The 56,540-nt window shown below is 70.8% G+C and carries 50 protein-coding genes and 3 pseudogenes (1 of these 53 running past the window's edge); 26 read left to right on the forward strand and 27 right to left on the reverse strand.

Going from position 1 to position 56,540, the window contains the following annotated elements; translation table 11 throughout:
• The first annotated feature begins 196 nt into the window (after positions 1–196).
• Positions 197–700 (forward strand): P-loop nucleotide/nucleoside kinase family protein, encoded by a 504-nt coding sequence (locus IE277_RS30405; RefSeq protein WP_229882070.1) that lies wholly within the window; start codon positions 197–199, stop codon positions 698–700.
• Between the two features lie 100 nt (positions 701–800).
• On the opposite strand, the gene IE277_RS30410 is transcribed toward IE277_RS30405, so the two are convergent.
• Entirely contained in the window at positions 801–2,357 is a 1,557-nt protein-coding gene (locus IE277_RS30410; RefSeq protein ID WP_189956926.1) for an oxidoreductase, read from the reverse strand.
• A 790-nt stretch (positions 2,358–3,147) separates the two neighbouring features.
• Here IE277_RS30410 and IE277_RS48940 point away from each other — a divergent pair.
• Both IE277_RS48940 and IE277_RS30420 read left to right on the forward strand, forming a co-directional pair.
• A pseudogene (locus IE277_RS48940) lies at positions 3,148–3,267 on the forward strand (glycosyltransferase); the annotation flags it as partial.
• Positions 3,268–3,460: 193 nt separating this feature from the next.
• Positions 3,461–5,158, forward strand: coding sequence for a hypothetical protein (locus IE277_RS30420; protein WP_189957029.1), 1,698 nt, complete (start codon positions 3,461–3,463; stop codon positions 5,156–5,158).
• A gap of 111 nt (positions 5,159–5,269) precedes the next feature.
• On the opposite strand, the gene IE277_RS30425 is transcribed toward IE277_RS30420, so the two are convergent.
• The 5 genes and pseudogenes from IE277_RS30425 to IE277_RS47740 form a co-directional block, all read right to left on the reverse strand.
• Positions 5,270–5,758 carry a hypothetical protein gene (locus tag IE277_RS30425; RefSeq protein ID WP_229882100.1) on the reverse strand — a complete coding sequence of 163 codons (489 nt, stop codon included), beginning with the start codon at positions 5,756–5,758 and terminating at the stop codon, positions 5,270–5,272.
• Between the two features lie 340 nt (positions 5,759–6,098).
• Positions 6,099–6,185, reverse strand: a pseudogene (locus IE277_RS47725) (MerR family DNA-binding transcriptional regulator); the annotation flags it as partial.
• A gap of 104 nt (positions 6,186–6,289) precedes the next feature.
• Positions 6,290–6,991 carry a serine hydrolase domain-containing protein gene (locus IE277_RS47730; protein WP_229882071.1) on the reverse strand — a complete coding sequence of 234 codons (702 nt, stop codon included), beginning with the start codon at positions 6,989–6,991 and terminating at the stop codon, positions 6,290–6,292.
• Positions 6,992–7,079: 88 nt separating this feature from the next.
• A pseudogene (locus tag IE277_RS47735) lies at positions 7,080–7,292 on the reverse strand (serine hydrolase); the annotation flags it as partial.
• A complete protein-coding gene (locus IE277_RS47740; protein WP_229882072.1) occupies positions 7,241–7,537 on the reverse strand; it encodes a hypothetical protein in 297 nt (98 codons plus the stop codon). The gene IE277_RS47740 and the pseudogene IE277_RS47735, both read right to left, overlap by 52 nt.
• A gap of 473 nt (positions 7,538–8,010) precedes the next feature.
• On the opposite strand from IE277_RS47740, the gene IE277_RS30440 reads away from it, so the two are divergent.
• Positions 8,011–9,711, forward strand: a complete 1,701-nt coding sequence (locus IE277_RS30440) for a tetratricopeptide repeat protein (protein ID WP_189957012.1) — start codon at positions 8,011–8,013, stop codon at positions 9,709–9,711.
• 25 nt (positions 9,712–9,736) lie between these two features.
• Here the strand turns inward: IE277_RS30440 and IE277_RS30445 are convergent, their stop codons facing one another.
• Positions 9,737–10,462: a rhomboid family intramembrane serine protease gene (locus IE277_RS30445; RefSeq protein ID WP_189956927.1), complete on the reverse strand. Its 726-nt coding sequence runs from the start codon at positions 10,460–10,462 to the stop codon at positions 9,737–9,739.
• A 190-nt stretch (positions 10,463–10,652) separates the two neighbouring features.
• On the opposite strand from IE277_RS30445, the gene IE277_RS30450 reads away from it, so the two are divergent.
• The 3 genes from IE277_RS30450 to IE277_RS30460 are packed head-to-tail and all read left to right on the forward strand — an operon-like array spanning position 10,653 to position 13,934.
• Positions 10,653–11,414 (forward strand): GntR family transcriptional regulator, encoded by a 762-nt coding sequence (locus IE277_RS30450; RefSeq protein ID WP_189956928.1) that lies wholly within the window; start codon positions 10,653–10,655, stop codon positions 11,412–11,414.
• Positions 11,411–13,063: a 2-trimethylaminoethylphosphonate dioxygenase gene (tmpA, locus tag IE277_RS48945; RefSeq protein WP_268252673.1), complete on the forward strand. Its 1,653-nt coding sequence runs from the start codon at positions 11,411–11,413 to the stop codon at positions 13,061–13,063. Before IE277_RS30450 ends, tmpA begins: the two co-directional genes overlap by 4 nt.
• Positions 13,064–13,109: 46 nt before the next feature.
• Positions 13,110–13,934, forward strand: coding sequence for a YqjF family protein (locus IE277_RS30460; protein ID WP_189956929.1), 825 nt, complete (start codon positions 13,110–13,112; stop codon positions 13,932–13,934).
• Here the strand turns inward: IE277_RS30460 and IE277_RS30465 are convergent.
• The 6 genes from IE277_RS30465 to IE277_RS30490 are packed head-to-tail and all read right to left on the reverse strand — an operon-like array spanning position 13,876 to position 22,023.
• A complete protein-coding gene (locus IE277_RS30465; protein WP_189956930.1) occupies positions 13,876–15,495 on the reverse strand; it encodes a class I adenylate-forming enzyme family protein in 1,620 nt (539 codons plus the stop codon). The genes IE277_RS30460 and IE277_RS30465 overlap by 59 nt on opposite strands.
• Positions 15,492–17,213 (reverse strand): CoA transferase, encoded by a 1,722-nt coding sequence (locus tag IE277_RS30470; protein WP_189956931.1) that lies wholly within the window; start codon positions 17,211–17,213, stop codon positions 15,492–15,494. Before IE277_RS30470 ends, IE277_RS30465 begins: the two co-directional genes overlap by 4 nt.
• A complete protein-coding gene (locus IE277_RS30475) occupies positions 17,210–18,061 on the reverse strand; it encodes a class I SAM-dependent methyltransferase (protein WP_189956932.1) in 852 nt (283 codons plus the stop codon). The genes IE277_RS30470 and IE277_RS30475 overlap by 4 nt, the downstream gene beginning before the upstream one ends.
• 23 nt (positions 18,062–18,084) lie before the next feature.
• Positions 18,085–19,659 (reverse strand): class I adenylate-forming enzyme family protein, encoded by a 1,575-nt coding sequence (locus IE277_RS30480; RefSeq protein WP_189957014.1) that lies wholly within the window; start codon positions 19,657–19,659, stop codon positions 18,085–18,087.
• A 1-nt stretch (position 19,660) separates the two neighbouring features.
• Complete coding sequence (locus tag IE277_RS30485; protein ID WP_189956933.1) at positions 19,661–21,049, reverse strand: protoporphyrinogen/coproporphyrinogen oxidase; 1,389 nt, start codon at positions 21,047–21,049, stop codon at positions 19,661–19,663.
• Complete coding sequence (locus IE277_RS30490) at positions 21,046–22,023, reverse strand: UbiA family prenyltransferase (RefSeq protein WP_189956934.1); 978 nt, start codon at positions 22,021–22,023, stop codon at positions 21,046–21,048. The genes IE277_RS30485 and IE277_RS30490 overlap by 4 nt, the downstream gene beginning before the upstream one ends.
• Positions 22,024–22,557: 534 nt before the next feature.
• Between IE277_RS30490 and IE277_RS30495 the strand changes: the two genes are divergently transcribed.
• The 4 genes from IE277_RS30495 (at position 22,558) to IE277_RS30510 (ending at position 26,633) form a co-directional block, all read left to right on the forward strand.
• Positions 22,558–23,094, forward strand: coding sequence for an EF-hand domain-containing protein (locus tag IE277_RS30495; RefSeq protein WP_189956935.1), 537 nt, complete (start codon positions 22,558–22,560; stop codon positions 23,092–23,094).
• 44 nt (positions 23,095–23,138) lie between these two features.
• Positions 23,139–24,152: an EF-hand domain-containing protein gene (locus IE277_RS47755; protein ID WP_229882074.1), complete on the forward strand. Its 1,014-nt coding sequence runs from the start codon at positions 23,139–23,141 to the stop codon at positions 24,150–24,152.
• 133 nt (positions 24,153–24,285) lie between these two features.
• Positions 24,286–25,497 (forward strand): DegT/DnrJ/EryC1/StrS family aminotransferase, encoded by a 1,212-nt coding sequence (locus tag IE277_RS30505; protein ID WP_229882075.1) that lies wholly within the window; start codon positions 24,286–24,288, stop codon positions 25,495–25,497.
• Positions 25,494–26,633 (forward strand): DegT/DnrJ/EryC1/StrS family aminotransferase, encoded by a 1,140-nt coding sequence (locus tag IE277_RS30510; protein WP_189956936.1) that lies wholly within the window; start codon positions 25,494–25,496, stop codon positions 26,631–26,633. Before IE277_RS30505 ends, IE277_RS30510 begins: the two co-directional genes overlap by 4 nt.
• A gap of 26 nt (positions 26,634–26,659) precedes the next feature.
• Here IE277_RS30510 and IE277_RS30515 read toward each other — a convergent pair whose 3' ends face one another.
• Positions 26,660–27,898 (reverse strand): nucleotide sugar dehydrogenase, encoded by a 1,239-nt coding sequence (locus IE277_RS30515; protein ID WP_229882096.1) that lies wholly within the window; start codon positions 27,896–27,898, stop codon positions 26,660–26,662.
• A gap of 310 nt (positions 27,899–28,208) precedes the next feature.
• On the opposite strand from IE277_RS30515, the gene IE277_RS30520 reads away from it, so the two are divergent.
• From IE277_RS30520 to IE277_RS30545, 6 genes are read left to right on the forward strand one after another with little or no spacing between them, the layout of a single operon-like run.
• Positions 28,209–29,276 carry a Gfo/Idh/MocA family oxidoreductase gene (locus tag IE277_RS30520; RefSeq protein WP_229882076.1) on the forward strand — a complete coding sequence of 356 codons (1,068 nt, stop codon included), beginning with the start codon at positions 28,209–28,211 and terminating at the stop codon, positions 29,274–29,276.
• Positions 29,266–30,183, forward strand: a complete 918-nt coding sequence (locus IE277_RS30525; RefSeq protein ID WP_189956938.1) for a sugar phosphate isomerase/epimerase family protein — start codon at positions 29,266–29,268, stop codon at positions 30,181–30,183. Before IE277_RS30520 ends, IE277_RS30525 begins: the two co-directional genes overlap by 11 nt.
• Positions 30,176–31,543, forward strand: coding sequence for a M20/M25/M40 family metallo-hydrolase (locus IE277_RS30530; protein WP_189956939.1), 1,368 nt, complete (start codon positions 30,176–30,178; stop codon positions 31,541–31,543). The genes IE277_RS30525 and IE277_RS30530 overlap by 8 nt, the downstream gene beginning before the upstream one ends.
• A complete protein-coding gene (locus IE277_RS30535) occupies positions 31,540–32,697 on the forward strand; it encodes an Ldh family oxidoreductase (protein WP_229882077.1) in 1,158 nt (385 codons plus the stop codon). The genes IE277_RS30530 and IE277_RS30535 overlap by 4 nt, the downstream gene beginning before the upstream one ends.
• Positions 32,694–33,647 carry a Gfo/Idh/MocA family protein gene (locus tag IE277_RS30540; protein ID WP_189956941.1) on the forward strand — a complete coding sequence of 318 codons (954 nt, stop codon included), beginning with the start codon at positions 32,694–32,696 and terminating at the stop codon, positions 33,645–33,647. Before IE277_RS30535 ends, IE277_RS30540 begins: the two co-directional genes overlap by 4 nt.
• Complete coding sequence (locus IE277_RS30545) at positions 33,644–34,054, forward strand: DUF6917 domain-containing protein (RefSeq protein WP_189956942.1); 411 nt, start codon at positions 33,644–33,646, stop codon at positions 34,052–34,054. Before IE277_RS30540 ends, IE277_RS30545 begins: the two co-directional genes overlap by 4 nt.
• A 41-nt stretch (positions 34,055–34,095) precedes the next feature.
• On the opposite strand, the gene IE277_RS30550 is transcribed toward IE277_RS30545, so the two are convergent.
• Both IE277_RS30550 and IE277_RS30555 read right to left on the reverse strand, forming a co-directional pair.
• Positions 34,096–34,572 carry a (2Fe-2S)-binding protein gene (locus IE277_RS30550; protein WP_189956943.1) on the reverse strand — a complete coding sequence of 159 codons (477 nt, stop codon included), beginning with the start codon at positions 34,570–34,572 and terminating at the stop codon, positions 34,096–34,098.
• 25 nt (positions 34,573–34,597) lie between these two features.
• The gene (locus IE277_RS30555) at positions 34,598–36,904 is read right to left on the reverse strand and encodes a molybdopterin cofactor-binding domain-containing protein (RefSeq protein WP_189956944.1); all 2,307 of its coding nucleotides are present in this window, start codon (positions 36,902–36,904) and stop codon (positions 34,598–34,600) included.
• A gap of 245 nt (positions 36,905–37,149) precedes the next feature.
• Here IE277_RS30555 and IE277_RS30560 point away from each other — a divergent pair, with 245 nt between their 5' ends.
• Complete coding sequence (locus IE277_RS30560) at positions 37,150–37,857, forward strand: LysR family transcriptional regulator (RefSeq protein WP_189956945.1); 708 nt, start codon at positions 37,150–37,152, stop codon at positions 37,855–37,857.
• Here the strand turns inward: IE277_RS30560 and IE277_RS30565 are convergent.
• Positions 37,845–38,816, reverse strand: coding sequence for a PD40 domain-containing protein (locus IE277_RS30565; protein ID WP_189956946.1), 972 nt, complete (start codon positions 38,814–38,816; stop codon positions 37,845–37,847). The two genes, IE277_RS30560 and IE277_RS30565, sit on opposite strands and share 13 nt — an antisense overlap.
• A gap of 431 nt (positions 38,817–39,247) precedes the next feature.
• Here IE277_RS30565 and IE277_RS30570 point away from each other — a divergent pair, with 431 nt between their 5' ends.
• Positions 39,248–39,838 (forward strand): snapalysin family zinc-dependent metalloprotease, encoded by a 591-nt coding sequence (locus IE277_RS30570; protein WP_189956947.1) that lies wholly within the window; start codon positions 39,248–39,250, stop codon positions 39,836–39,838.
• Positions 39,839–40,073: 235 nt separating this feature from the next.
• On the opposite strand, the gene IE277_RS30575 is transcribed toward IE277_RS30570, so the two are convergent.
• Entirely contained in the window at positions 40,074–41,036 is a 963-nt protein-coding gene (locus IE277_RS30575) for an alpha/beta hydrolase family protein (protein WP_189956948.1), read from the reverse strand.
• 181 nt (positions 41,037–41,217) lie between these two features.
• On the opposite strand from IE277_RS30575, the gene IE277_RS30580 reads away from it, so the two are divergent.
• Complete coding sequence (locus tag IE277_RS30580; RefSeq protein ID WP_189957017.1) at positions 41,218–41,814, forward strand: TetR/AcrR family transcriptional regulator; 597 nt, start codon at positions 41,218–41,220, stop codon at positions 41,812–41,814.
• Positions 41,815–42,386: 572 nt separating this feature from the next.
• Here IE277_RS30580 and IE277_RS30585 read toward each other — a convergent pair.
• Positions 42,387–42,764 (reverse strand): winged helix-turn-helix transcriptional regulator, encoded by a 378-nt coding sequence (locus IE277_RS30585; RefSeq protein ID WP_189956949.1) that lies wholly within the window; start codon positions 42,762–42,764, stop codon positions 42,387–42,389.
• A 141-nt stretch (positions 42,765–42,905) separates the two neighbouring features.
• Here IE277_RS30585 and IE277_RS30590 point away from each other — a divergent pair, with 141 nt between their 5' ends.
• A complete protein-coding gene (locus IE277_RS30590; protein WP_189956950.1) occupies positions 42,906–43,874 on the forward strand; it encodes an NADP-dependent oxidoreductase in 969 nt (322 codons plus the stop codon).
• On the opposite strand, the gene IE277_RS47760 is transcribed toward IE277_RS30590, so the two are convergent.
• Both IE277_RS47760 and IE277_RS30600 read right to left on the reverse strand, forming a co-directional pair.
• A complete protein-coding gene (locus tag IE277_RS47760; protein ID WP_229882078.1) occupies positions 43,858–44,583 on the reverse strand; it encodes an SDR family NAD(P)-dependent oxidoreductase in 726 nt (241 codons plus the stop codon). The two genes, IE277_RS30590 and IE277_RS47760, sit on opposite strands and share 17 nt — an antisense overlap.
• A 243-nt stretch (positions 44,584–44,826) precedes the next feature.
• Positions 44,827–45,720, reverse strand: a complete 894-nt coding sequence (locus tag IE277_RS30600; RefSeq protein WP_189956951.1) for a LysR family transcriptional regulator — start codon at positions 45,718–45,720, stop codon at positions 44,827–44,829.
• Between the two features lie 217 nt (positions 45,721–45,937).
• Between IE277_RS30600 and IE277_RS30605 the strand changes: the two genes are divergently transcribed.
• The 4 genes from IE277_RS30605 (at position 45,938) to cydC (ending at position 51,864) form a co-directional block, all read left to right on the forward strand.
• Complete coding sequence (locus IE277_RS30605; protein WP_189956952.1) at positions 45,938–47,230, forward strand: cytochrome ubiquinol oxidase subunit I; 1,293 nt, start codon at positions 45,938–45,940, stop codon at positions 47,228–47,230.
• A gap of 76 nt (positions 47,231–47,306) precedes the next feature.
• On the forward strand, positions 47,307–48,335 hold the full coding sequence (cydB, locus tag IE277_RS30610) for a cytochrome d ubiquinol oxidase subunit II (protein WP_189956953.1): 1,029 nt from the start codon (positions 47,307–47,309) through the stop codon (positions 48,333–48,335).
• 32 nt (positions 48,336–48,367) lie between these two features.
• Entirely contained in the window at positions 48,368–50,128 is a 1,761-nt protein-coding gene (gene cydD / locus IE277_RS30615) for a thiol reductant ABC exporter subunit CydD (protein WP_189956954.1), read from the forward strand.
• Positions 50,125–51,864 (forward strand): thiol reductant ABC exporter subunit CydC, encoded by a 1,740-nt coding sequence (gene cydC, locus IE277_RS30620; RefSeq protein ID WP_189956955.1) that lies wholly within the window; start codon positions 50,125–50,127, stop codon positions 51,862–51,864. Before cydD ends, cydC begins: the two co-directional genes overlap by 4 nt.
• On the opposite strand, the gene IE277_RS30625 is transcribed toward cydC, so the two are convergent.
• The 3 genes from IE277_RS30625 to IE277_RS30635 all read right to left on the reverse strand — a co-directional run bounded on the left by IE277_RS30625 (position 51,855) and on the right by IE277_RS30635 (position 54,101).
• On the reverse strand, positions 51,855–52,439 hold the full coding sequence (locus tag IE277_RS30625) for a hypothetical protein (RefSeq protein WP_189956956.1): 585 nt from the start codon (positions 52,437–52,439) through the stop codon (positions 51,855–51,857). The two genes, cydC and IE277_RS30625, sit on opposite strands and share 10 nt — an antisense overlap.
• Before the next feature lie 145 nt (positions 52,440–52,584).
• Complete coding sequence (locus IE277_RS30630) at positions 52,585–53,115, reverse strand: hypothetical protein (RefSeq protein ID WP_229882079.1); 531 nt, start codon at positions 53,113–53,115, stop codon at positions 52,585–52,587.
• A gap of 56 nt (positions 53,116–53,171) precedes the next feature.
• Entirely contained in the window at positions 53,172–54,101 is a 930-nt protein-coding gene (locus IE277_RS30635; protein ID WP_189956958.1) for an aldo/keto reductase, read from the reverse strand.
• 120 nt (positions 54,102–54,221) lie between these two features.
• Between IE277_RS30635 and IE277_RS30640 the strand changes: the two genes are divergently transcribed.
• Positions 54,222–54,782 (forward strand): TetR/AcrR family transcriptional regulator, encoded by a 561-nt coding sequence (locus IE277_RS30640; protein WP_229882080.1) that lies wholly within the window; start codon positions 54,222–54,224, stop codon positions 54,780–54,782.
• A gap of 22 nt (positions 54,783–54,804) precedes the next feature.
• On the opposite strand, the gene pcaG is transcribed toward IE277_RS30640, so the two are convergent.
• The 3 genes from pcaG to IE277_RS30655 form a co-directional block, all read right to left on the reverse strand.
• The gene (pcaG, locus tag IE277_RS30645; RefSeq protein WP_373310929.1) at positions 54,805–55,386 is read right to left on the reverse strand and encodes a protocatechuate 3,4-dioxygenase subunit alpha; all 582 of its coding nucleotides are present in this window, start codon (positions 55,384–55,386) and stop codon (positions 54,805–54,807) included.
• Complete coding sequence (gene pcaH, locus IE277_RS30650) at positions 55,383–56,057, reverse strand: protocatechuate 3,4-dioxygenase subunit beta (RefSeq protein ID WP_189956960.1); 675 nt, start codon at positions 56,055–56,057, stop codon at positions 55,383–55,385. Before pcaH ends, pcaG begins: the two co-directional genes overlap by 4 nt.
• A 157-nt stretch (positions 56,058–56,214) precedes the next feature.
• Positions 56,215–56,540 carry the final stretch of a protein kinase domain-containing protein gene (locus IE277_RS30655; protein WP_268252674.1) on the reverse strand. The gene runs 928 nt beyond the window's last position, so 326 of the gene's 1,254 nt are visible here — the last part of the coding sequence; the start codon falls outside the window, past its right edge; it ends in the stop codon at positions 56,215–56,217.

A 56,540-nucleotide genomic window follows, 5' to 3' on the forward strand; every position in this document is an offset into this window, starting at 1 on the left:
CCCTCTCAGACAGCCAGACACCCACCACAGTTGCCCCGGACACGTAAAACATCTCCCAAAAATGCCGAAGCCCCGGATCTTCTGCCTGGAGGCGACGCCGATCAGTACCAGAGCGTGGCGACGGCAAGGGCGAGTCGGACAGGTGGACGTCCTTGCCGCCACGGCGACGAGCGTGATGCGGGACTAACCTGGCTCCGTGACACGGCAATTGAGCACGGTGGTGCTGATGTGTGGTCTTCCCGGAGCGGGCAAGACCACCTACGCGATGGAGCTTGTGCGACGCGGTTACGTTCGGCTCTCGATCGACGAGGTGGTCTGGCAACGACTCGGGCGGCGCGACGCCGGCCTGGTGCTGGAGGCGGAGGCATTCGACCAGCTCAAGGAAGAGGTCCGCCGCGAGCAGCGGCAGGAACTGGTCGAGCTGATGCTGGCCGGGCGTGACGTGGTGGTGGACTACAGCTTCTGGAGTCGTGCCGCCCGCGACGACTACAAGACGCTGATCGAGAACCACGGCTGCCGCTGGGAACTGGTCCACCTCAAGGCCGACCGGACGACGCTGGAGCGTCGCCTCGATGCACGCAATGGCGAGAAAGGCGCCAACTCCGTCACCGTGGACGAGACGCTGTTCAAACGCTACCTGGCCAAATTCGAAGAACCGGACGGAGAAGGTGAGCAGGTCGTCACGCAATCCTCGACATGAGGATCTGAAGCGGCCGCGGCTCGGGCGTGACCTGCTGGTGCGGGCTCGCCCTCGGACGCGTACTGCTCTGCCGGCGACGCCCGAACCCAGCCGCGGACCGCTAGTTCTTCTGCAAGGTGCGGGTGACACCCGCGATCAGGGCGGTCGTCAGCACCCAGCCGAAGCCGATCAGCAGATAAGCCAGCCACTGGAGGCCGTCGTTCGACCAGTACCAGGCCGTGCGCTGACCCAGACCACCGATGGGGATCAAGAGGTCCAGTGTGTAGACGAGGGGCTGAAAACGGGCACCTTCGCCTCGTTGTACCGGGTTCGGGGAGTGAGTGCCGAAGGACAGTGTGCCCAGCAAGGTCAGCGCCAGGAGCCAGACGCCGGCCATCCAGGGGCGGTAGCCGTAGCCGACGGTCACGTCGAGCAGATGTCCCCACACACGCGTGGTCAGGGGCAGAGTTCGACGCCGATGGCGCTGCTTGGCCAGGAGAACGCGGCGGGCGTCATCGTCGTGGCCGGCCTTCCGGTACCAGCTCGCCAACTGCTCATAGGGCTGGGGACTGTAACCCGGGCTGTGTCGTATCCACGCCACCCGCTGGGCCACAGAGTCCCGCAGTCCCACTGCCTCCCGCCGCTCGCCCGCCTCAGCCACCTTGATGGAGCCGTAGACGAAGCCGTCCAGCTCCACCACGTCCGGCCAACTGCGCTCGCTGTCGTGGAGGTAGGACACCTGCGCGCCCCGTAGGTCCACGGGGCCGGACGGCGGCCGGGCGAGCGTGAAGTCGAAGTCGACGGCTTGCATCAGCAGGGCGACCAATGACGGGCCGTCGCCATCGGGCGGCCCGTTCAGTACGGCTCCTTCAAAGGTCAGGTTGTCCGAGATCCGGGCACCCCGCAGCCGTACGGACCCGTTCGCGATGAATCCGCCCGAGAAGTCGAGCGTCGAGGCCACGGCGTTGTCCAGGGCCAGCGCCACCCCGCGCGGACCCGCGCCCATGAGCTGCGCGCCTGGCATGTGCAGCCCGCCCGGCAGCTGTGCCCCCATGAGACGGACCTCACCGTGCGCGACGAACCCGTCCACGCAGTAGACGCCGCCCTCCGCGACCAGTCCGCCGGCGGAAACTGCCCATTCCTCAGGTGCGGTGATCTCGGCGCCGCTGAGGTTCACGGCGCCGCTCACGTGGGCGTTGCTGAGCGACAAGGCGGTGGCCCAGCGGTGCAAGCGCGGGGCGGAGCCGCATTCCAGGCGAGAGTGCCGCAGGTCAAGGCGCCCCTCGACACGAATCAGGCCGGCTTCCACCCCCGGCACTCGACTGCCTACGATCGCGATCGACTGGGTAGACGCTCCGGAGAGATCCACTCCCTCCTCGAACCAGCAGTCCTCGAGCCGGAGGGCGTGCGCGATCTGCGCGCCGGCCAGGTTGAGGCGCCCGGATATCCGCGCCCCGGCGAGCGTCAGGGACGAGACGGCACCCGGCTGGGGAGTGTTCGCGCCCAGGAGCAGCGCCACGATCACCGCGGCCCGCACTGTCCGTCCGGCATCCCACTGCCCCCCTCCGTCTACTCGGTCGTCCTCGGGCATACCCGTGCGCAGGTCCACGTGGCGGCCTTCGGGGAACGCCTCCCACAGCTCACGCTCTGGTGGGGTCAACTCGTCGTATGAGAGCACTCATGCAGAGTAGTGATCTTCCTTCGCTTTCGCCGATGGCCAGGACTTTCCGTCTGCAGCGCCCCGGGGATGTGGCGCGGTGCGGATGCGCGGTGCGCGCAGGTCGCGAGCGCGGTCAACTCGCGTGTGTGGCTGTGCTGTTGAGTGCGCCCACACGCTCACTCACTCGGCGGATACGCGATGGATTCGGTTGAGTGCGTTGGGTAGTTGACGGGGTGTTGGCGGTTCGGCGTCCATGCTGGTCTGGAGCTCGGTGTGGGTGCCGCCCGGCTAGAGGTGGGTGCAGAACGCACGCAGACCCGCTCCGGCAAGAGCGCCGGCGCCGTCGTGCCGATCCGTTCGGAGGAGGTTCTCGCAGGTGGACTCGGTGGCATCCCGCCCGTACCGGCTGACCGTGACACCTGTCGGGCGGAGCATGGCCGTCGTGGCCCGGGTGGTCGTGGCCCGGGTGTACGGGTATCCGCCGGACCGCAACGCAGGCTCCGACAGTGAGTGGATCCGCCCGGACCGTGAGATCTTCTACGCCCGCTATCCGCGGGAGTTCCTGCCCAGGCAGAGCATCGTGGTCCGTCCGCCCGTGATCGCGGAGGATTGCCGGACCAGGTCTGGTGACTGCGCGACCCTGGTCAATCTCCATTCCGACAAGGGCGGTGAGGTGTTCTGGCAGGTCGCCGCCGCCTGGACCCCGGACTGGAATGTCCTCGGTGCCCGCGGCGCCTGCGGGCAGCAGATCATGCCGCCACCGCGCCTGCCCAACTGCGAAGTGGTCGACGGAGTCCCTGGGCAGCGGATGCGTGAGCACGTTTACGGCAGGGCGCGCGTGATGCTGATGCCGAGTGTGTACGAGTCCTGGGGGCGGGTGGCGGTGGAGGCGTTCGCCTCGGGGATTCCGGCAATCGCCCATCCCGCTCCCGGGCTGCGGCCCCGGCGGCGGAATTGCGGGCCCTGGAGGCGCAAGACATACGTGTCCCTGAGGACATACGCGTCTCTGACGGGACTGCGTGGCACAGCCGGACCGCGATGCCGCCGTCCCGGCAACGACATCGACTCCCTTTCAGAATCCTCTTCCTGCAAGGTCGATCCGCGGCGAAAGGACACAGACCATGGCCCAGGAAACCATTCCCTGCGCTCTCGCACCGGTAACCGAAATCGAACCTCGCGCGGCTGTCTTACGGTCCGCGAGCGCGCCCCTCGCCCCCTACACCCACAGCCGGCGCTTCAACTATTCCGGCAGCGTCGAGAACTTCACCGTCCCGCCTGGTGTCACCACGGTCAACGCCCGCTGTTGGGGCGGCGGGGGCAGTGGAACGAGCACGGGGGGCGGAGGCGGGTTCGCCACCGGTGACATCGCCGTCGTGCCGGGGGAGACCCTGCGGGTCGTCGTCGACCTGGGAGGAGGCCCGTCCGGTGGAGGCGGTATGAGCGGCCTGTTCAGCCAGCGGCTGGGGCAGACGCTGCTGATCGCCGGCGGAGGAGGCGGCGGTACGAGCAACGCTGAGGCGCGCGGTGGTGCAGGCGGCGGAACCAGCGGTTCCGACGCACGGACCTACTCCAGTGGCGGGTGGACAGGGACGCCGTCGCGTGGAGCTTCCGGTTCGACCGGGGGCGCCGGCGGGGCCATCTCCACCAATACCAGCTATGGGGGCCGCGGCGGCAACACCGGCCAGAACGGCGGTGCCAATGTCAACGGCAGCGCTGGCGGACTGGTGCCCATCGCCGGTATGGGTGGAGGCGGAGGCGCGAGCTACGGCGGCACCACAGGCGGTGGTGCCGGCCATGCGGGCGGCGGTGGTGGCCTCTTCATCGGCGGCTCGGGCGGCACCTTTGCCAGTGGCGGCGGCGGTGGCAGCAGCTTTGTGAACGGCCCCGGGATCACCGGCGGACGAACCGAGGCCGGCAGTGGTGCCCGAGCGGGCGGCAAGGACGATCCGCTGTATGAGTCTCCCGTCGGCGACGCGGACAACCGCGGCCAAGTGGTCCTGCAATGGACAGAGTTCACGGTGGTGCCCGGCGGGCCGCCCGATGTGGAACTGAGGAAGGGCGGACGGGTCGGATACCCGGGAGTGCGGGTCGATGCCGTCACGGCGTTCGAGCCCGTGTCGGTGACGGTGACCCTGCCTGCCGACCGTGGTCTGCTCTTCGGAACGCAGACACTCGCCGACTACCAGCTGACCGTCCAGAACTCCGCCGGGGAAGCCACGCAGTACAGGGGGACCTTGTCGGAGGACGGGATGTCGCTCGTCTTCTCGGACGTGGACCTTCAGCTGCCGGGGACGACGGTGATGTGGGTCGCCGTGAGCGCCGGCCACGATGCCCCGCTCGGATCCACCAGCCTGGCCTTCAACGTGGGAGGGAAGACCTCTCCCTCCACGACGATCGTGGTCACACCGGGCTTCACGGTCTCGCCGGGTGGTACCCCGGTGACGGCGGAGAGGGGAGGGGCGCCGGTGTACCCGGGGGTGGAGGTGCGCAACAGCGGATCGCAGGCCATCCCGCTCCAGTCGGTCACCGCGGTCCTTCCACCGGACGCCGCCATGCGGTTCGGTGTGCCGGGCAACCTCGATCACCAACTGACCGTCTGGGACGCCGCCGGGAACTTCACCGTGTACCGGGGCAGCATCTCCGCCGACGGCCAGTCCCTGGCCTTCTCCGACGTCGAACTGGGAATCCCCGAGGACGGGTCGAAGTCGGTCATGTGGGTGTGCGTGAGCGCCTCCGACGACACGCCGCCGGGCACCACCAGCGTGCAGTTCACCGTCGGCGACCGTATCTCGGCGTCCACCGCCATCGAGGTCGTCTGAGGAGCGAACCACTGCCTCGGTGCGCCCAGACAGGGGCCGTCGTTGCGAGATCGGTTCAGCAGGGAGGGAACAGCAAAAGCTCGCCGATGTGCGACAGCATCCTCAAGCGAGTCATCGGCGTGGGACGGGTACTCCGGCGGAGCGGAGTTTGGTCTCGGTGAGCGCGGTCAGCAGGGCTGAGATCGGTGCCTGGTCCTCGCGGTGGCTGTTGATCAGCCGGTACTCGGTGGATGCGTTGGCCCAGGCCCGCAGGCTGGCGGGATTCCCCAGCAGGGCGGGGTTGCTGAGGTAGTGGTCGGCCATGGCGGAGGCGAGTTCGTCGATCCTCGGGTCGTCCGGTTCCCAGGCCTCGGTCTCCCAGCCGCGCTTGGTCAGGTCGATCCACTCAGCGTCCTCCCGCCAGTGTTCGAGCTGGATGAGGAAGCCGTCGAAGCCCTCCGGCACCAGCGCCCGGGCCAGCACCAGGGCCTCGCGCTGCGCGGAGACGTAGTCGGGGCTGAAGCCGAGGCCGGACATCCGGTCCAGGATCGCGCAGGCGCGGTCGGGCAGCAGGGCCCGGTCGCCGTCGACGAGCCGGTGCAGCGTGTCGCGGCGCGCCACTAGTGCCCCAACAGGCAACGTTCGCCCCGTCGCGGCGTCCGGCACGCCCTCTCGCCGCACCGGCCGAAAGCCCACGTACGCCCAGTACGAGGACTTCCGGCCGGCACTCCCCCAGCCTCCGGCCGGGGGGACCCCCAGAGCACGCACCGGACGCCGCTCCTTGACGGGCAAACGTTGCCTGCCGGGGCACTAGCTCCGCGATCCGCTCGGTGAGCTGCCGCTCGACGTCGGCGAGGGCGGCGCCGAACTGCTCGGCGTCGGCGTCGAGCAGGGGCCCGGTCGCGGCCAGCGGTACGCCGGCGGTGGCCAGCGTCCGGACCTGCACCAGCCGCAACAGTTCGGCCGATCCGTACCGTCGATAGCCGGAGCTGTCGCGTTCCGGCTCCTCGACCAGGCCGAGCTTGTGGTAGTGCCGCACTGTCTTCACCGTGATGCCGGCGAACGCCGCCGCCTGCCGATCGTGACTCCGTTCCTCATCCGCTCAGCCTGCCTTGTGCTCGGGCCCGGGGGAAGCGCACGGGTTCGGGGTGTTCAGTCCGTCGGGTGAGCCGGATCGGTCTGCCCACCGCAGAACACCTCGTTGACGAGCCTTTGTTGGGTGTTCTGAAACGCCGGCGCGATGGAGAGGTCGCCGTCGTCCACATAGTTCAGTCCGGTGGTCAGGGTCCTGCTGCCGTCGGGTGTGCTGTACGTCAGCGCCGCCGAGCCCATGATGGCGCCGTTGTGATGGAAGACGGTGCCGCCGCCGGGGCCCGCGTCCTGCGCGAACACCCCGAGGCCGTAGACGGCCTTCGTGTCCGGTGTGCGCATCTCGGCCAGCAGGTCGGCGGACAGGAGCCTGCCGCCCATCAGCGCGGAGAAATAGGTGCGCAGGTCCTCGGTGGTCGAGATCATGTCACCACCGGCCGAAACCCAGGAGGGGTTCTGCCGGGTGATGTCCACCGTCTTCTCCTGCCCGGCGTCCACATAGCGGTAGTAGCCGTGATGGTGCGGCTCGGGTATCTCCGACGAGAGGCCCGGTGCCACCGTGCCGGTCATCCCGAGCGGCCCCGGGATCAGCCGCTGCAGCTCCTCGGCGAACGAACGGCCGGTGACCTTCTCGATCACCAGCCGGGCCAGCACGTAGTTGGTGTTGGCGTAGCTCCAGTCCGTCCCCGGCGCAAACCGCGCCGGCTTGGACAGCGACGGCCGTACCAGCTCTTCGGGCAGATAGGTCTTGAACCGGTTGTCCACCCACCCCTTGCCCCGCCAGGGGACCCCCCCACTCGATCGTCCCGTCCTCGTAGAGCTCGCCGGTGTGGTTGAAGATCCCGCTGGTGTGCTGCAGCAGCATCCGCACCGTGACCCGCCGGTCCAGGCCGAACTCGGACAGGTAGTCATCGGCCGCGGCAGCCAGACCGATCCCGCCCTCGGCCACCAGCATGAGGAACGAGGCCGCGACGAAGTTCTTGGTGGTGCTGCCGATACGGACGTGTCCGTCGGTCAGCGGCCTGTCGCTCCGGACCAGCTCGCGCGCCCGGCGCTGCCGACCCACTCGCCGTGCTCGTCGTTCACCCGCAACTGCACCCCGAGGAAACCGGACTCGACGATCCTCTCGATCGCTTTCCGCAGCTCTGGCGGCAGCTGCGCGGCCGGGACGTACGACCCCGCGATCCCCGGCCCGCCCGGATTCCACGCGAGGACCCCGATCCTCCTGCCCCTGTCGGCGGCGGGCAGCCGCGACACGGCGATCGCGACCTTCCGTCCACCCGGATCCGCCGGGTCGACCGGCACGCTCACCGTCGTGCACCGGCGTGTCGCCTGCCCAGGCAACGCGCAGCCCTTCCACGCCAGGCCGCTGGGCGTGGAACGCCGCTCCGAGTCCGCTGGGCCGGGGCCGCACGCTGTGGCGAGGACCAGCGCGGAGGCGGCGCACAGAACGGAGCGAGTTGCGCGGTAACGCATCATCATTCATTCAGATGTACCCGATATGTTCATCCCTGGCGACTTGGTCACGCGCAGCTGCACCGATCCCTCGGCTCGCAGCACCCGCTCGGCCTAACATGGCCGCACACCAGCGGCAGCGTGCCGTTCAACTCGCCCGAGAACTAGGTGACTTGGCGACTGTCCGGAGAGGTTGGCGCGTGTACCTGAGTGTGCCCTTCGAAAATGGTGAGACGTCGTACGGCCCGCCGTCCGTCGGGTCGAAGGCGGTCGAGTTCACCAAGGACCGGTTCACCAAGGACCGGTTCACCAAGGACTGTGGGGACCATATGGACTGTAGGGACTATTACGATCTCGGCGCCCACGGCCGCACCGTGACGACGTCCTCCGCCGAGGCCCAGCTGTGGTTCGACCGCGGGCTGAACTGGACGTACGCCTTCAACCACGAGGAAGCCGTCTCCTGCTTCGAAGCCGCCGCCGCGGCCGACCCCGACTGCGCCATGGCGCACTGGGGCATCGCGTACGCGCTCGGTCCCAACTACAACAAGCCGTGGGAGTTCTTCGACGAGCGGGATCTCTCCCACACCCTCGAACGCACCCACGCCGCGGTGGAACGCGCCCAGGAGAAGGCGCGGGCCGGTGCCACACCCGTCGAACAAGCCCTGATCGCCGCGCTGCGTGCCCGTTATCCGCAGAAGGAGGCCGTCGAGGACTGCTCCGTGTGGAACGCGCCGTACGCCGACAGCATGCGCGCCGTGTACGAACTCGCGCCCGGCGATCTCGACATCGCCACCCTCTACACCGACGCGCTGATGAACCTCACTCCCTGGCGGCTGTGGAATCTGAAGACCGGTCAGCCGGCCGAAGGCGCCCGCACGCTCCAGGCCGAGGCTGTCCTCGACCGGGCGCTCGCCACCGATGCCGGGGCGCGGCATCCCGGCATCCTGCACCTGTACATCCACCTCATGGAGATGTCCCCGACCCCCGAGGCCGCCCTGTCCGTCGCCGAGCGGCTGCGGGACCTGGTGCCCGACGCCGGCCACCTGCAGCACATGCCCTCACACATCGAGGTGCTCTGCGGCGACTACCGCCGCGTCGTGTCGGACAACAGCGCCGCGATCGCCGCCGACGAGAAGTTCCACGCACGGGCCGGGGCCATGAACTTCTACACGCTCTACCGGTCGCACAACCACCATTTCAAGATCTACGGTGCGATGTTCCTCGGCCGGTCCCGGACCGCTCTGGAGGCCGCCGCCCAGCTGGAGGCGTCGATCCCGGACGAACTGCTGCGGGTGCAGAGCCCGCCCATGGCGGACTGGCTCGAAGGCTTCCTCGCCATGCGGGTCCATGTGCTGATCCGCTTCGGCCGCTGGAGCGACATCCTGCATCTGCCGATGCCCGACGACCCGGAGCTGCACAGCGTGAGCACGGCGATGCTGCGCTACGCCCGCGGTGTCGCGCTCTCGGCGACCGGCCGTATCGCCGAGGCCGAGGCCGAACGCCGGCTGTTCGGCGAGGCCATGGCCCGGGTGCAGGCCACGCGCATGCTGTTCAACAACACCTGTGCCGACATCCTGGCGATCGCGTCGGCGATGCTCGACGGTGAACTGGCCTACCGCAAGGGCGAGTTCGAAGCCGCCTTCGCCGCGCTCGAACGGTCGGTCGACTTGTGCGACAACCTCCCCTACGACGAGCCATGGGGGTGGATGCAGCCCACCCGGCACGCATACGGCGCCCTGCTGCTGGAGCGGGGGCGCGTCGCGGAGGCCGAGGCGGTCTACCGGGCCGACCTGGGACTCGACGACAGCCTTCCGCGGGCGTTGCAGCACCCCGGCAATGTCTGGGCCCTGCACGGGTTGCACGAGTGTCTGATCCGGCTGGGCAGGGCGGGGGAGGCGCGGATCGTGGCCCAGCAGCTGAAGATCGCCGCCGCGCTGGCGGACGTGCCCGTCGAGGCCTCCTGCTTCTGCCGCCTGGACTCCGTGCCGGACGGCGCCGGCGCAGGGGGGTGCTGCGGCACGGAACACTGAGCGCGTTGCCGAATGAGGTGGCCTGTCAGAGCAGGCCGAGGTCGTCGAGTTCCTTGAACAGGTCGGCGCGTGTGCCGTCGGAGCGCGGCTGCGGGGTGCTGCCGGTCGCCGCGCGGGAGGCAGCACCACCCGTGCCGGCCCGTGCGCGCCGGTCTCGGAAGAGCCAGGCCCCGACCAGGCCCCCGAGCAGTCCGCCGAGGTGTCCGAGCCAGCTCACTCCGGGCGTGCCGGGCACGGCCACGGTGAGCAGGTAGGCGAAGGAGGCGCCCATGACGACGCCGACCAGCGTGTCGATCAGGTGCCGGTCGAAGAGTCCGCGTACGACGACGTAACCGAAGTACCCGAAGATCAGGCCGCTGGCGCCGACCGTCCCCACATCGCCTCGCTCGAAGAGCCAGACCATGGCGCCACTGCTCACCGCGATCAGCACGCTCAGCCCGAGGAACCGCACCACTCCTCGGTAGGCGGCGAGGAAACCGAAGACGAACAGGGGGCCGGAGTTGCTCTCGATGTGCGCCCAGCTCCAGTGCAGCAGAGGCGCCACGAGGATGTCGGGCAGCGTGAAGATGTCGCCGGACACCACCGCGTAGTCCCGCGAGAGGGCGTAGTGGTCGGCGTAGTTGGCAAGCTGCACGAGCCAGACGACGGCGAGCAGTGCGAACATCACGAAGAACGCCTTCCGCGCTTCCGCGATCATCTGCTCGGGACTGACCGACACCCCGTCGCCCCGATTCTGGTCCGGCGAACTCATGGCAGGCTCCCCCTCCACCGGATTCCGCGTCCCGCTACGGCGCACTCTACGACAGCTCGGCCCACCGCCCAGACACACCGAGTCTCTTGTCCGCCGTTCCTTGTCCGCCGTTCTTCTCCGTCCCGCCCGCACCTGGTTGGAAACTTGTAGGTACAGGTTGTAGCTTGTACCTACAAGTTGTGGAGGTGGGATGACAGACCAGAGTGATGCCCTCTATCTGGACGTGGTGGTCCGGCTGCGCCAGGCGATCGCCGACGGGGTGTACCCGCCGGGGTCGCGGCTGCCGTCGGAGCATGTCCTGGCTCAGGAGTACGGCGTGTCCCGCAACACGGTGCGTCGTGCCCTGGAGGTCCTGCGCGAGGACGGTCTGATGGCCTCGCAGCAGGGTGCGCGCCGCACGGTGCTCGCCCTGCCCAGACTGCAGAGCTTCGGGGAACTGCGGTCGTTCTCACGCTGGGCCCGTTCGATCGGGGAGGTCCCGTCGGGGCGTGTCGATGTGCTTGAGCGCCGGCCCGCCGATCTGGCCGAGGCGCACGCGCTCGGACTGGAGCCCGGCGATCCGGTGGTCCGCCTGGTGCGCGTCAGGCTGCTGACCGGTGTCCCGGTGATGATCGAGCGCACGGTGTATCCGGAGCGGGTCGGGGCGCTGTTCGCCTTCGTCGACCTGGAGCGTGAGTCGATCTGCGAACGGCTGGAGGAGCACGGGATCGTCTTCGCGCACGCCGAGCACACCATCGACGCGGTCAGCGCCGACGCCGAGGACGCCCGGCTGCTGGAGATCGAGGCCGGCACCGCACTGCTGCGCGAGCGGCGGCGGTCCACCGATCACCAGGGCCGGCCACTGGAGTGGTCGCAGGACCGCTACGTCGGCGACGCCGTCGCCTTCACCATCCGCAACTCCGTCGCGGCCTCCCCCCTTGTCCGCGACCGGCCCCCTGCGACAGGAAAGTGACCAGCACCGTGCAGACCGAACTGATCCGCCAGGACGGGACGCGTTTCCCCGCCCTGTGGCTCCGCGACAACTGCCCGTGCGGCTCGTGCCAGATACCGGGCAGCGGCCAGAAGCTCTTCGACATCACCGACCTGGCACCCGACATCGAGATCGCGCGGGCGGAGGAGGACGCCGACGGCGTGCGGGTCGTCTTCGCCCCGGACGGGCACCGCTCGCGCTTCACCCACACATGGCTGGAGACCCACCGGCCCGGCCCGGCGCCTGCCTACGACGACCGGACCGAGGACGCCAAGACGCTCTGGGTCGCCGCGGACCTCCAGGGCACCGTGCCCACCGGAGTCTGGCCGGCCTTCGCGGATGATCCCGCCGAACGCGCGCGCTGTCTTCAGGCGCTGCTGACCCAGGGCTTCGTCATCCTCCACGGCGTGCCCCTCGCGGACCGTGCCGTGCTGGACGTGGCGAGATCGTTCGGCTACGTGCGCGAGACCAATTACGGCGAGCTGTTCGAGGTGCGTGTCGAGGAGAATCCGGCGAACCTGGCGTTCAGCTCCCGGCCGATCCTGCCCCACACCGACAACCCCTACCGGGACCCGCTCCCGACCATCCAACTGCTGCACTGCCTGACCAATGCGGCGGCCGGCGGCGACTCCGGCCTCGTGGACGGCTACCAGGCGGCCGCCACGCTGCGCCGCGAGCAGCCGGAAGCCTTCGACCTGCTCACCCGCACCCCCGTGACCTTCCGCTACGCCGATTCCGGCGCGGACCTGAGCACGAGCGCCCCGCTGATCGGACTCGATCCACTCGGCCGGATCAAGCAGATCCGGTTCAACAACCGCTCGATGCGGCCGATCGCCCTGGAGCCGGACCGGATCCCCGCGTTCTACGAGGCCTACCGCGCCTTCGCCGAACTGCTCTACCGCCCCGCCGCACAGCTGGGCTTCCGGCTCGAACCCGGCGACTGCGTGATCTTCGACAACACCCGGATCCTGCACGCCCGCTCCGGATTCACCGCCGACGGCGCCCGCCACCTGCAGGGCTGCTACGCCGACCTCGACGCCGCCGCCAGCGAACTGGCCGTCCTGCGCCGCACCCTCGACATCATCGACCAGCTCGAACGGCTCTTCAACGACGAGGGCGGCAGCGAGTACCTCGGCGAGCCGGTCACCCAAGCCGCGCACATGCTGCAGACCGCCGCACACGCCGAGGCCGCAGGCGCCCCCGACGCCCTCGTCGCGGCGGCTCTGCTGCACGACATCGGTCACTTCACCGGTCACATCAGCGGCCACCAGCTCATGACCGGCACCGACAACCGGCACAGCCACACCGGCGCCGACTGGCTCGCCACCTGGTTCCCGCCGGACGTGACCGAACCCATCCGCCTGCACGTCGCGGCCAAACGCTATCTGTGCGCCGTGGAACCCGACTACCGCCAGCGCCTCTCGTCAGCCTCCCTCTACACCCTCGACGTGCAGGGCGGCCCCATGTCGGCGACCGAAGCCGACCAGTTCGCCGCCCTGCCCCACGCCCAGCAGGCCACAGCCCTCAGACGCTGGGACGAGGCAGCCAAGGACCCGCAAGCCGCCGTGCCCCCCTTCGCGCGCTACCGCCCACTCCTGACGCGGTTGCTGCACACATCGCCGGACGCCTGAGGGGACCGCCCTGCCGGCAGCGGCCGGGGCCTGGCATGCTCAGGTGATGCAGAAGCCGGCCCCTGACGCTCCCCGCTCGCCCGACACGGCTGTGTCCCCGGACGCTCCGGCCGGCATACGTGTCCCGCTGCTGACCCAGCAGTGGCTGGATCTGACCTTCATCCACTGGGCCGTCGAACCGGCCACGGTGGCACCGCTGTTGCCGTCCGGAACAGTCCCCGATGTCCATGAGGGACGTACGTACGTCGGACTCGTGGCCTTCCGCATGCACAAGGTCGGATGGTTCCGGCTGCCCGGGGTGCCCTACCTCGGTTCGTTCCCGGAGACCAACGTCCGCCTCTACTCGGTGGACGCGCAGGGCCGCCGTGGTGTCGTCTTCCGGTCGATGGACGCCTCACGTCTGATCCCTGTGGTGATGGGACGGGCCGGCTTCCGCCTTCCCTACCTGTGGTCCCGTATGGCTGTGCGCGTCGCCGGTGACACCGTGGCCTATGCCAGCTCGCGCCGCTGGCCCGGCGGACGCGGCGCGTACAGCCGCATCAGCGTGCGCACAGGAGAACGCATCGACGAACCAAACGAGTTGGAGCACTTTCTCACGGCCCGCTGGGGCATGCACAACGCCTTCGTCGGCGGGACGGCGTACCTGCCCAACCACCACCCTCGCTGGCCCCTGTACCGTGCCGAGCTCATCACCTGCGAGGAGAACCTGCTCACCGCGGCCGGCCTGCCCGCGCCGAGCACCGCGCCGGTCAGTGTCCTGTACTCACCAGGCGTCCCCGTCCGCCTCGGCCGCCCCGTACGCCCTACCACCGTCACCGGCGGTGCCCCGGCTGTCCACCGGCTGCCCCGTGGTCGTGGGCGAGCCGGGTGAGGGTGGAGCGGCAGATCTTTCCGGTGGGGCCCAGCGGCATCTCGGGTACCCGCAGCAGCAGTTCGGGCAGTTTGCGGCGTTCCAGCCCGCACTCGGCCTCCAGGAAGCCGGTGAGTTCCTCCAGGGTGACGGGCAGGGCGTCCGGCACCTCGCGCACGCAGGCGCACAGCCGTTCACCCAGGTCGTCGTCCGGTACGCCGACGCAGACGACCTCGGCCACCGACGGATGGTCCGTGAGCGCCTGCTCCACCTCGGCGGGGCTGATGTTGTAACCGCCGCGCACGACGATCTGCTTGAGGCGTCCGAGCACATGGAGCCGGCCCTGCGGATCCAGGCGGCCGCGGTCACCGGTGCGGACCCAGCCGTCCGGGGTGCGGTACCGCGCGTCGAGGTCGGGCGCCGCCACGTAACACAGGGGTGTCATCGGGCCGCGCGCGCGGATCTCGCCGGTACGGTCGCTGATGCGGATGTCCACGACGGCGGGGTCGGGCAGACCGGTGCCCGTCTGCGGGGACCGCCCGGTGGCGGCCGTATGGCAGTTGACGCCGTCGGAGGAGCCGTAGACGGTGATGACCCGGCGCCCGAAGCGCCGTTCGCAGGCCGCGGCCGTGGCGTCGGGCAGTGCCGCTCCGCTGGAGACCACGGCGCGCAGTCCGCTCAGGTCCTCGTCCGGGACAGGGGGCAGTTCGGCGAGTCGCCGCAGCATCGTGGGTACCCCGAAGACGTGTGTCGGCCGGTGCAGGCTGATCATCCGCAGGGCGTCGTACGGGTCGAACGTGTCCTGGAGAAGCAGGGTGCCGCCCAGGGCGGCGACCGTCACACAGGTGCCCAGAGAGCCGAAGGAGGAGGCGAGCGGAACGAGGACGAGGCTGCGCATCCCGCCCGGGTCGCCGTCGGCCAGGGCGCGCACGTAGTTGGCGCGGCCGCCGGCCATCGCGTTGTGGGAATAGGCGACCATCTTGGGCTCGGCCTCCGAGCCGGAGGACACCAGGATGCGCGCCGGTGCCTCCGGGTCGGCCGGCCGCGGTGCGAAGGGCCGCCGCGCGGGGGCGGCGAGGGAGTGTCCCGCCGGGTGCGTCGGCTCGCCCCAGCCGAACACCGCGTCGAGGTGCGGAAGGCAGGTGTCCGGCAACGCGTCCGACGCCTGCTCGACGATGACCGCGCGGGCCCGGGAACGGCCGAGGAGGCTTGCCGGGCCACGGCTGCCGTGCCCGGGTGGATAGGGCAGGGCGACGGCGCCGAGCGCCGCCACGGCCAGTTCCGCCGTCACCGCCCGCCGCCCGTTGGGCAGCCGGACGGCGATGATGTCCCGCGCGCCCAGGCCGCTCTCGGCCAGCCGGGCGGCGATGTGCCGTACGTCGGCGTCGAGCCGGGCGTAGTCGACGGCGCCCGCCGAGTCGATGACGGCCGTACGGGCGGGGTGGGCCCGCACCTGCTCGGAGAAGAGCGTGTAGAGGTCGCGGTCGGGGCAGTGTCCCCGCGCGACCCAGGAGCGGCGGAGCGCGACGGGCACCAGGTCCCGGATCTCGACACCGGCGGACGAGGTCCACACGCGGGTCATGTGAACTCCCAGGGGGTGAGCGGACAGGCGTACGCGCCCGCACCGATCGCGCCGGCGAAGCGCGGGTCGTGGGCGAGGTCGGCGAGGTCGGTGCACACGGGTGTCACCGTCGTTCCGGTCGCCGTCAGCAGGGGGAGCAGGTCGGCGGTGGGGCGGGTGCGTGCCGACGCGGTGAGCGCGTCCGGGTGCGCCGTGGATCCGGCTCCCAGCGCACGGGTGATCCGCTCCGGATGCGCGCGGGCCTCGGGGCCCAGCCAGATGTGTCCGTCGAGCGTGGGCAGCGGCCTGTCGAGCACACCCCACCGGGCGCGCCGCGGGTCACGCGGGACGGTCGCGGCAGCGGAGTGCAGGGAGGAGTCCGCCCGCCGGCCCTGCCCGGTGCGCAGCCGGGCCAGCAGCGCCGCGAGCACGGCCTGCGCGCTGACCAGCCCACCGAGGACGTCGGTGAGCGTCATCAGGGAGGGGGCGGGAGGCTCGTCCGCGGGCCGGATCGCGGCGGCCAGACCGCTGTGGGCCTGGACCAGATAGTCGGTGCCCAAGGGCGGCCGCGGGCCGAGCGCCTCGCCCCAGCCGGACGCCCAGCCGTACACCAGCCCCGGCCGCGCCCGGCTCAGGTCCTCGGCGTCCAGGCCCAGTCGGGCCGCCTTGCCCGGCGCCCAGTTGTGCAGGAACACATCGGCTTCGCGGACCGCTTCGCGCACGGCCCGCCGGCCCGGTGCCGTGGTGATGTCGGCCTCGATGACGGCCTTGCCGGCGTTCAGGGCACTGAACCGCGCCGAACACCCCTGCGCCAGCGGTGGGATGCCGCGCATCGGTTCACCGCCGGGCGGCTCGATGCGTACGACGTCCGCGCCGAGCAGCCGCAGTACGTGCCCGGCGAGGGGGCCCTGGACACGCCTCGTCGACTCCACGACCCGCAGCCCGGCCAGCGGCAGCGCGGTGCTCGGGGCACCGACACCGGGGAGGCCGGCCGCGGCCTCCGGCAGTGCCGTGAGTGTCCACGGCCGTACCTCGGCAGGTCGCGAGGGCTCCTGCCGTACCGGCAACAGGCTCACCCCGGCGGACTCCGCCGCCGCGCCCAGCACGCTGAACGGAACGCCGCGGACGGACTCGGCCAGAGCGGCCGGCAGCGGGCACACGGCCGTACCGAACCGCGCCTGGAACGGCCGCCATCCGCGCCGGACGGCGTCGCGAGGCGCGCCGAGGATCTGCCAGAAGCCGAGCCACTGCTCGGCGTCGAGGGTCTCCAGTTCGACGCGTACGCCGTCGGCGGAGACGAACGCGCAGTCGCCGAGGGAGGCTTCCATGCCCGGATCCGGGTCCTCCTCCGGCGCGGTGGCGGCGGCGAGGTACTGGGTGAGCGCGAGCAGCGCGGCCTGGCTCACGGAGGTGCGCACACCGCTCACCTGGCCGCCCCGGGCGCGTGCGATCAGGGCCGCGCTCACCCCCTGCGCGGCGAGGACACCGGCGACGGCGGAGGCGAAGTCGACGGCGAGCGGTGCGGGACGGCCGACGGCCCGGCCGTGTACGTACATGATGCCGCAGGCGGCCTGTACGGCCCGTTCCTCGGACAGCGCGAGCGGCAGGGGGCCGGCCCAGTCGATGTCGCACGCGACGGTGTGCGCCTCGGGGTCGGCGACCAGGCCGAGCAGGCGCGTGGCCACCTGGGTGGCGACGAGGGGGCCGGTGACCGCGGGCAGCGGTGCTGTGATCGTCATCGGGTCACCTCCCCGGGCCGCGCGCCGTCGGCGGGGACTCGGTCCGCCGGTGGGCGGCGGCCCTGCACCGAGTACATGACACTGGAGGCGGCGCGGAAGGAGGGGTCGGTCATCACCGCGCGGACACGGTCGAGTTGTGCCTCCGTCATGCCGGCGGCCAGCAGCTTCTCCCGCAGGTGGCGCGTGTGGTGGAGCTGGAGCCACAGACCGGGCGAGTCGGCGGTGCGCAGTTCGATACGGGGCCTGGGATCGACGTCGACGAGTCCCGCGGCCCGCATGGCGGCCGGAGCGCGCCGCCCCCACTCGGGGTCTCCGCCGGCGGCGCGCATGACGGCGCACTTGGCGGCGAGGAACGTCTCGTACAGCCGGGCCGACTCCTCGTCAGGGGCGAGCAGCGGTGGCTCGTAGGCGGTGTCGAGCTCCTCGATCTGCAGCCAGCCGCCCGGTTTGAGCGCCCGCACCAGCTTGTCCAGGACGGCGAGGCGTTCGGGCAGGTGCTGGAGCAGGAGACGCACGACGACGAGGTCGAACGCGGCCGTGGGAAGCGGGTCGTCGACCACATCGTGCTGGACGGTGACCAGTCCGGGCCGTCCGGCGATGTGGTGCGGTTTGACGTCGGTGGCGATGACCTCGCCGTCCGGTGCGACGCGTTCGGCGAGCCAGTGGGCGACGCTGCCACTGCCCGAGCCGATGTCCAGACAGCGCCAGCCGCTGGTGACGCCGGTCTCCGCGAGGCGGGCGAACGTGGCCGCGTCGTAGGCCTCCCGGAGGCAGCGGTGGTGTTCACGGCTGTGCGCGCTGTCGTTGTCGAAGACATAGCCGGGGTCCTCGACCAGGCGTGGGGACATGCGGTCTCCTTCTCCTTCCCGGATCAGGTCCAGCGACCCGAACCCGCGGTTCCGGTGTCTCCGGTGAGCTGCCGCAGAAGCGCCGTACGGCGCACCTTCCCGGTGTCGGTGCGCGGCACGTCCTCCCACAGGAGGGCGACGGGGTCGGCCATCGGCGGCAGGCCGCGCACCGCCGACCGCCAGTCGGCCTCGTCGATCCGGCCGTCCGCCGTGACCACGACGGGCAGCGGCGCACCGCCGGTGCCGGTGAGGACGACGCACTCCAGGGCCTGGGGGAGCCGCTGCTCCAGCAGGTCCTCGGCCGTCAGGCAGCTCAGCTGCGGGCTGTGGTCGACCTCGCGGTCGAGCAGCTCGACGCTTCCGTCGCGTTTGCGTACGCCGATGTCGCCGGTGTTCCACCAGGTGCCGATCTGCTTGGCGGCCCACCGGGCCTCCTCGCCGAGGTAGTCCAGGGCGCGGGCCCGGGTACGGGCCAGGACCAGCCCGGGACGCCCGCGGGGTACCGGCCGCAGCGTCTCGGGATCGACCACGCGCAGCCGCGTCTTCACCGGGATCGGGCGGCCGAGGTTGCGGGTGCCCGGCCCGCGCAGGCCGTCATCGGTGCCTCGCCGGTGGAAACGGAAGGTCAGCGGCCCGGTCTCGGTCTGCCCCCACCCCTGCATCCACACCGGGCCGCGGTGCCGGCTCGCGGCGAGATACGCCCGGATGGTGGGCGGATGCATGGCGTCGTAGGTGCTGACGAAGAGGCGGACGTTCCGGAACGGGTTGTCCAGCCTCTCGGTCAGCGGCCGGAAGCGGACGTAGGAGGCGGGCAGGGCCTCGACGAGCGTCGGCGGGTGTGCGCGCAGCAACGGGTCGGCGGCGAAGGGGTCCTGGGTGGTGACGACGACGATGTGCGCGGGGGCCAGGCACAACACGCTCGCGGTCCAGCAGAACGTCCGGCCGTGGGCGAAGGAGTTCGCGTTGAGCAGTGTGTCGCGGCGCCGCACCCCGATCCACGGATAGCGGACGCTCTCGAAGCGCGCCAGCTTGCCGATGATGGTGCGCGTCGAGTGCGTCACCAGCTTGGGTACGCCGGTGGTGCCGGAGGTGTGGTTGATGACCAGGGGCTGGTCGTCCGATCGGCGGACGGGGGCGGGCGCGGTGTGCCCGCGGACGTCGTCGGGGCCGAGCGTGCCCGGCACGTCCGCGTCCAGGACGAGCGTGGCGCGCGCCGCCGCGGCCGGGTCGGCGCCCTCGTGCCGGGCGCGCTCCAGCACCGCCGCCGACGTGACGAGGAGGGCCGGGGACAGCCGGGCGAGCAGCGTGGCCAGCGCCTCACCGGACAGGCGCGCGGACAGCTGCGCGGGCACGGCGCCGAGGCGTACGGCGGCGCAGGCCAGCAGGTCGTAGTCCCAGTGGTTCTCCTTGACGATCGCCACCCGGTCGCCGGGTTTGACACCGGCGGCGGCGAGCCGGCCGGCCGTGTCCCGTACCAGCGTGGCGAGTTGGGGCACGGTCCAGTGGGTTCCGCCGTCCGGTGCGATGTCGAAGGGCCGGTCGAGATGGACGGCCGTCGCGGCTCCGTGCTCGGCACATTCGTCGAACAGGAGGCCCATGTCATGCGGTTTCACAGGCGTCACTCCTCGGTGCCGCGACGGCGGGGCGGGGTGTGCGGCTGGCGGGGGAGGGGCGCAGCCGGCTGAGGACACGGGAGGCGGCGAGGGCTCCGGAGCGGACGGCGGCCTCACTGGCCGGGCGCAGCATCACCCAGTCGCCCGCGTACTCGACCGGGCGTGGCGGGCGGGCCATGAAGCGGGGCCGGTGGTGCAGTGCCTCGGGGGTGACTTCGGGCAGACCATGACGGAAGGCGTGCACGAAGTGGCGGCGGCGGGCGGTGTCCAGGCCGGGGATGTAGCGGGTGGCCGCCCGTACGAGCCGGTCGGCGGTTTCCGCGTCCGGCGTGCCGCGCAGTTCGGGGATGCGGCGCGGATCGGCCATGAGCGTCAGCAGGCCCTTGCCGGCGGGCGCACGGCCGGGGTGCTTGGCGTGGTCGACGATGATGCCGGAGAGCACATCGTCCACGGCGTCCGGTGTGAGCAGCGCGTACAGGGGTTTGTGTGACACCGGCGCGAGCGGTCGGTCCAGCAGGCAGCTGACCTTGAGAGTCGGGGTGAACGTGCAGGCGGTGAGAAAGGCCTGTTCGTCCTCGGGTGCCTTGCCGTGCAGCCGCGCCGCGATGGGCGCCGGCACACAAAGGACCGCCGCACGCGCCGTGACCGTGCCGCCGGGCCCGTGCAGCCGTACGCCGTCGCCGTCCTCGACGACCTCGTGCACCGGGGTGCCGAGAGCGACGTCGAGGCCGTCGGCCAGTCGCCGGGCGAGCAGGTCCATGCCGTCGTGGTAGGTCCGCCAGCCGGAGACCGGCCCCACGTCGTTCATCAGGCTGATCAGCGGAGCCGCGGCGGAACGCGCCGTGTCCCAGCCGAAGAAGCAGCCGGCGACGGGCTGGAGCAGGTAGTCGTGGACGTCCCGGTGGTAGCGACGCGCGAACCGCGCGACGGTGGCGGGGCCGGCGGGCGTGCGCTCGGGGTGGTCTCCGTCGAACCCGCGGTGGTGCAGGGCCGTCCAGGCGAGGAAGCGCACGAGGTCGAGACGGGCCCGTGGGGACAGTGCCGCGCCGGAGAGCAGCGCGACCGGGTCGGCCACGCCGGCGTGGGCGCGGCCGGCGCGCCAGACGCCGATGGCCTTGCCGATGCGGGGCACGTGATGGTCCGGCACGCTGAGCCGTGTCAGCAACTCCCAGGTGGCGCGGTAGCCGCGCTCGGAGATCTGCTCCGCGCCCTCGTCGAGCACGTAGCCGTCGTGCCGGAAGGAGTGCATCCGGCCGCCGACGTACGGCTGTTCCTCGAAGACCCGCACCTCCAGGCCGGCCCGCCGCAGCTCGTGCGCGGTGGTCAGACCGGCGACGCCCGCGCCGATGACGGCCACGTCCAGTTCAGGGCTCATGCGGCGGCCCCCGTGCCGGCGATCAGGTTGGCGGCGATCAGCAGGACGAAGCCGACACGGTGCACCCGGAAGCCGATCCTGCGCGCGCGCATGATGTCGCCCGTGCGGAATCCGACGAGGTACTGGCGCAGCCGCAGGGCGGTCACGGGCAGCATCAGCAGCACGAACCACCAGGGGGCGACACCGGTGGCCGAGGCCGCCGCGCCGAGCAGGAACTCGGCGGCGGACAGCGCCCCGATGAAGACGGCGTTGCCCTTGGCCGAGACGCGGGCGGCCACGGTGGGGCGCCCGACGGCGCGGTCCCCGGGGATGTCGTTGGTGTTGGAGTAGACCCCGAACATCAACGGACCGAAGCCGAACAGCACACCCTCGACGAGCAGTAGCCCGGAGAAGTGACCGGCCGTCAGCCCGTAGGCCGCCAGCACCATCGCCGCGCCCAGCCCGCAGAGGAAGGCCTCCTGGAAGCCGTGGTAGCTGAGCTTCACGCCGTACGAGTACTGCAGCGACACCACGAACAGGACGGCGATCAGCACCACCGTCCAGGTGGGCCGGTACGGGGCCGTCTGGACGGCGGCGGCCCACAGCACGGCGCCCACCGCCGCGGTGACCCAGGCGAAGCGGAGTGCCTCGGGCACCGTCAACGCCCCGGCGACCAGTGGCTTGCGGCGCTTGTTGCGCAGCGGGTCGTCCGGGCCGTAGTTGGCCGTGTCGCTGCCGTCGCGGTAGCCGGTGACGTCGTCGAGGGCGACCATCGACATGATCACGAAGACGGAGCCGAACAGGAACAGGGCCGAGGTCAGGAGCACGGCCGAGAGCGGCCGGCCGTCCTGTGGCAGCACCGCGGACAGCGCCACGGCGATGGCCGGGTAGTAGTCGTAGACGTCGAGTTTGCCCAGCCGGGCGTAACTGCGGAGCTTGCTCTCCGCCGCTATGGTGCCGGCCGCGAAGCTCCGGGCCTCGGCGCTGCTCGTCATCGAGTCCGCTCCTTTTCGTGGGGGGTGTGCAGGAAATCCGCCGGAATCATTGGCCAAAGGGAATGAGTAATGTGCGGATCACAGGCCACAGAATTAACTCGGGGTGCGCTTCGTCACGGGGGTGATGAGCGCACGTCGAATTCCGGCCGGAATGCCGACAGGGAACTTTATGGCCCGGGTGAGGCGGCCGGGAACCAGCGCTCGGATTGGTTCGCCCGAACGGGTGATGGCGGCCCTGCGGAATCGCCCCCACGGAAAGACGGTCGACCGGTTTGGGAGTTGAACAATCCTACGAGTAAGGCCACTTGAAGAGCAGAGACGCCCTGCCGGACGTGTGTGCCCCCGGCGTACGTCTGTGCAAACCGCTGCCTTTCCTATTCACTCGTACGGGTTAACTGTCGTCCGCCGAGTTCAGCGCGAGAATGCCCGGGTAATGGTGCGTCCGTAGGATTCGGCAGGCGGCGACGGATAATTTCAGCACCGCTTTTCAGCCGGTTCTGATTTTCCCCCGCCGCGCAGACAAAAAGGAGTGAGATGGCTCTCACCGATGCCCAGCAGGAACGCCTCGACCAGCGCTTCAAGCTGTACGACACGAACGGCGACGGACGTATCGACCGCTCGGATCTGCATGAGGAGGCGCTGCGCATCGTGCAGGCCTTCGGCGAACCCGAGGGCTCGCTCAAGGCACAGCAACTGCTGAACGCCTACCCGATGATGTTCGACCACCTCGTCCGCAAGGGCGGCCACGGTGCTGGGGCGTCCCTGACGAAGGAGCAGTTCAGGGCCATCGCCGAACAGGAGATCCTCCAGCACGGACAGGCCGGCTTCGCCTCGGTGCTGCGCCCCAGCATCCAGGCCATGGTCGCCCTGTGCGACACCGACGGGGACGGCGAGGTCAACCCGGACGAGTTCGACAAGTGGATCAATGCCATCAGCCCCGGCATCGACGCCAAGGCGGCCTTCCAGGCCATCGACACCGACGGCAACGGCCAGTTGACCATCGATGAACTGGTGGCAGCGGTCGGCCGCTATCACGCAGGCGAGACGAACGCCCCCCTCCTCGGGGTTTGACCGGGTCCGGTGACCGCTTGAGCCGGACCTGTCCGGATCCAGCGGTGCGCCTGAGCGGTGCCCGTCTGCTGTGGGCACGCGGCTGTCTGGCGGTCCTGGCGCTCGGCGAAGGTCTGCCGGGCGCCTGGGCGCTGTTCTTGCCGCGCCGCTTCTACGGCTCGTTCCCGCTTCCCGGCCACCCGTGGGCTGCCCTGTTCCCGCCCTACAACGAGCATCTGATGCGCGATTTCGGTGCCGCCGTGCTCGCTCTGGCGGCGGTACTCGCCTGGGCCGCCTGTGACACCCGACCGCGGCTGGTGCGGGCGGCCGTTGTCGGGCTGCTCGTCTTCTCCGTCCCCCATCTCGTCTTTCACAGCGCCCATTTCGATGTCTCGGCCGACGGAGAGGTGCCCGCGCAGGTGCTCTCCCTCGCCCTGCCGATCGTGCTGGCGCTGGCCGTGCTCGCGACGACGGCCGGGGCGACGGGGACGGACCGGCCGGCCCCCCTCACTCCACGCACGACCACCAGAGAAGAAAGAGGACCAAAGATGACCTCCAGTGTCCAGGAACAGCGGCTCCAGCGGCGATTCGAGCTGTGGGACCGTGACGGCAACGGGCAGATCGACCGCGGCGACTGGGAGAAGGAGGCCTACCGCATTCTCGCGTCGTTCGACGTCACACCCGCGGAGCCGAAGGGCGAGGCCCTCCTCGACGCCTACCTCGGCATGTGGGACTTCCTCGCGGAGCAGGCGAAGGTGGGCACGGACGGCTCGCTCACCGAGGAGCAGTTCAAGGAGCTGGCCTTGAACCAGGTGCTGGCCCGGGGCCGGGCGGGCTTCGACGAGGTGGTGGAGCCCACCATCCGCTCCATCCTCAACCTGTGTGACACGGACGGCAACGGGCAGGTCAGCCGCACGGAGTTCCGTTCCTGGATCAACGCCGTCGGCGCCGACCCGTCCACCGCCGACGCGGCGTTCGACGCGATCGACGCCAACGGTGACCAGCAGCTGAGCGTGGACGAGTTGGTGCAGGCCGTGCACAAGTACCACGCGGGCGAGCTGGACGTCGCCCTGCTGTGACGTCGCGCCCCTAGCGCGGCGCTGGTCCCTCTCCCGGCGATGCGTCACTCGCCGCACCGCCGCACCGCCGCACCGCCGCATCGCCGGGCGAGGGCCCCTTCTTCCCGTACCTGCCGTCGATCCCCGAGGACCCATGGACCACGCGACAGCCGGCCGTCCCGCCGGTCCGGCGCCACAGAGGGCTTCGTCCCGCCCGGTGCCGTTCTTCAGCCAGGCCGCCTCGTTCGAGGAAGCCTGGCCCGACATCCGTACGCGCGTCAGCGAGGTGATCGACGACGGCAAGTACTCGCACGGGCAGCAGGTCGGCAGGCTGGAGACGGCACTGGCCGAGTGGACCGGCGCCCGGCACTGCGTGGGTGTCAACAGCGGCACCGACGCCCTCGTGCTGCTGCTGCGGGCCTGCGGGCTCCAGCCGGGTGACGAGGTCGTCGTCCCCGCGTTCAGCTTCATCGCCACGGCCTCGTCCGTCGTGCTGGCCGGGGGCCGCCCGGTCTTCGCCGATATCGATCCGGTGACGTACGCCCTCGACCCGGAGGCCGCGGCGGACGCCGTCACCGAGCGCACCACGATGCTCATGCCCGTGCACCTGTTCTGCCAGATGGCCGACATGGGCGCGCTGGCCCGGGTGGCCGGCCGGCACGGACTGACGCTCGTGGAGGACAGCGCCGAGGCGATCGGCATGCGCTGGGACGGCGTCCACGCGGGCCTCCTGGGCGCGGGCGGCGTACTGTCCTTCTTTCCCACCAAGACGCTCGGAGCCATCGGTGACGCCGGCGCGATCCTCACCGACGATCCGCGGATCGCCGCCACGGCGGCGGCGCTGCGCCACCACGGCCGCACCGGACGCACCCTCGCGCACTTTCCCGGCATCTCGAACGCCACCGAACTCAACGGCGTCAACAGCAAGATGGACGACATCCAGGCCGCCGTCCTCCTCGCGAAACTGCCCCGGCTGGCACACGCCGTGCGCCGCCGGGCCGAACTCGCCGCCGCCTACACCGAACGACTCCGTGACGTCCCCGGCCTGGTGCGCCTGCCGACCGTCGCGGAGCGCGACGTCCCGACCGACGCGGTGTTCTACGTCTACCTGGTGGAGGCCGAGCGACGGGACCGGCTCGTCGCCCATCTCGCCGCCCACGGCGTGGGCACCGAGACGTACTACCCCGTACCGCTCCACCTCCAGCCGTGCTTCAGTGAACTCGGCTTCAAGCAGGGGCAGTTCCCCAACGCCGAGGCGGCGTGCGAGCGTACGGTCGCGCTGCCTCTCCACCCGGACATGACGACGGCCGACATCGACACGGTCTGCGACCTGATCCGCCGCTTCTCCATGGGGAGGGCCGGATGACCCGGCAGGAGACCATCCCGTTCTTCGCGCCCGATCTGTTCGAGGCGGACCGTGAGGTGCTGCTCGACCTCGTACGGGGGATCGGCACGGCCGCGGAGCAGAAGTTCATCCTCGGCGAGCGCACCGCGGCCTTCGAGGAGGCGCTGCGCGCGACGCTGGGTGCGGCCGATGTCGTCGCCTGCTCCAGCGGCACCTCCGCCCTCACCCTGGTCCTGACCGCGATGGGCGTGGGCCCCGGTGACGAGGTCGTGGTCCCCGCCTACGGCTGCGCCCCGCTCGGCAACACCGTGGCCAACCTCGGAGCCGTACCCGTCCTCGCGGACATCGACCCCGTGACGATGGTCGTCGACCCGGCGGAGGTGGAGAGCGCGATCACCGGCCGTACGAAGGCGGTGATGCCCGCGCACATGTTCTCGGTGATGGCCGACATGCCGCGGATGCGGGACATCGCGCGGCGACACGGCGTACGGCTGGTGGAGGACTCCGCGGTCGCGCAGGGCGGGATGCTCGACGGGCGGCCCGCCGGCACCTGGGGCGAGGCGGGCGTCTTCTCCTTCGTCCAGGTCAAGACCTTCGGCACCGCCGGGGAAGGCGGCGCGGTGGTCACCGAGGATCCTGAACTGGCCTGCCTCGTACGGTCGTTGCGCAATCACGGGCAGGAGGGGCAGCGCTTCCGTCACCAGCGGGTGGGCTGCAACAGCAGGTTCGACGAAGTGCAGGCGGCCTTCCTGCTGCACCGGCTGCCGGGTTTCCCCGAGCGACTCGAACGCCGGGCCCGTATCGCCGACTACTACACCGAGCGGTTCACTCCGCTACTGGAGCGGGGTGTGGTGCCCCCGCCCCCGGGGCGCAACGGCCGCTGCTTCTACGTCTACTCGCTGCTCGCCGACGAGCGCGACGCGCTCAAGGAGCACCTGGCGGCGCACGGTGTGGCCAGCCACGTCTACTACCCGCTGCCGCTGCCCCACCAGCCGGCCTTCGCCCGCTTCGCGCCCCGCGGCCGTCGGTGGCCGCACGCCGTGGCGGCGAGCCGGCGGCAGCTGGCCATCCCCGTCAATCCGCACCTGACGGACGCGGAGACCGAGCACATCGCCGACACGGTGTGCGCCTTCGCGGAGGGGCGGCGATCGACGTGAGGCGCCGCCCCTGGCCGCGGGGCCGTTCACAGCACGTGGGCGGCGGTGTGGCGCAGCCGGCCACGGGTGTCGAGCAGCAGCGGAGCCCACTGCGGCAGCCGCTCGACGGGCAGCACGCTGTGGTCCTGGAGCAGGATGGTCAGGTCGGCGTCGGCCGCCGCCTCCCGCAGCCCGCCGGCACACGGCACCGGCGTACCGTCGACCGCCCAGGCATCGGTCAGCGGATCGTGGTAGCTGATGTGCGCACCGGCCTGGCGCAGCAGGCGCGCGAGCGTGGCGGCCGGGGTGGAACGCAGGTCGCGGCTGTCCCGCTTGTACGTCACCCCGACCAGCAGCAGCCGGGCACCGCCGACACTCTTGCCCGCGCCCCGCAACAACTCACCGGCCCTGCGTACGACGTGTGCGGGCATCCCGGCGTTGACCTGCTGCGCCAGTTCGACCAGGTGCAATGGGCTGCCGGCGGCGCGGGCCCAGTGGGCGAGGTAGGTGGGGTCGACGGGGATGCAGTGGCCGCCCACGCCGGGGCCGGGACGGAACTGCTGGTAGCCGAAGGGCTTGCTGCCGGCGCAGTCGATGGCGTCCCAGACGTCCACGCCGAGGGCGCGCCCGGCGACGGCCAGTTCGTTGACGAGGGCGATGTTCACGCTTCGGTAGACGTTCTCCAGCAGCTTCGCCAGTTCCGCCTCGCGCGCCGACCCGGCCTCCACGACCTGGTCGCACAGGCGCCGGAAGAAGCCGGCCGCGGCGGCCGTGCAGCCGTGGGTGCAGCCACCGACGATGCGCGGGGTGTTGCGGATACCGAAGCGTTCGTTGCCCGGGTCGATGCGCTCCGGGGAGAAGGCCAGCGAGAAGTCACGGCCGGCGGTGAGGCCGGACGCTCCCTCCAGCAGGGGGCGCACGACCTCGTCCGTCGTGCCCGGATAGGAGGTGGACTCCAGCACCACGAGCGTGTCCGGTTTCAGATGGGTGCCGACGGCGGAGGCGGCCCTGCGTACGTGCGACAGATCCGGCTCGCCGGCGGTGTCGAGGGGCGTCGGCACGCACACGACCGTGACGGCGGCTTCGGCCAGTGAGCTCGCGTCCGTCGTGGCGTGGAATCCGCGGGCCCGCATCCGGGCCAGGTCGGCGTCCGTCACATCCGGCACATGAGAACGGCCGGATTCCAATGCCGCTGTCACCGCGGAATTCTCGTCGAGGCCGATGACGCGCATTCCCGTCGCACATGCCTCGCGTGCCAGTGGAAGTCCCGTGTACCCCAACCCGATGACGGCGACAGTTTCCACTTCTTCCCTTCCCGTGGGTCAATTCAATCCCCCGTTTCCGCGGCAACTTTAGGCCGGGCATCGCAAGGAAGTGCCAGGTAGGGAGGTATGTCACCCAAACTGATGAAAGCGGTCCGGGTGGCGAGATATCGCCGTCAATATGCTCGACCTGTGTCAATCGCGTTCGATAGATGTCAGTGGGAATCGATATTTCTCCGAAGTGGAGAAATGCCATTGAAAGTGGGCGACGCTCAGGTGTCGATAACGTTGCCCGCATGTTTTTCGGCCTGTACGGCAGGCCGACGAGAAGGGGGTGGCACGCACCGTGCTCCGCACGTTGCTCATCGGACTCGGACGCGCCGGGGCGGGACTTCACCTGCCGGTGCTCACCCGCGCGCGAGCCGCGCACCCGGAACTCTTCGCCGACCGCCCGGTGGTGGGCCTCGACCCGGGGTCCCGGCCGTCGACGGCCACGGACGGACTCGTGATCGCCGACTCCCTGCACCACGCCCGCCGGCACCTCGACCCCGCCGGCACCGTCGTCCATCTGTGCACCCCGCCGCAGGTGCGCGGAGCCCTGCTGGAGGAGGCCGCGAGCCTCGGCTACCGGCGGTTCATCGTGGAGAAACCCCTCGCAGCGGACCGCACGGCGCTGAGCCACGTCCTCGATGCCGTGGACCGGCACGGCCTGCACGTCCACGTCGTCTCCCCCTGGCTGCACAGCGCGCTCACCGAACGGCTCGCCGCCCTCATCGGCGAGGTCGGGGACATCCGCTCGATCACCGTCACCCAGGACAAGCCCCGCTTCCGCCGTTCGCTGACCAGCGGCAGCCACACCAACGCCTTCGAGGTGGAGGTCCCGCACGCGCTGGGCGTCCTGCTCCGGCTCCTCGGGGACGCCGAGGTCCGTACGGCGTCCTGCACCGACCTGCGGTGGGGCGACGAGATCGTACGGCACATGGGCGGCGCCACACTCACCCTCCGCCACCGCGACGGAGTGCGCAGCCGGATCCGCTGCGACCTCACCTCACCGGTGCGCAGACGCCGGATCACCATCGAGACCACGACCGGCGCACGCCTCGTCGGCCACTATCCCGTCGCCCAGGACGACGACGTCGCCCAGCTCGACCTGTGGCGCGGCGGCCGCAGAGTACGGGAACGGCTCCACGACGACGCGCTGCACCGCTGCCTGACCCATGCCTACCGCCGCTTCGCCGGCGGCGCGCCCGGCGCGGCGGCCGAGGCCACCGAGGGACTCCGGCTGCACGCGCGCACCGTCGAACTCCTCGACGACGCCAAGCGCCTCGCCATCGAGGACCCACCCGAGGGCGCCCCCTCGCCCGTCTCCCGCCGACGGGGGGCGGCTCGTCATGCCGGCTGACCCCCGCCCGACCAGCGCCCCGCCCCCCGGCATCCGCTACGCCGGCATCGGGGACGAGGCCGCACCCGGCCTCGCCGACCAGCTCGCCGCCGTACGCGAACTCGGCTGGCACGCCATCGAGTTGCGCAGCGTGGACGGCTGCGCCCTCGCCGACCTGGACCACCGCGCGTTCGGCGCGCTCACCGATCAGCTCGCCGCCGGCGGCACAGACGTCGTCTGCGTCGACTCACGCATCGCCAACTGGAGCCGGCCCGTCACCGGCCCCTTGGAGGACGACGTCGACGAACTCCGGATCCTGGCCCACCGCTGCGCCGTCCTCGGCACCCGCTACGTGCGCGTGATGTCATACCCCAACGACGGGCTGAGCGAGCCGGAGTGGGCCCGGCGCGTCCACCGTCGCATGGCCGTGCTGGCCCAGCGCGCCGAGGACGCCGGCCTGGTCCTGCTGCACGAGAACTGCGCCGGCTGGGCCGGCACGAGCGCCGAGCGGATGCTGGAACTGCTGGACCGCGTCGGCAGTCCGGCGCTGCGGCTGCTCTTCGACATCGGCAACGGCGTGCCGTACGGCTACGACTCCGCGGCCCTGCTCGACGCGGTCATCGACCACGTCGACCACGTGCACGTCAAGGACGCCGTTCCCACACCGACCGGTGAGGCGGCGTACACCCTCCCCGGCCAGGGCCGCTCCCAGGTCCGCGCCTGCCTGACCGCGCTGCTGCGGCGTGGCTGGACCGGAACCTGGTCGATCGAACCGCACACCCACCTGCGCCCCCACGACGGCACCGACACCCGAGAGGACAGCGGCACCGCGGCCTTCGTCGCCTACGGACGCGCGCTGGAACGCCTCGTGGCGCAGGACGTCCTGCCCCACGTCGTGGCCTCCCGGCAGGGAGGGGGACGTGGCTGAGGACGCCCGTCACGCCGGAGCCCGGCTCACCGCCGCCGACCGCGCCCTGCTGCTGCGGCTTCTGAACACCCCCACCGCCGGACCGCTGGAGACCGGCGGCGACACGCGGGCCGTACGGCTGTGGGAGGCCGGCCGACTGTACGCGGCCGCGGCGACGGAGTCCGGCATGACGGTCGTGCGGCACGCCGCGCCACCGGCCCCCGAGCTGCACCGGGACGACGTCCCCGCACTCGTCCAGGAGGCCGCCGCCGATCCCGCCTTCCTGGCCTGCCAGCCCAGCCTCGTGCTGCGCCTCGGACCGCCGGGACTGCCCCGGAGCGACACCGTGATGCTCAACGTCCACCTCGACACCGTCGGTGGCTGGTGGACCCCCTCCTTCGACGGCGTGCGCTTCAGCGGCCGGGGCGCCATCGACGCCAAGGGCCCGGCGGTCGCCGTGCTGGCCGGCATCCGCGCGGCGCGGGCGGCCGAACCGGCGCTGGGCTCCCGCACCGGTGTGCTCGTCCAGGCGGTGGCCGGCGAAGAGGGCGGCGCGATGGGCACCTTCGGCACGCGCTACCTCGTCGAGCAGGGCCTGACCGGTCGGCTCAACCTCTTCTGCGAGCCGACCGGACACCGGTACCTGCCACGCGCCACGGCCGCCATGACCGCCTGCGTGCGGGTGCGGGGCGACGACGCGGTCGACGACCACCCCGAAGCCGGCCACAACGCCACCGTCCTGCTGGGCTTCCTCAGCCACCACCTGGCGACGTACCTGCCCGCGCGGGCCCACGGCGCACGCGTGTGCGTGGCCGGCCTGCACACCGGGGACCGGCACAACAAGGTCTACGGAAGCGGGCGCCTCCTGCTCAACATCGCCTACACCGACCGGGATTCCGGCCGAGCGGCCGAGGCGGCGTTGCGGGAGACGCTGCGCGAAGGGCTGGCCGCCTTCCGAAGGAGCGCACAAGGACACCCGTCCTTGGCCAGGACCGCGCACGACGCGGACGCCGTCACCTCCCTGCACTGGCTCAAACGCGGACTGCCCGCCCTGAACGGACCGGCCGGGGACGCCACGTGGGCCGGACAACTGCTGGAACAGCACTGCGGGCTCGCCCGGTGGCCCGCCCACGAACCCGCCTTCACCTGCGACGCCCTGTGGATGAGCGATGTGCCCGGCACCTACACCGCCGTCCTCGGACCCGGCAGCCTGGACACCAACCGCGCACACGCCGACGGCGAATACGCCACCCTCGCCGAGCTGGACCGATACGCCGGCGAAGTGGCCGATGTCCTGGTCGCGTTCACGCGTGTCGCGTCCGATCCGCGGGGACGACCAGATCCCCGTCCCACCCACGCATGGAAAGGCGCGACGCCATGACACCGCCCCGCTTCGCCTCCTCGTTCCGGTTCCCGTCACCGTCCCCGTCCCCGCGCGAAGGTGACGTCCGTGTCCCCTACAGCGGTCTGCTGGACTTCGTCGCCGGTGTCTTCCGCGCCCGGGGCCTGCCCGCGCACCGGGCCCGGGAGGCCGCCCGTGCGCTGTGCCACGGCGACCTCACCGGCTTCACCACGCACGGCGCCACCAACCTCGCCCGTCTCTATCTCCCCCTTCTGGACAGCGGCCGCTGCGATCCCGTCGCCGAGCCCGAGACGCTCGCCGACAGCGGCGCCGCCGTACTGGTCGACGCGCGGAGCGGGCTGGGTCTGTGGACGGCGACCGAAGCGATGGACCTGGCGGTCGACCGCGCACGTACCCACGGCATCGGCCTGGTCTCCGTACGCGGCGGCACCCACTTCGGCTGCGCCGGATACCACGCCCTGCGCGCCGTCGAGCACGGCATGATCGGCCTGGTCACGGCCAACTGCGGACGCCAGCGCCTCGCCCCGCCCCCCGGCACGGCCGCCCCGATGCTGGGCACCAACCCACTCGCCCTGGCGGCGCCGGCCGGCGAGCACCCGCCGTTCACCCTGGACATGAGCACGACCGTCGTACCCACCGGCCGGATCCGGGCGGCCGCTCGCGCCGGCGATCGCATCCCCGAGGGCTGGCTGGAGGACGGCGACGGGTACCCGGTCACCGACCCCGGAGCGTACGACCGCGGCGAGGCCGGTCTGCGCTGGCTGGGCGGCGACCCGGCGACCGGCGGCTACAAGGGCTACGGACTGGGTCTGCTCGTCGAAGTGCTGTCGGCCCTGCTCCCCGGCGCGGGACTCGGCCCCGGCCACGACACCTCGCCACAGCCCGACGACGACGTCGGTCACCTGGCGCTGGCCGTCGCCCCCGGCCGACTGCGCTCCAGGTCCGACTTCCTCGAGGCGGCCACCGCAATGTTCGGCGCTCTCCTCGACTGCCCGCCGCTGCGGGCCGGCGAACCGGTGACCTACCCCGGCTGGCGGGAGCACCGACGCTCCCGGGAACGCCTCGCGCACGGTGTTCCGCTCACGGCGCCCCTCCGGCGTGAACTGCTCGACGTGGCACGCGAGACGAACGTCCCCTTCCCCGACGCCGACCCGCACGGAGGCCCGGCATGACACAGCTGCGACCACCCCTGCGTGTCGGCATCGTCGGCCTCGGCGTGATCTCCCGCTTCTACCTCGCCGCGCTCGACCGGTCCCCGGACGCGGAACTCGTGGCCGTCTGCGACCGCGACGCCAGTACGTTCGCGGGACTGCCGTCGCGCATCGAGCGCTACGGCGACCACCGTCGACTCCTGGCAACGGCCGACGTGGACGCCGTCATCGTCAACGTCCCCAACGACGCGCACTTCCCGGTCTGCCACGACGCCCTCGCGGCGGGACGCGCGGTGTGCGTGGAGAAGCCGCTGGCGACGTGCCCGCAGGACGCCCTGCGGCTGACCCGGTACGCACACGAGCGCGGCGTGCCCCTGTTCACCTCCTTCCACCGGCGCTACAACGCCCCGGTCCGCGCCCTGCTGGACCGGCTGCCGAAGGACGTACCGGTCACGTCGCTGACCGTCCGGTACAAGGAGATGATCGAGGAGCACACCGGACGCGACCGCTGGTACCTGGACCCCGCCCGCTGCGGCGGCGGCTGCCTCGCCGACAACGGGCCGAACGCCTTCGACCTCCTGCGGCTCTTCCTCGGCGAGGACCTGCGCGTGCACGACGTCGAACTCCGGCGGGACGCGCGAGGCGTCGACCGCGCCGCGCGGATCCGGCTGGCGGCACCCACGGCCGGCGCCCAGGCTCGGGTCGAACTCGACTGGGCGTACCCAGGCGAGTGCAAGACGATCGAGGTCCGGCTGGCCGACGGCCGGACCGACTCGGCCGACATGCTCGCCGGACACCCGGAGTTCAAGGGCTCGCTGTGGCACGAGTACGTCGGCGTGCTCCGCGACTTCGTGCAGCTGACGACGACGGGCACGCTCGCGGAACCCGCACCGGACGGTCTGACCGTCGCCGAACTGGTCGCCACCTGCTACAGGACGGCGCAGCACGATCGAGAGGAGACGCCCGCATGAACCCCGAGGAAGACGGCGCCAAACGCGTCATCCACGGCCGACTGGTCAAGATCCTCACCCATCGCCTCGACACGCGTGGCATGTCCCTGGAGCCCTTCGCCAGCCGGTGTGTCCGCCGTGGTGAGGTCCATGAACTGGTCACCACCGACCACACGGACACGGCGGCCGGGGCCCGCGTCGACCGGGTGGGCTTTCTCGGCTTCGTCGAACTCGCCTGCGCCGGCGTGCTCGACCGCGGCGACACGGTACTCGCCGGGGGCCGGCCCTTCGGCACCGTGCTCGGCTTCGACGCCTGCCACTTCCCCAACCACTACAACATCCTCATCTCCACCCCACGACCGGTGACGGGCCACGACCTCTCCCTCACACCGGAGACGGAGATCCGGTTCGAGAGCGCCTCTCTGTGAGGGCGACGCCCGGCTGCCGGGGGAGGGGTGGGTGCCTGCCCTCACATCTTCTCGGCGCCGGCCTTGATGGCCTGCCGGATGCGGAAGTACGTGCCGCAGCGGCAGACGTTGCGGATCGTGTCGAGGTCGGCGTCCGTGATCTCGCGGCTCTCTTCCGCGACCTTACGGACCAGGGCGACGGCTGCCATGATCTGGCCCGGCTGGCAGTAGCCGCACTGGGCCACGTCCTGGTCGAGCCAGGCCTGCTGCATGGGGTGCAGGTCCGCGCCCACCGTGGCCGGCAGGCCCTCGATCGTGGTGACCTCGTCGCTCGGCTTCAGGTTCTTGACGGGGATGGCACAGGGGTTGACCGCCTTGCCGTTGAGGTGACTGGTACACGCCTTGCAGACGTTGATGCCGCAGCCGTACTTGGGGCCGGTGACGCCCAGCACGTCACGCAGGACCCACAACAGCCGTACGTCATCGGCGACGTCGACGGTGACCTGCTCGCCGTTGAGGCGGAATGTGTGTTCAGGCACGGGAGTTCCTTGCGTCAGGCGTACGTCAGTAGGCGTGGTCCAGGCCGTCGGTCGGCGACTGCGGGACGGGCGGGACGGTCGGTTTGGGTGTGAAGGAGAGCGTGCCGTGGTTGATCGGGAAGCTGGTGGGCATCGTGCCGGTGGCACGGCCGTAGGCACAGGCGACCGCGGCCATCGACGCGGCGACGCCCAGTTCACCGGCGCCACCGGGCTCCCCGGTGGTGGTCGGCATGACGATGATCCGCAGCTCGGGCGGGGAGTTCCACTGCCGGGTGTAGAAGTAGTTGTCCCAGCTGGCCTCCAGGAAGTAGCCCTCGCGCAGGTGCAGGCTGGAGGTCAGGGTCTGGGCGATGCCGTCCATGACGCAGCCCATCATCTGTGCTTCCAGGCCACGGGGGTTGACGGCGAGTCCGACGTCCACGGCGAAGACGGCCTTGGTGACGCGGGGCCCGGCCACGCCGTCGCGGATGGGACGGTTCACGGTCTCGGGCCGGCAGTCGATCTCCACCAGCGCCGCGCTGACGGAGTGGTACTCGGAGTGGAAGGCGATGCCCTGCGCGGTGCCGGCCGGCATCGCCCGGCCCCAGCCACCGGCATCGGCGACCTTGTCCAGCACCGCACGGGAGCGGTCGTCATGCAGGAAGTCGTGCCGGAACCGGTAGGGATCCCTGCCCATCCTGGCCGCGAGCCGGTCGACCATGAGCTCCCGGGCGCAGGTGACGTCGGGGGAGTAGACGTTGCGCATGCTGCCCGTGTTGAAGCCCTTGTCGGTCTCGTTCAGGAGCCGGGTGCTCAGACCGAACTCGTAGGGCGTCGACTGGGAGAGCTGGAAGAACGTCTCGGAGAACCCGATGTCGCCGACCGGCAGTTTCGCCGCCAGCGCGGTGAAGACCTCGCCGAGCCCGTGGCCGAGGTCGGTGGCGACGCTGGTGTGCCGCTGTTTGTAGCCGAGTACGGTGCTGCCGAGGTAGTCGATGCGTACGCGTGAGGTGGCCATGGGGTGGGCTCGCCCCTGACGGCAGTCGTCGGCACGGTGCCACATGAGCTTGACCGGCTTGCCCATCTTCTGGGACGCCTCCGCCGCCTCCAGCGCGGCGTCGAAGAAGAGCTTGCGGCCGAAGGATCCGCCGCCTTCGGTGACGTGGACGGTGACCGACTGCGGAGGAAGCCTCAGCGAGGCGGCGATGGCCTCCTTCGCGACGATCGGCGACTTGAGCGACGCCCAGATCTCCGCGCGGTCCGAACGCACGTCGGCCACCGCGCTGTTGGGCTCCAGCGCGCTGTTGCCACGGAAATGGAACGTGAACTTCTCTTCCACGTACGGCGTGAGCGGCGGAAGCCCCAGGGGCGGCTCGGCCGCCGCCAGGTCCGCCAGCACGGACTCGTCCGACTCGCCTTCGACGGTACCGGGCCGCCAGTCGATGCGCAGGGCACGCACGGCGTCGATGCACTGGCCGAAGGTCTCCGCCCGTACCGCGACCCCGGTGGAGATCACCGCGACGTCGGTGACGCCCGGCAAGGCGCGGACCTCGTCCGCATTGGCCACCGATCCGACCGTGCCGTTGATCGTGGGCGGCCGGCACACCATCGTCGGCCTGGCATCCGGTACGTCGAGGTCCATCGCGAACTTCTTGCGCCCGGTGACCGCTGCCAGCGCGTCGACCCGGCCGCGCGGTGTGCCGATGACAGTGAACTTCTCGCGCGGCTTGAGATCCACCGAGACCTGTTGTGTCGTCATACTCGCGGCCTTCTCGGCGAGTGCGCCGATTCCGATGCTCCGGCCCACGAGATCGGTGACGACACCGGCCTGCAGCGTGAGATCGGTGACCGCCGCGCCGAGTTCGATCGCGGCGGCCCGCAGCAGCCGCCCCCGGGCGACCGCGGCGGCGACCCGGATCGGGTGGTAGGTGGAGACGGTCGTGTTCGACGCGCCGGTGAGCTGGTTGAACAGCAGCTCCGGCCGGGCGTCGGCCAGCGACACGCGTATCCGCTCCAGCGGTACGTCCAGTTCCTCGGCGATCAGCATGGCCGTCGAGGTGGTGATCCCCTGACCGACCTCGGCTCGCGGCAGCGCGAACGACACGGTGCCGTCCGTGTGGACCTCGACCGTGATCAGGCCCGAGGTCGGCAGCGCCGCCGCGGTCATCACGTCGTTGAGATCGAGCAGTTCTGTGGGCTCCGGTGACGGAATACCGGCTTCGGCCGGCGGTGCCGTACCGAGCTCGGCGGCGGCCACGAGGGTCGGCGCCGCCAGCACATAACCGAGGAAGCGTCTCCGCCCGACGACATGCCCACCTGGTTCCGCGGGAGCCGAACGCTCAGCGCCGGTCATATACGCAAACCTCCGCTCCGCGCCGTCGCCCTCTGCCTGGCCGCGCACCTGTGCCACCACCCAACTCAGGGGTTCTATCACGGACTTCCGGCCACACGTCGGCCGGGGCTGACCAAGAGTCAGGGCATCGCGTACCGAGGAGGAGCGATCGCCGTCAGGATGTCGATGTGAACCTCCCGCCCCTCGCGAGACCTGCCGCGTACCGACTGGGGGAACTCGATACCGTACGGGTATCGTCACCGGTCATGGAGCTGCGCACGCTGCGCTATTTCGTCGCGGTCGCCGAGGAACTCCACTTCGGCCGGGCCGCCGCCCGGCTGCACATGAGCCAGCCTCCGCTGAGCCGGGCGATCAAACAGCTGGAGACCGACCTCGGTGCCCTTCTGCTGCGGCGCTCCGCCGCAGGAGTCACGCTCACCCCCGCCGGGGCGACGTTGCTGAACGAGGCGCGCACATTGCTCGACCAGGCCGACCAGGTCCGTGTGCGCGTGGCCGCGGCCGCCGGCGCCGCGGTCCTCACCGTCGGCATGCTGGGCGACAGCACGGACCGGGGTGCCACCCGGCCGGCCGCCGTGTACCGCCGCCAGCCCCCGGGCATCGAGGTCCGCATCCGCGAGACCGACCTGACCGATCCGACCTGCGGGCTGCGTGCCGGACTGGTCGACATCGCCCTGACCCGCGCGCCGTTCGACGAGACCGGGCTGACGGTGCACGATCTGCGTGCCGACCCGGTGGGCGCGGTGCTGCGCGGTGTCCAGGAGTGCGTGCAGGCCGTGCTCTGGAACGGCACGGTCGGGATGGCCCCGCTCGGGCACGACCTGCCCGGGGAACTGGCCGTGGTCCCGCTGACCGACATGGCGCCGAGCCGCGTGGTGGCGGCATGGAACGAGGGCGACACGAACCCGTTGATCCGGTCGTTCGTGCAGATCGCGACGGCCGCCTACCGCCACTGAGGTGAGAGCCAGACGGGGTCGGCGACCTGATAGGCAGGGTTGCCTGGGAGGATCGTCCGTGGCGTGCCAGGACGGGCGAGGGTCAGGCCCGCGATGCTCCGCAGCAGATCACCTCCGGGGTCGCCGCTGGGCGTGATCGACATGAAGGCCAGCTGTGTGCCGTCAGGGGAGTATGTGGGTTCGAAGTAGCCGGTGCTGGTGTTGGGACTGGTGGCCAGGGTGCGCCAGGTCGAGCCGCCGGCGGCCACCTCGTACAGCCCCTTGCCGTCGGCGAAGACCAGGTGCCTGCCGTCCGGGGACCAGCGGAGCCAGCCGTACTGCGGGTCGTTCGGCAGTCCCGGCTTCCTGACGGCCAGCGGCGCGGCGGGCTTGTGGCCCTTCTTCAGCCAGATCACGCCGCCGATGGTGAAGGCCAGGGTGCGGCCGTCGGGGGAGAAGCGGGGAACGCCGTCGGGGGCTGTGCCGACGCCGAGGTCGAGCGGCGCGAGGCCGGTCCCGTCGGTATGGATGGTCCAGTAGCGCGTCTGGGAGGGACCGTGCGGGAACGTCCCGAAGAGGATCCGTTTCCCGTCCGGGGAGATCGCGGGGTTGCCCACGACGGACTGGCGGCTGCCGAAGTCGGACGGCATCCGCCAGACCACACGTTGTCCCGTGCCATCGCGGTTCATCATGCTGACGGTGTCGCTGCCGCGGCCCGCGAAATAGCCGCAGACCGTGCTGTAGGCCAGCGTCTTCCCGTCCTGCGAGGCCGCGAGATTGCAGCCCCTGACCCGGTTCGGGCCGCCGATGTCGGAGGTGGCGCCGGTGACGGAATCGGTGGTCTGGAGGTAGCTGACCTCCGCGCCGTAGTCCGTGGCGATCCGGCCGTTCCTGATGTGGTGTGATGCGGTGGCGGCCATGGCCGCCGTGGTGCCCAGTCCGCAGCTGACCGCGAGTCCCCATGCGAGGGCGACGGGCATGGCCAAACGCAAGCGAATCATGCCCCCCCTGAAACACGGCGAGTTGAACACCGCAGGCTCCGATCGGGCCACCCCCTGCGGCCCGTCACCCTTGGAGCCGAGCGTCAGGTTAAAGGGCCGCATGCGTCACGAACACCCGTCGCGCACAACCAGCAGAACCACGTCACGCGGAACGTGCTGAACGAGGGTTGCCGCCACTCACCTTGCACCAGGAGTCCGCCCGGCGGAGCTGTCGCCGGTACGTACGTCCGAATCCAGGCCTACAGCCCGGAAAACAGCCGGCCCGGCGCGGCGATCCGCTGCCAACGCTGCGCAGTTTGAGTCAACTTGACGGCCACTGAGCCCTGATTGCAGGGAGGGAGGTTGTTGTGTTCGCGATGAACTCGTTTACTGCGGATACCACCTGAGACTCAAGGAGGCGCACCAGTCTCATGATCAAGCAACTAGCCGCCCTGACGGCACTTGTCCCGGCCATGCTGGGCACTACGGTCGGCGTCGCTTCGGCGCACTCCGCGCCGCACGCGACGCAGGCTGTGGTCACCCTTACCTACGACGCCAGCAATGCCGGTCAATGGGCGGGCCCGATCAAGCAGGCCGTGCAGAACTGGAACGACGCGGTGCACAACGTGCGCCTGGAGCCGGCGAGCAGCCCCGGCTCGGCCGACTACGTCTACGAGGCCACCAGCGGCTGGCCGCAGACCACGTTGGGGCCGATCTTCCCCGGCGGCAACGGCGACGTGCAGCTCGGCCAGCAAGCGGTGGACGAGGGCTACGACATGACCCGGATCACGGCGCACGAGACCGGGCACATCCTCGGACTGCCCGACCACTACAGCGGTCCGTGCTCGGAGATCATGTCCGGCCACGGCCCCGGCACGTCCTGCACGAACGCCAAGCCGAACGCGGCGGAGGCGGCGCAGGTCGACAAGAACTACGCCGCCGGCACGGCGGCGGTACGCCCGCATCACCACCAGGTGGTGGTCGACATCTGGTCCGGCCGGGTTCTCACCGGCTCGCGCTGACCGGCCGGCGGCACGCCTGCCGCAGGGACCCGGCTGCGGCAGAGCGCCGGCTGGTCGACCAGCGCCGTGGTACCGGCTGTCAGCAAGGCCGGCGGCGAAGCGGAGCGCGACCGCGCGCCCGAATGGCGGGGGTTCGGCCATCGAGACATGGTGCGGCGGTTGCCACCCGAGCAGTTCCTGGGTGCGGACGCTGGAAGCCTGTACTGGTCCGCTGCGGGGACGGTGCCTGTTCGGCTTACTTGGTGTCGATGCGTCCGAGCGGGTGGGGACTCGTCGTCAGTGCCTCACGCGCTGTCTGCCAGGCGGAGTCTCCGGGGTGGAGCTGGGTACGGAGGTAGGCCGCGGTGAGCTGTCCCAGCGCGGCAACCCGCTCGGGGCTCTCGTCGGTGGTCTCGGCGACGTCGTAACCGGCGATCCCGCCGAGTCCGTGCCCCGCGTCGAACAGGGTGAGCAGGGTCTTCGGGGCCGGGGCGAGGGTGTAGGGGTCGGCATGCCAGTCCGGGCCCATGTCCGTGAAGTGCCGGGAGTCGTCCTTGTCGCCGGCGACGACCAGCGCGGGTGTGGTCATCGTGGAGAAGTCCGTGGTCTTGGCGAACGGCACGTTCTCTGCCATGGGCCCGTTCAGGACATCGCCGCCCCTGCCGGGTGCGGCCAGCAGCACACCCGCCTTGATCCGGGGCTCGATGAGGTTCACTTCCTGCCCGTCGTCGGGGTCGGTGAGCCGGGCGCCCAACAGGAGGCCGGCGGTGTGGCTGCCCATCGAGTGCCCGGCCACGCCGACCTTGCCATGGTGCATGCGCCCGGCGAGCTGCGGCACGGCCGCCTCGATCACGTCGAGCCGGTCGAGGATGTGCTTCATGTCCTCGGCGCGCGAGCGCCAGAACAGGGAAGCTGCGGGGCTACCGGTGTGCAGGTGACTCAGTGTCCTGGAGCTGAGGTGGGTGGGCTGGATGACGACGAACCCGTGTGCCGCCCAGTAGTTGGCAAGTGGCGCATAGCCGTTCAGCGAGGACAGGTTGTTCGAGGGGCCCTGACCGTGGGAGAGGAGGATGACCGGCAGGTCGGAGCCGGTCGCGGGCGCGGACACGCGCGCCTGAAGGTCCACAGGACGTCCGGGCACGGACAGCACCACCGGGCTGTACGAGAGGACGGGAGCGGGCGAGCCGAAAGCGTCGGTGATGGAGGTCGATTCACTCATGACGGGGTGTCCCTTCAACGGCCTCTGCCGCCGATACCGATCGGAAGGCGGAAGGCGGAAGGCGGCAGGGGAGGCGGGCAGGAGCGCGAAGGCTTCAGCTAGACTGGTAAGCGGAGCGGCGCTCCACTTACGATACGGAGCGGTGTTCCGCTTTGTCAACGGTCGCCGGAAGGAGAGCGCGGTGCCCTCTGCAAGCCAGTCCGGGGAGGTGCCGGCCCGAAGCAAGCGGGCCGACGCCCTGCGTAACCAGCAGACGCTGCTTGCCGCCGCCGCCGAGGTGTTCGTCACCTCCGGCGTCGACGCGCCGATCCGCGAGATCGCGGCCAAAGCGGGTGTGGGGATGGGCACGATCTACCGCAACTTCCCCACGCGCGCGGATCTCGTCGTCGCCGTCTACCGCCACCAGGTCGAGGCGTGCGCCGAGGCCGGCCCGGTCCTGTTGGCTGGTGCCGATTCGCCTTTCGCCGCACTGCGCCAGTGGATCGGCCTCTTCGTCGACTTCCTGGTCACCAAGCACGGACTCGCGGGCGCACTGCAATCCGACAGCAGCGGCTTCGCCGCGCTGCACACCTATTTCGTCGAGCGCCTGGAGCCCGTCTGCGCGCAGTTGCTCGACGCCGCAGTCGCCGCCGGCGAGATCAGACCCGGTACGCAGCCCTACGAGCTGATGCGCGGCATCGGCAACCTCTGCATCGGACGTGACAGCGACCCCCGCTACGACCCCCGCCGACTGATCGGCCTGCTTCTCGACGGACTGCAGCAGCCGCGGTCACCCTGACGCCGACGACACGCACTGCTCGGCGTCTGCCGCCGACTCCACCGGCGCGGGCCAGGGAACGCGTCAGGCCGTTCCTCGATGGTGGATTGCCTGGTCGGGCGCCGTGTTTCGGGCGCCCGACCAGGCGCTTCGCGATCCTTGGCCGCGATGATGGTGTGGTTGAACGTGACTGTCATTTAGCTGACCTCGTTGTTTTCGACACGAAGAACGGACTCGCAATGCATGAGTGTCGGGAGGTCCGCGTGCCGAATTGAGGGGGTGCCCGCTGCGCACCCGCTGCGCGATCAGCCCTCCACCGGGTGGCCGATCCGTGTGTGGCGTAGTGCCGGTCCGGTGTTCACGTGGGAAGACTTTACTAGGAACAACAGGACGGGCCCGCACCGGGCGTACACCAACAGCCTGGAGCCGGCCGTGGGATCCTGGACGCCGGCCGGGTTGCGGTAGGTGCTGCTCCGGCCCGGTGGCCGGTTCTTGGCCAACTCCACCTGCCGGGCGGGCGGTGCCGGGGTCGGGGGACGGGGCTCGGGGCGGTACGGGGTCGCGTGTACGGCGGTGACGGACTGTCCGCCCTGTTACGACGCGGCCGGTTCGGGCCGGTAGGCGTGGTCGAGGTTGTCCTCGACCCACGTGCGGAGGGCGTTGAGCGGGATCGCGGCGCTCTTGCCGAGGTCGGTGAGCGCGTACTCGACGTGCAGGGGGACGGCGGGGTAGACCGTGCGGTCGAGGATGCCGAAGTCCTCGAGGCGCCGCAGGGTCTGGGTGAGCACCTTGGGGCTGACGCCCTGGAGTGTGCGCTGGAGTTCTCCGAAGCGTTGGGGTCCGTCTTCGAGGGCGCCGATGGCCAGGGCCGACCACTTGTTGGCGAGGAGGTCGAGCAGGGCGCGGCAGGGGCACTGGGCGGCGTACACGTCGTGGTGCGCGTGCTGGCCGCTGGGGCAGTTGGTCGTCATGCTTACGGTCCTCACCAGGTCACTTCCCAATGGGAAGTACTTGTCCTTGAAGGTAACCATACCCCTGTGGATAGCGTCGTCGACGTCAAAAAGGAGCGCCGCTCACGGCCCTCCGCAGGATGCCCTTTCAGGAGATGACGCATGTCCGCAGACACGATGCGCGCGGTGGTTCAGGACGGTTTCGGCGGTCCGGAGGTGCTGCGGATCGAGCAGGTGGCGCGTCCGGTGCCACTGCCGACCGAGGTGCTGGTGCGGGTGCACGCGGCCGGGATCAACCCGGTGGACTGGAAGACCCGCGGCGGCTCCGGCATGGCCGGGCTGATGGGTGAGCCGCCGTTCACGCTCGGCTGGGATGTGTCCGGGGTGGTGGAGGAGGTCGGCTTCGGTGTGACCACGCTGAGGGCCGGTGACGAGGTGTACGGCATGCCCTGGTTCCCGCGCGTCGCGAACGCCTACGCCGAGTACGTGACCGCGCCGGCCCGTCAGTTCTCCCGCAAGCCGGCCGCCCTCGACCATGTGCACGCCGCCGCGGTGCCGCTGGCGGCGCTGACCGCCTGGCAGTCCGTGGTCGACACCGCCCACGTCCAGGCCGGCCATCGCGTCCTGATCCACGCCGCCGCCGGCGGGGTCGGCCACTTCGCGGTCCAGTTCGCCCGGCACCTGGGCGCCCATGTGATCGCCACCGCCGGCGCCGCCCGCCACCCCTGGCTCAAGGAACTCGGCGCCGACCAGACCATCGACTACACCACCACCCGCTTCGAGGACGCCACCGCCGGCGTCGACGTCGTCATCGACCTCGTGGGCGACGACCATGACCGGACCAGCACCCGCTCGCTGAAGGTCCTGCGCCCCGGCGGCCTGTTGATCGCGGTCCCGGCCGGTGTCTCCCCGGAGCTGGCCCGGGAGGCCGAGGCGGCCGGCGTGCGGGTCACCCCGTTCCTGGTCGAGCCGGACGGCGCGGCGCTGACGACGATCGCCGGCCTGATCGACGCCGGCCACGTCGCCGTCGAGGTGGAGGACACCTTCCCGCTCGAACAGGCCGGCGCGGCCCACGCCCGCGGCGAGGCCGGCCGTACGCGCGGAAAGCTCGTCCTCACCGTCCCCGACTGACTGTGGCTGCAGGGAACCGCTCGTGCCCACCGACGCGCTCGAAAAAGTCCTCCTCCGCCTCCTCCATCACCCAGGCCGCCCCGGCGCCCTGATCGCGGCAGTGCACGCGGCCGGTGCGTCGGAGGCCCGGGACTATCCGGTGGCAGCCACGAGCAGGACCAGCAGGCCGCTGAAAAGGCCCTGGCCGCCCTCGGGTTCGAGCTGCCCGCCCGCTGACGGCCTTCGTCGAGCTTCGCGTGGAGCGTTGCCACAGGTTGACGCCGCCGCTGACGTCGATCCTGGTGCCGGTGATCCAGCGAGCGCCGTCGGAGGCCAGGAAGGCGACCGCGTCGGCGATGTCCCGGGCCTGGCCGATCCGGCCGAGGGCGGTCAGGCTGATGTTGCGGTCCAGGTTCGCCGGGTCGGCCAGCACTTCGGCGGTCATGTCGGTGTGGGTGAAGCCGACCGCGACGGAGTTGACGGTGATTCCGCGGGGGCCGAGGTGCTTGGCCAGGGTGTGGCTGAACACCTCAAGTGCGCCCTTGGTGAGCGGATAGCCGATGCCGTGGGATGAGGCGACCCTGGTGGAGACGGATGAGATGTTGATGATCCGGCCGCCGTCGCGCAGCCGTGGCAGCAGCCGCTGGGTGAGGAAGAACGGTGCCTTGATGTTGACCGCGATCATCCGGTCGAACTCCTCAGGGGTCAGAACCTCGATCGGTCGGCCCATGAGGTCGAGCCCAGCGTTGTGGACCAGGATGTCGATCGTCGATTCCTCCTGCGCGCGCAGCCGGCTTCCAGCCCGGCCGCGAGCGTGTCCACGATGCCGCGGCTGCCGCCGGTGACCAGCGCGACCTTTCCACCGAGGTTTCCCTGCACTCCTTGATCGTGTACTGCGGAGTCCCCTGTCCCATTGATAAGGTTCACCACCCCGTCGGCCCGACAAGCGCGTGAATCGCTGAACACTCCAGCTCTACGAGTCCGCCGGGCGGTGGGTCATCAACGGCCGGCTGGTGATGAACTCCCGGAATTTCAGGGCTGCTTCGGACAGATGGGTGTCGCGGTTCCACACTAGGCTGAGCACCCGTTGGCAGTCGGGCGCGGCCACATGCACCCAGGCGAGCGGGATGCGCTCACCGGCCTCGCGGGACATGGCCGGGATGAGGCCGATGCCGAGGCCGGCGCTGATCAGGTCCCCGCTGGCGCCAGGTTCGTCACTCTCGCAGGACAGCACCGGTGTCAGGCCCTCGGACGCGAACAGCTGGTCGAGCAGGGCGCGTTGCCAGCCGCGCCGGGTGGTGACGAAGGGCTCGTCGGCGATCTCCAGGACGGTCACGCTGTCCCGCCCGTCGAGCCAGTGCCCGTGCGGCACGCCGAGCAGCACCTCCTCGCGGACGAGTTCGACCGACTCCACGTGCGTGCCGGGCAGCGGCTGCGAGGCCACGCAGAAGTCGACCTCCCGAGCCCGCAGTTGACGGTTCATCTCGTCCGCGTCCGACTGGAACAGCCGGACGTCCGCACGGGGGTGGGCGGCCCGGAAGCTGCCGAGCAGTGAACTGATCGTCAGTAGTGTCTCGGAGGCGACGTTGACCCGGCCGAGCCCGGTGTCACGGGCCTCACGGACGGCCCTGCGGCCGTCGTCCAGCTCGCTCAGGGCGCGGTCGACGTGCCGCAGGAACACCACGCCGTACTGGTTCAGCCGGATGCGGCGGCCCTGCCGGTCGAAGAGCGGGGAGCCCAACTCGGCCTCCAGGCGGGCGATGGCGCGGCTGAGCGAGGGCTGCGCTATGCGCAGTTCCTCCGCGGCGCGGCTGATGTGCTCGTAGCGGGCGACGGACTGGAAGTAGCGCAACTGCAACAGATCCACGGGCCACCTTTGTTCAAGCCTCTTCATGCCTTCCGGGTTATCTACACATAGCAAAACCGGTCTTGGAATGCATGAGTGATTGTCCCTACGGTCTTTCACGGGGCCACCGCACAGATGACGGGCAACGGAGTCCGGCATCCGCATCCGCATCCGCGAAGCGAGGCCCCGCGTCCGTCCGGCACCTGCCCGGCCACCCGTCCCTCAGGAAGGTCGCACCATGAGCGCTGCGGATCTGGCCCGACTCCAGTTCGCGGCCACGACCACCGTCCACTGGCTGTTCGTGATCCTCACCATGGGGCTCGTCCCTCTCGTGGCGATCATGCACACCTGGGCCGCGTGCACCCGTGATCCCGTCAGGAGAGCCGTCCGGGAGCGTATGACCCGCTTCTGGGGCCAGCTCTACGTCATCAACTACGCGGTCGGCATCGTCACCGGCCTCGTCATGGAGTTCCAGTTCGGACTGAGCTGGAGCGGCCTGAGCAAGTTCGCGGGCAACGTCTTCGGTGCCCCGCTGGCGCTGGAAACCCTCATCGCCTTCTTCGCCGAGTCCACTTTCCTTGGCATGTGGATCTTCGGCTGGGGACGTATGCGCACAGGCGTGCATGTCACGCTCATCTGGCTGGTCACGCTGACCGCGTACGCCTCCGGCTTCTGGATCCTGATCGCCAACGGCTTCATGCAGCACCCCGTCGGCTACGAAGTACGCGGCGGCGCCGCCTACCTGACCGACTTCGGTGCCCTGCTCGCCAACCCCAACGCCCTGATAGCCCTCGGCCACCTCACCCTTGGCGCGCTCACCACGGGCGGCGTCTTCGTCGCCGGGGTCAGCGCCTTCCACTTCGCCCGGGGCACCAAGGAGACCGAGCTGTTCCGCGGTTCCCTGCGGCTCGGCGTCTGGGTGGGCATGCTGGCCTCGTTCTTCGTCATCATCGTCGGGCAGTTGCAGATCCCGGTCCTGAACCGGACCCAGCCCATGAAGATGGCCGCCCTCAACAACGAGGGCGTCGCCGATCTGCAGGCGCGGCTCGTCCGGGACCACGGCCCCGGCGACTACATACCCCCGCACGACTGGTTGCGGATCGCGATGGACACGATGACGATCATCGGCAACACCGTGTCCACCGTCACGTTCGTCGCCGTCTTCCTGCTGTGGAAGGACCGGCTGGTGCGCCGGCGTCCCCTCGCGTACCTGATGACGGCCATGATCCCGTTCCCCTTCATCGCCGCCGTGGGCGGCTGGGTCTTCCGCGAGGTCGGACGCCAACCCTGGCTGGTATACGGCCAGTTGACCGTTGAGGACGCACTCTCCCACGTCAGCAGGGCCTCGCTGGCCGTGTCCTGCGCGGTGTTCATCGCCCTCTTCGTCGCGCTCGCGGTGACGAACTGGACCCTGATCGCCCGCTTCGCCCGCCGCGGCCCGGACGCGACCCAGCTCGGCGCCACCGAGCCGCTCCCTGACGACGTCCCCGAGAGCGGCGCCGACGGCAAGCAGACGGCCCCGGTCTTCTGAGTCGGGTGAGCATCAAGGCCCCCACCCGGTCCGGTGCACAGTCGAACCTCCCCGCTGATACGGAAAGTTGAACGACATGAGTCTGGAGACCCTCTGGCTGGGCCTGCTCGGCCTGCTTCTCGCCGGATACTTTGTGCTCGGCGGCTACGACTACGGCGTACAGATGCTGCATCCATTCCTCCGCGCCCCGGGTCACGGCGAGAAGGCGGAGCGGGCCGGCCGGAACGCCGCCCTCGACGCCATCGCGCCGTTCTTCCTGGGCAACGAGGTCTGGCTGGTCGCCTTTGCCGGTGTCCTCTTCGGAGCCTTCCCGCACCTGGAGGGCGCCCTGCTGCCCGGCCTGTACCCGCTGATCGTGGCGATCCTCGTCGGACTCGTCCTCGGCAACGCCGCGGTCCAGTTGCGCGGCCGTGCGGACAGCGCCCGCGGCCGCCGCCGGTGGGACGTCCTGATCGTGTTCGGCGGCGCGCTGCCCGCACTGTGCTGGGGACTCGTCCTGGGCCTGCTGCTGCACGGCGTGCCCCGCCGGGCCGACGGCAGCTTCCGCATCGGCTTCGGCGAGGTGTTCTCGCCGTTCGTGCTCGGCTGCGGGGTGACCACCGCGCTGCTCTTCGCCGCGCACGGGGCGGCCTTCGTCGCACTGCGCTCGGATCCCGAACTCGCTGTCAGGGCACGGCGACTGGGCGCGCGGTTCGTGCGGGCGGCCGGTGCCGCCGGTCTCCTCCCGCTGCTGCTGACTCTTTTCGGCGCGGGCGCCTCGATGACGAACCGCGCGACCTCGGCGATCATCGCCGCCCTGTTCGCGGCAGCGCTCGCCGGCGCCTGGTGGTACCTGTCCCAGGGGCACCCCGTCCGGGGGTTCGCGGCCACCTGCTGCGCGACGCTGCTGCCCGTGGCGCTCGTAGGGGCAGGCCACTACCCGTACGTCCTGATCAGCTCGGCCGGCGCGGGCCTGACGATCGGCCAGGCCGTCACCGACGGTGCCACCCTGAAGATCCTTTCCGCGTTCGGTGTCGTACTGATCCCGACGATCATCGCGTACCAGACGTGGAGCTGGCGGGCCTTCCGGGGGCGCACGGGCCGGCGCCATCCCAGCTACTTCTGAGCCACACCCAGGACGAGGGAGGGGACGCCGGGATGAAACCGGTCGAACGCCGCCTGCTGCGGGAAGTCCCCGCGCTGCGGCATCACATGACGTACTCGACAGTGCTGACGCTGCTGGGCGCCGGGCTCGTGACCGCTCAGGCAGCCCTGCTGGCGAGGGCCCTCGCGGACGGCTTCGTCGGACACGCGGCGCAGGTCGCACCCCTCGCCGCACCCCTCACCGCACTGGCCGCTGTCATGGCGCTGCGCGCGCTGCTGACCTGGGCCCGCGGGACCCTCGCCGAGCGCGCCGCGGCCGACACCAAGGACACACTGCGGGGCCGGATCACCGACCGGATGCGGCAGACCGGCCCGCTGCGGCTGACGGCATGCCGCCACGGCGAGACGGCCACGCTGCTCACCCGCGGCCTCGACGCCCTGGACCCGTACGTCGTCGGCTACCTGCCCACGATGACGGCCACGGTCGTGGTTCCCCTCACGGTCGTCGCCTGGCTGTGGTGGACCGACTGGACCTCGGCGCTGATCGTCGTCATGACGCTGCCGCTGATGCCCGTGTTCGGTGCTCTGGTCGGCAAGCACACCGCCCGGCGCACCGCCCGGCAGTGGCGGTTGCTGGCCAGGCTGGGCGGCCACTTCCTGGATGTGGTGGCCGGACTGCCGACGCTGCGCGCGTTCGGTCGCGAGGGATACCAGATCCGGGTGGTGGGCGAGATGGCCGACGCGCACCGGCGGGCCACCATGCGGACGCTGCGGGTGGCGTTCCTGTCCTCCCTCGTCCTGGAGACGATCGCCACCCTCTCCGTGGCACTGGTGGCCGTCCCGGTCGGGCTGCGGCTGCTCGCCGGCGAACTGGACCTGCGTACGGCCCTGACCGTCCTGTTCCTCGCCCCCGAGGCGTATCTGCCGCTGCGGGCCGCGGGTGCGGCCTTCCACGACAGCGCCGAGGGCATCGCGGTGGCCGAGCGGATCTTCGCGATCCTCGACGACGAGGACACGACCGACGAGGACACGACCGACGAGGACATGACCGACGAGGACTCGAACACGGAGCGCGCCGCCGACCGCCCCGCCGACCGCGCCCCTGCCCCCGACGGCCGCACGGCACACCTGCGCCTCGACGAGGTGACGGTCCACTACCCGGACCGGCCCGCTCCGGCCCTCCGGAGCGTCTCTCTCACCGTCCGACCCGGCGAACACGTCGCCCTGGTCGGTCCGAGCGGCGCGGGCAAGTCCACACTGCTGTCCCTGCTGCTCGGCTTCACGACCCCGGGGGTCGGCCGGATCACCGTCGACGGCACCGACCTCACGAACATCGACCCCGACACATGGCACGCCCAGGTGGCCTGGGTGCCGCAGCGCCCGCACCTGTTCGCGGTGTCCGTCACGGACAACATCCGCCTCGGCCGCCCCGACGCGGGCCACGCCGAGGTGCGGGCGGCGGCCCGCGCCGCCTCGGCCGACCGCTTCATCGAGGAACTGCCGCACGGGTACGCCACCGTGCTCGGCGAACACGGCGCCGGGCTCTCCGCCGGCCAGCGCCAGCGGATCGCGCTGGCCCGTGCGTTCCTCAAGAACGCACCCGTGCTGCTCCTCGACGAACCGACCGCCCACCTCGACCCCGAGAGCGAGGCCGCCGTCACGCGCGCCACGGCCGACCTCATGCGCGGCCGGACCGCGGTGGTGGTCGCGCACCGCACGAGCCTGCTGCCCCACGCCGACCGGATCATCACGGTGCGGGCAGGCAGCCTTGTCACACCTCAACCGTCCCTGGACGAAGGGCTGTTGGCCTCATGAGTCCGCATACCCAGGCCGCAGCCTCCGCCCATGGCCGCGTCCGCCGCCCCACCGTCCGCCTCCTGCGCCACCTCCTGCCGTACTGGCGCAGACTGCTGCCCGCCGCGCTCGCCGCGGCCGGCAGCGAACTCGCCTCCGCCGCGCTGATGGCCACCGCCGCCTGGCTGATCACCCGCGCCGCGCAGCAGCCGCCGCTCGCCTCGGTGAGCGTCGCGATCGTCGCCGTACGCGCCCTGGCCCTGGGACGCGGAACGCTGCGCTACACCGACCGGCTCCTCGGCCACGACGGCGTACTGCGGGCGGTCGCCGGCTTCCGCACCCGGGTCTACGAGGCACTGGTGCCGCTCGCCCCGGCCGGCATCCCCGCCTTTCGCAGCGGCGACCTGCTGACCCGCCTCGTCGACGACGTCGACGCCGCCCAGGACCTGCTGCTGCGCGTCCTGATCCCGGCGGCGGCCGCCGGTACGGTCACCACGACCGCCACCGCGACGGCGTCCGTGCTGCTCCCGCAGGCAGGCCTGCTGCTCGGGCTGCTGCTGGCCGTGGCGGGACTCCTCGTGCCCACCCTGGTGCTCGCACTGTCCCGCCGCGCGGGCCGCGCCGAGAAGGCGGCGCGCGCCGAACTCGCCGTCGCCACCCTGGATCTGACACAGGGAGCGGCCGATCTCGCCGCCTACGGCGCCCGGGACCGCGCCCACGACCGGGCTCGCGGCGCCTCCGCCCGGATCGCCGCGCTGGAGCGCCTGGGGGCCCTGACCACCTCGTCGGCCTCGGCCGTGGTGCTGTTGCTCCAGGGCGGGGCGACGGCCGGCGTCACCTGGCTCGCGCTGCGCGCGCACGCGGCCGGCACGCTGTCCGCCGTACGCCTCACCGTCCTCGCGGTCCTCGCGCTGGTCTCCTTCGAGGCTCTCGCGCCCCTGCCCGGCGCGGCCCGCCGACTTGTCGCGGTGCGCGCCTCCGCACGCCGGCTGGCCGACCTCCTGGACACGCCGCCCCCTGTCGTCGACCCGCCCGCTCCGGCCCCGCTCGGCACCGACGGGCCGCTCGGCGTGGACATCACCGACCTGCGGGTACGACACCGCCCCGACGGCCCCCTGGCCCTGGACGGGGTGAGTCTTCGACTGCCGCCCGGCCGCCGGGTCGTGCTCCTGGGCGCCAGCGGCTCCGGCAAGTCCACACTCATCGCCGCACTCATGCGGTTCGTCCCGTACGAAGCCGGAAGCATCCGCGTCGGCGGGCGCGAACTGCGTGACTGCACGGGCGCCGACGCCCGCCGCGTGATCACCGGCATGACCCAGGACGCACACGTCTTCCACACCACGATCCGCGCCAACCTGATCCTGGCCCGCCCCGATGCCACGGACGCCGACCTGCGCGAAGCGGTCCGCAGGGCCCGGCTCCTGGACTGGATCGAGTCGCTGCCGGACCGCTGGGACACCCTCGTCGGCGGGGACGGCGCCACCCTGTCGGGCGGCCAGCGCAGGCGTCTGCTCCTGGCCCGCGCGCTGCTCGCCGACCCGCCCGTCCTCGTCCTGGACGAACCCACCGAGGGACTCGACCCCGACACCGCGGCCGCCGTACTCTCCGACATCCTCGACGCCACCCGCGGCCGTACCACGCTCCTGGTCACCCACGAGCGATCGGGCCTCGCCGCCGCCGACGAGATCGTGACCTTGCCCACGGCCGGGTCCGAACCGTCACCCAGGACGGCCGCAGGCCGAGAGCGCTACCGGTAGCCGTTCCAGTAGTCCTGACTACCGGGGCAGTAGTGGTAGGTGTTCGACGCCCAGACAGCCTGGCCGTTCTCCCACAGGACGAAGTTCCCGTCCGTCTGCACGATGGCGATCGTGTCCGCCCCGTGCCAGGTCCGGGTGTTCCAGTCGACCTGCCACCCGGCGGAGTTCTCGTAGTAGGTGGCCATGTTGCCGTCGGACCAGAAGTCCCACTTGTCGTTGGCGATGTCGCCGCTGTTGGTCCACCCCGATGCCCACACGGCCTGCCCGGCCGAGACATTACGGCCGAGTCCGTACGAGTAGCCGCTGTTCTTGCAGTACAGGACGAGGTTGCCGTCGTACTGGAACCGCAGATAGGTGAAGGCACTGTTGAACGTCGTCTGCGGTGACCACTCGCTGCCGGTGTGCAAGGTGGAGGAGTGGGAGCACTGGGAGCTGTCGACACCGGACGACAGCGGGACGCAGACGTAGCTGGTGGCGGACGCGGTCGGGGCGTTGGCGACGCAGAGTGCGGCCATGAGTCCGACGGCGGCACCAGTCACGGCAATGGTGCGTCGGCTCTTGCGGAGCTTGAGCATGGGAGCTGTCTCCTGCCTTTGCGCGGCGTGGATCCGGATGGGAGCAGGAGTCAGTTTGACCATGGACGGTCAGGCCGTGTCCACCTTTTCGGCGGATTGGCCAAAAGCTTCGGCTTTGAATCGCCGCAGGTGGAAGGGTACTTACTCACTTCTGGCGGAGGCGTTTCGTCCGCGGCCTCGGGTGGGGAGACTGCAGCGGGTCTGAGGCGAGACGGATCGGTTCTGCGAGCGCGGCCTCGTAGGCGGAGCGGGCGAAGACGTGCGGGCCCATGGCGAGTTCCCCCCACTCCTTGCGGAAGGGCTGTCGGAAGCAAGACCAGGTGACGGTGTCCGGAGTGGTGTTGATGGTTGCCAGCAGGGGCCAGCAGCCCCAGATTCCGCAGGAACAGCCCAGGAGCGGAACGGCGCCGGTGGAGGGATCGACGAACTCCGGGGCCGGGTCACCGAGGAAATGGCGCGCGGGGTCGCCGACCTCGGACAGAGTGAGGCCGCCATGCTGGTTGAGGAGGAAGTCCTCCTCCTCGGCCAAGCCCGCATTCTCGCGCTCCTGGCGCCAGAGATCGCGGGTGGCGTCGGCCGCGTACACACGCAGGTCCTTGCCGTCGACACGGAAGCCCCACTGGGCGTCCGAGAGTTGGTCGCCGACGGGGTAGTTCAGGAACTCGATAGACTGCATGGCCGTCATCCTGACGGACAACGACCGCCCGTGCGAGACGCGCTTCTCCGGGTCGGCTACCGAGCGTCCTTGAGCGGGATGGTGTCCAGGGCGGAGAACACTGCCGGGTCGTGTGTGAGGGACCCGGCCCGCACGTTCGCTTCCAGGTGATCGGGATCGGCGGTGCCGGGGATGAGCAACACGTTCGGCGCATGATGGAGCAGCCAGGCCAGGCCGACCTGCGCGGGTGCGGCGCCCAGTTCGCGCGCCGCAGCGATGACGGCGGGCTCGTCGGCCACCTTCGGCAGGCCGTCGAAGGCGCTGCCGAGCGGGAAGTACGGGACCCAGGCGATGTCGTTCTCCTGGCACAGGCTCAGGATGTCCTCGTCGTCGCGGGCCAGGAGGCTGTAGGCGTTCTGCACGCAGGCGATGTCTGCGGGCAGTGCTCGTCGTAGGACGTCGAGGCTGACACTGCTGAGGCCGATCGCCCCGATCTTGCCCTCGTCGCGCAGCGCGGTCATCACGTCGAGCTGGTCGTCGAGGTCGACGACCTGGTCTCCTTCGGCGCGCAGGCCCGGTCCGGTGTCCGTACGGCGGAGGTTGACCAGAGGGATCTGTTCCAGCCCGAGGGTGGTCAGGTTGTCCTCGACGCCGGCTCGCAGTTGCGCCGGGCGCTGTGCGAGGCGGAGGGGAAGAGGCCCGTCGTCGGCGGGCTCGGCACCGACTTTGCTGACGACCATGACGTCGTCCTCGGGACGGACGGCTTCGCGGATCATCTCGTTGACAAAGCCGTGGCCGTAGAACTGGGCGGTGTCGATGTGGTCGATGCCCAGGTCGATGCTCTTGCGCAGCATCGCGATCGCGGCCTTGCGGTCGCTTCGCAGGCGTTCGAGCTGCATCGCGCCGTAGCCGATCCGGGAGACGGTGCGGTCCGCGAGCTGCCCGGCACCGCCGGCGCGCGACACGCCGGCGGCGGTGACCTGAGGAGAGCGAAGGGACGAAGACATGAGGCTCTCGCAATCGCGTGAGACGATGGACGAAGAAGCGGAGCATCTCCGCTTCACCACCATAACCCTAACCGGAGGGTCTCCGCTTTGTCTGGGACAGAACCCGCGGCCGCTCGCCCCGTGCGCGCCGACGCGCGGCGCAACCGCGACAAGCTCCTCGCCGCGGCCCGGGCCGCCTTCGCCGCTTCGCCGGACGCCGTCACCCTGGACGCCGTCGCCCGGGCAGCCGGCGTCGGGATCGGCACCCTCTACCGCCACTTCCCGACCCGTGAGGCACTGGTCGAAGCGCTGTACGCGTCCGAGCTCGACGAAGTCGTCTCCAGCGCACCGGAGTTCCTCGCCCGGCTCGAACCCGCGGCGGCGCTGCGTGCCTGGATGACCCGCTACGCGGAGTTCTTCAAGATCAAACGTGGGATGTCCGACACCCTGCGGGCAGGATGGGCGTCCGGCAGCATCGCCACACCTGCCACACGGGAAAGAATCACCGCCGCCATCGCCGTGATCCTGAGCCGCGGCGCGGAATCCGGCTCACTGCGCGCCGACGTGGAACCGGACACGGTGACGATGATGCTGCTCGGAGTGTTTCTCTCGACCGGTGCCATCGACGCACCGGAGCGAATCGACCAACTCCTCGACCTGCTCGTCGACGCACTACGGCCGAACCCGGGACCAAAGACCTGAACTGCCGCCTGGAGTCCGGGGCTCATGGGTGGTCGAAGCCGTGGTCGAAGTCGAGGAAGACGGTTTCTTCAGGTCCTTGGAGATGGATGTCGAATCGGCAGCTGTGCGGGCCGGTCGGCACGGCGATCAAGGTTCGGCGGCGGTCGGGCGGAAGGGCGGACAAGAGGGGATCGGTGGTGCTGTCCTCCTGAGCCGGCGGCAGGTAGAGGCGGGTCCGGAGATGGCCGGGGAGTCCTCGGACGAAGAGGCACAGGGAGAGGTACCCGATGCCGCCCGGTGGGAGGGTGCGGACCGTCCATCGCCCCCGGGCGTCGGTGGCGACCCGTCCGAAGCCGGTGAATCCGTTGTGACCAGCGGCGGGTTCTCGGCGCCGTGAACCGGGTGCTCCTGTGCGTGTGCCGTCGGGTGCGGGCTGCCATATCTCCAGCAGTCCGTCAGGGACCGGGTCGCCTTCGCCGTCGTAGAGGTGCCCGTGGACGGTGACGGTGTCCGGATGGCCGTCGGGCGCGATGTCGGTCCCGCCGGCGAACGGCAGGGCGTGGCCGAAGTAGGGTCCGATGGTCTGCGGGGGTGTGGGCACGAGCGTCGGTGGTGGCACGGTCACGCGTCGGTCTCCCTCGGCGTAGCGGCGGGGCCGTCGAGGACGATGTCCCACCGGTAGCCCAGAGCCCGGCCCGGTACGGACAGCTCGTGGTCGTACGTGGCGACCAGACGCGCACGGGCTCTGGCATCCGTGACGGCCTGGAAGAACGGGTCGTGCGCCAGCAGCGGATCACCGGGGAAGTACATCTGCGTCACGGTGCGCTGGGTGAAGGCGGTGCCGAACAGGGAGAAGTGGATGTGCGCCGGCCGCCAGGCGTTGAAGTCCGTGTGCCAGGGATAGGCGCCGGGCTTGACCGTGATGAACCGGTACTGTCCCTGGTCGTCCGTCAGGCAGCGGCCCACACCGGTGAAGTGCGGGTCCAGGGGGCCTGGGCCGCGGTCGGCCTGGTGGGCGTACCGGCCGGAGGCGTTGGCCTGCCAGATCTCGACGAGCTGCCGGCGTACCGGCGCGCCCTGCCGGTCGGTGATGCGTCCGGTGACGGCGATGCACTCGCCGTGCGGCCGGCCCGGATACCGCTGGGTGAGGTCCGCGTCGAGCGCGCCGACGTCCTGGTCCCCGAAGACCGGACCCCACAGCTCCGCCGCTTCCGGGTCCCGTACACCCACCAGCGGCCGGCGGGGCAGGCGCGCTGCCACACCGGGCGAGGATGCTCCGATTGCCGACTCGGTCATGGATCCTCCGATACTGTGGACAGACCTTCACCAGACCGGAGGCCGGCAGCTCCCCGCAAGGGTGCGTGGCGCGCCACTTGGCCAGGAACAGAGACGGCCCCCGAGCACGCCCTGACCGGCGGCCGGGCATCATGGCGACGCGGTGTGGGCCGGGAGCCTACTGAGGAGTGCCGAGAGACAGGGTGACGTGCACGATGGTGTGACGTGACATCTGGGTCCCAGGCGAAGGTGTCTGCTCACACACCTCGCCGGCGGGTGTGCCGGGCCGGGGACACGCCCGGTGCCAGACGCGTTGTACGCGCATTCCCACTGCTTGGGCGTGCGATCGGGCTTCGGCCATCGTCATGCCGACAAGTGTCGGAGCCGTGGCGGAAGGCCGGGCCGTAGCCTGCCATCCGCTGACCATGCAGGTGGCCAGGCCGGTTGTCAGCAGCGCGGCGGTCGCCTGGAGGGCCCAACGGATGCGTCGCCGACGCATGAGGC

The sequence above is a fragment of the Streptomyces alanosinicus genome (assembly GCF_014650595.1).
GTDB lineage: Bacteria > Actinomycetota > Actinomycetes > Streptomycetales > Streptomycetaceae > Streptomyces > Streptomyces alanosinicus.

What these genes read in the sequence shown, in the direction of transcription:
- pcaH (WP_189956960.1), bottom strand. Translation starts at nt 56,057, where the DNA reads ATGACCGAGTCGGCAATCGGAGCATCCTCGCCCGGTGTGGCAGCGCGC.
- IE277_RS30510 (WP_189956936.1), top strand. Translation starts at nt 25,494, where the DNA reads ATGACCCGGCAGGAGACCATCCCGTTCTTCGCGCCCGATCTGTTCGAG.
- IE277_RS30480 (WP_189957014.1), bottom strand. Translation starts at nt 19,659, where the DNA reads ATGGGCCTCCTGTTCGACGAATGTGCCGAGCACGGAGCCGCGACGGCC.
- IE277_RS30560 (WP_189956945.1), top strand. Translation starts at nt 37,150, where the DNA reads ATGGAGCTGCGCACGCTGCGCTATTTCGTCGCGGTCGCCGAGGAACTC.
- IE277_RS30630 (WP_229882079.1), bottom strand. Translation starts at nt 53,115, where the DNA reads ATGCAGTCTATCGAGTTCCTGAACTACCCCGTCGGCGACCAACTCTCG.
- cydC (WP_189956955.1), top strand. Translation starts at nt 50,125, where the DNA reads ATGAGTCCGCATACCCAGGCCGCAGCCTCCGCCCATGGCCGCGTCCGC.
- IE277_RS30465 (WP_189956930.1), bottom strand. Translation starts at nt 15,495, where the DNA reads ATGACCCGCGTGTGGACCTCGTCCGCCGGTGTCGAGATCCGGGACCTG.
- IE277_RS30565 (WP_189956946.1), bottom strand. Translation starts at nt 38,816, where the DNA reads ATGCCCGTCGCCCTCGCATGGGGACTCGCGGTCAGCTGCGGACTGGGC.
- IE277_RS30570 (WP_189956947.1), top strand. Translation starts at nt 39,248, where the DNA reads ATGATCAAGCAACTAGCCGCCCTGACGGCACTTGTCCCGGCCATGCTG.
- IE277_RS30470 (WP_189956931.1), bottom strand. Translation starts at nt 17,213, where the DNA reads ATGACGATCACAGCACCGCTGCCCGCGGTCACCGGCCCCCTCGTCGCC.
- IE277_RS30495 (WP_189956935.1), top strand. Translation starts at nt 22,558, where the DNA reads ATGGCTCTCACCGATGCCCAGCAGGAACGCCTCGACCAGCGCTTCAAG.
- IE277_RS30460 (WP_189956929.1), top strand. Translation starts at nt 13,110, where the DNA reads ATGCAGAAGCCGGCCCCTGACGCTCCCCGCTCGCCCGACACGGCTGTG.
- IE277_RS30585 (WP_189956949.1), bottom strand. Translation starts at nt 42,764, where the DNA reads ATGACGACCAACTGCCCCAGCGGCCAGCACGCGCACCACGACGTGTAC.
- IE277_RS30490 (WP_189956934.1), bottom strand. Translation starts at nt 22,023, where the DNA reads ATGACGAGCAGCGCCGAGGCCCGGAGCTTCGCGGCCGGCACCATAGCG.
- IE277_RS30575 (WP_189956948.1), bottom strand. Translation starts at nt 41,036, where the DNA reads ATGAGTGAATCGACCTCCATCACCGACGCTTTCGGCTCGCCCGCTCCC.
- IE277_RS30590 (WP_189956950.1), top strand. Translation starts at nt 42,906, where the DNA reads ATGTCCGCAGACACGATGCGCGCGGTGGTTCAGGACGGTTTCGGCGGT.
- IE277_RS30540 (WP_189956941.1), top strand. Translation starts at nt 32,694, where the DNA reads ATGACACAGCTGCGACCACCCCTGCGTGTCGGCATCGTCGGCCTCGGC.
- IE277_RS30475 (WP_189956932.1), bottom strand. Translation starts at nt 18,061, where the DNA reads ATGTCCCCACGCCTGGTCGAGGACCCCGGCTATGTCTTCGACAACGAC.
- IE277_RS30605 (WP_189956952.1), top strand. Translation starts at nt 45,938, where the DNA reads ATGAGCGCTGCGGATCTGGCCCGACTCCAGTTCGCGGCCACGACCACC.
- IE277_RS30635 (WP_189956958.1), bottom strand. Translation starts at nt 54,101, where the DNA reads ATGTCTTCGTCCCTTCGCTCTCCTCAGGTCACCGCCGCCGGCGTGTCG.
- cydD (WP_189956954.1), top strand. Translation starts at nt 48,368, where the DNA reads ATGAAACCGGTCGAACGCCGCCTGCTGCGGGAAGTCCCCGCGCTGCGG.
- IE277_RS30625 (WP_189956956.1), bottom strand. Translation starts at nt 52,439, where the DNA reads ATGCTCAAGCTCCGCAAGAGCCGACGCACCATTGCCGTGACTGGTGCC.
- IE277_RS30450 (WP_189956928.1), top strand. Translation starts at nt 10,653, where the DNA reads ATGACAGACCAGAGTGATGCCCTCTATCTGGACGTGGTGGTCCGGCTG.
- IE277_RS30545 (WP_189956942.1), top strand. Translation starts at nt 33,644, where the DNA reads ATGAACCCCGAGGAAGACGGCGCCAAACGCGTCATCCACGGCCGACTG.
- IE277_RS30555 (WP_189956944.1), bottom strand. Translation starts at nt 36,904, where the DNA reads ATGACCGGCGCTGAGCGTTCGGCTCCCGCGGAACCAGGTGGGCATGTC.
- IE277_RS47760 (WP_229882078.1), bottom strand. Translation starts at nt 44,583, where the DNA reads ATGGGCCGACCGATCGAGGTTCTGACCCCTGAGGAGTTCGACCGGATG.
- IE277_RS30525 (WP_189956938.1), top strand. Translation starts at nt 29,266, where the DNA reads ATGCCGGCTGACCCCCGCCCGACCAGCGCCCCGCCCCCCGGCATCCGC.
- IE277_RS30440 (WP_189957012.1), top strand. Translation starts at nt 8,011, where the DNA reads ATGGACTGTAGGGACTATTACGATCTCGGCGCCCACGGCCGCACCGTG.
- cydB (WP_189956953.1), top strand. Translation starts at nt 47,307, where the DNA reads ATGAGTCTGGAGACCCTCTGGCTGGGCCTGCTCGGCCTGCTTCTCGCC.
- IE277_RS30505 (WP_229882075.1), top strand. Translation starts at nt 24,286, where the DNA reads ATGGACCACGCGACAGCCGGCCGTCCCGCCGGTCCGGCGCCACAGAGG.
- IE277_RS30420 (WP_189957029.1), top strand. Translation starts at nt 3,461, where the DNA reads ATGGCCCAGGAAACCATTCCCTGCGCTCTCGCACCGGTAACCGAAATC.
- IE277_RS30445 (WP_189956927.1), bottom strand. Translation starts at nt 10,462, where the DNA reads ATGAGTTCGCCGGACCAGAATCGGGGCGACGGGGTGTCGGTCAGTCCC.
- IE277_RS30535 (WP_229882077.1), top strand. Translation starts at nt 31,540, where the DNA reads ATGACACCGCCCCGCTTCGCCTCCTCGTTCCGGTTCCCGTCACCGTCC.
- IE277_RS30485 (WP_189956933.1), bottom strand. Translation starts at nt 21,049, where the DNA reads ATGAGCCCTGAACTGGACGTGGCCGTCATCGGCGCGGGCGTCGCCGGT.